Genomic DNA, 57671 nt, shown 5'->3' on the forward strand with positions numbered 1-57671 from the left:
ACGACGCACCGCGTGCCCAGACCCCCGGCACACCGTCTCCGGAAGCGATGCAGCGGTTGCAGGCCGCAGTTCAGAAAGTACCTTCGAACCGGCTGCGTCCGACGCCTGAGGTACCTCGCGAACCGGCCTCTGAGCCGCAGCAAACGACCGAGGATCGCCCGCGTTTTGGCTTCAACCGATTGATTGACCGGATGACCGGCCATGCGGCCGATACGCCCGCTCAACCGGTACGCCAACAGCCTGCGATGCGGTCGGTTGACGCGACGGCACCTGTTCAGGATGAAGCCGATCCTGATCAGGAGCGCATCGAAATTCCCGCCTTCCTACGGCGTCAGGCCAACTGATCGCGGTAACAAAATCATCCCGAAGGGCCGCCATCGCGCGGCCCTTTTTTGTGGAAACACAAAGTGTTGAGCTGGTGTAAGCAGGGATTTGCCGATGTGTCACATTCATGTTTCATTCGGTTGCAAAAGGTGAGTTGAGCCTTAACGCCCCCTTCCTTAGTTGAGGGTGCAACACAGCCCCTGATAGGCTGGACACAACTCACCGAGGCTCACATTGCAACATACGCTCAAATCTTCAGTCACGTTTGTGGGCACTGGGCTGCATAGCGGCAAGCCTGCGACGATGGTTCTGAAGCCTGCAGCGGCAGGTCATGGAATCTGGTTCAAACGGACTGATATCGAGCTGGGCAATGCGTTGATCCCCGCTATCTATGATGTTGTTGAGCGGACGCCTCTTTGCACACGATTGGTTAACGATGCGAATGTGTCGGTATCGACTGTGGAACACATCATGGCGGCACTTGCCGGATGTGGTGTGCATAATGCACTGATTGAAATCGACGGTCCCGAAGTCCCGATCATGGATGGCTCGTCCGTGGCCTTTGTTCAGGGCATCATGGCCAAAGGCGTTCGTCGTCAGGCCAGTCCGGTACTGGCTTATGAGGTGCTTAAACCCATCTCAGTTGAACGCGAAGGCGCAAAGGCATCGATCGCGCCTGCGGAAGGTCTGGAGATCGAGTTCCACATTGATTTCGAAGATGACGCCATTGGCAGCCAGACAAAGGTTTTGGACATGCGCAATGGTTCGTTTGCGCGTGAACTCTGCGACAGTCGCACGTTTTGCCGCCGCACAGATGTCGAAGCGATGCGTGAAAACGGATTGGCCTTGGGCGGCACATTGGACAATGCGGTAGTCGTACAGGGCCACGAAGTCCTGACCCCGGGTGGCTTCCGTCACACGGATGAAGCGGTGCGCCACAAAATGCTGGACGCTCTGGGTGATCTCTATCTTGCAGGCGGTCCGATTCTGGGGCGCTTTGTCGGCGAGAAGTCGGGGCATTCGATGACCAACACATTGCTGCGCAAACTGTTCGAAACACCGGGCGCTGTGCGTCCGATCCTTTGTACCCCTGAACAAGCCGCGCGTCTGCCCGGCCAGGGCCTTGTGCGGAGCGAAATCCCGCAGGTTGCGTGATCTGATCAACTCTGACGACATTTGCGCCATGAGGGTGGATAAGGCGTTTTGCACTGGAATTTTATGTGCTAGACCGAGGCCCGATCAGGGGTAATTCCCGCTAAGTAGACGACAAGGATGGGCGGAATGGTTGGCAGCAAAGCGGCAGTCAGAATCGCAGGTGCGCTTCTTCTGGCAGCAACTTTGACGGCATGTGGCAATGCCGGAGGTCTGTTTGGTAACCGTGGGGCAGACCGCAGCCAAAACCTCGAAGGTTTCACACCTGAACAGATTTACACCCGCGGTGAATATGAGCTGTCGCAGAATCGCTCGGACGACGCGGCTTGGTATTTCTCTGAAGTAGAGCGGCTTTATCCTTATTCCGATTGGGCGAAACGTGCGCTGATCATGCAGGCGTTCTCATTCCATTCGGACCAGAACTATGAAGAAAGCCGCGCCGCCGCGCAGCGATATATCGATTTCTATCCCACTGACGAAGACGCCGCCTATGCCCAGTATCTTCTGGCGCTCAGCTACTATGATCAGATCGACGAAGTGGGTCGTGATCAGGGGCTGACCTTTCAGGCACTGCAGGCGCTGCGCACGGTGATCGAAGTCTACCCAGACAGTGAGTATGCCACATCTGCCGTACTGAAATTCGACCTTGCCTTTGACCATCTGGCTGGCAAAGAGATGGAGATCGGGCGCTATTATCTGCGTCAGGATCACTTCACTGCGGCGATCAACCGATTCCGCGTGGTGGTCGAGGATTTTCAGACCACATCTCATACCGCCGAGGCGCTCTATCGCCTGATCGAGGCGTATCTGGCGCTGGGACTGGTGGACGAGGCGCAGACCGCGGGTGCGATTCTGGGTTACAACTATCAGTCCTCGGAATGGTACGACGCGGGGTACACGTTGCTGACGTCGCGTGGTCTCGATCTAAAGAGCCGAGGTAACAATTGGCTCAGCACGATCTATCGCCAGACCGTCAAGGGTGAGTGGTTGTAACGGCCATGGCTAAAGGCTTGGGACGCTAAAGACCCGATGCTGCGCGCCCTTGATATCCGCGACATGCTGATCATCGACCGGCTGGACCTGACGTTTCAGCCGGGCTTGAACGCTTTGACCGGTGAAACCGGCGCGGGCAAGTCGATCTTGCTGGATTCGCTGGGCTTTGTGCTGGGCTGGCGAGGGCGCGCCGAGCTGGTTCGTCAGGGGGCCGCACAGGGCGAAGTTGTGGCCGAGTTTGAACTGCCTGACGATCACCCTGCCCATTCGATTCTGGCCGAGGCGGGTCTGCCCGGTGGCGAGGAGCTGATCCTGCGCCGCGTCAACACGGCCGAGGGACGTAAGACTGCATGGGTCAATGACCGCCGTTGTTCGGGCGAAGTGTTACGGGCGCTGTCGGAAACTCTGATCGAACTACACGGCCAACATGATGACCGAGGCCTGCTGAACCCACGCGGGCATCGCGCAACGCTGGATGCCTATGCCGGGGCAGGGGATCAGTTGGCCGCCGTGCGTGCCGCATGGGGCCAGATGTCCATCGCCCGCAAAGCTCTGGCGCAGACTGAGGCAGCGCTGGAGGCTATGCGTGCCGAAGAAGAGTTCCTGCGTCATTCCGTTGTCGAGTTGGATCAGCTTGACCCGCAACCGGGCGAGGATGCCGATCTCGACGCCCGCCGCCGCATGATGCAAGGGGCCGAACGGATTCGCGACGACGTGGCCCGTGCCTTTGCCTTGCTAGGCGGCGACGGGGCCGAGGGCGCGATGGCCGATGCCGTGCGCTGGCTGGAAGGCGTGTCGGACAATGCGGGTGGCCAGTTGGAAGGCCCCATTGCAGCGCTGGGTCGCGCCCTGATCGAACTGGGCGAGGCGCAGGATGGGGTCAACGCCTGTCTGCAAGCGCTCGATTTTAACCCAGCGGAACTGGAACAGGCCGAGGAACGCCTCTTTGCCATTCGCGCGCTGGCACGCAAACACGATGTGGCCCCCGATGATCTGGGCACCTTCGCCGATACCTTGCGCGACCGCCTGAACCGGCTGGATGCGGGTGACGCCGACCTCAGCAACAAACGCGCTGCTGTGGACGCGGCACAGGCTGCGTATGACAACGCGGCCACCGCGCTTGGCGAAACGCGCCGTAAGGCCGCCAGTGCGTTGGACACCGCAGTAATGGCTGAACTCGCGCCCCTGAAAATGGAACGCGCCGTGTTCCGGACCGAGATCACCGCGACCGACCCGGGCCCCGAAGGAATCGACGCGGTGGCCTTCACCGTCGCCACCAACCCGGGGGCGCCGTCAGGGCCGCTCAACAAAATCGCCTCGGGCGGCGAACTCAGCCGCTTTCTGCTGGCGCTTAAGGTCTGCCTAACGGGCGAAGACAGTGCCCGCACGATGATCTTTGACGAGATTGACCGTGGTGTCGGCGGTGCTACGGCGGACGCGGTGGGCCGCCGTCTGGCCGCACTCGCGCAGGGCGGGCAGGTGCTGGTCGTCACCCACTCGCCGCAAGTGGCCGCACGGGCGGCGCATCACTGGCGGGTGCAGAAACAGGTCACCGGCGATCAGACCCTGTCCACCGTGATCCCGCTGGCCGACCCCGACCGCGTCGACGAAATCGCCCGGATGGTCGCAGGCGACACCATTACGGATGAGGCACGTGCCGCTGCCCGTGCCCTGTTGGATGCATGACGCGCATTCTGTGAGCATCTTGTCGTGAACCGACTTTTATAAGGCGCGCGCGTGGCTTACTAAGGGTCAGGCGACCACCCCAACGAGGGCCAATGACCCAATCGACCCGCACCGTGCTGCGCAATCAGCTCAATCAAGCCCTCTCGGCGCTGCGGGATGCATGGCGGGTAATGCTTCATCGTGGCCCCAGCCAGATTCAGTTCTGGTTTATCGCTCTGGTCATCGGGATCGCTGCAGGCTTCATGGCGCTGGGATTCCGGATGGCGATCTCGTCGTTGCAGGCTTATCTCTACAACACCGAAGATATCCTATTCCTGCACAGCCATGCTGAGAAGCTGCATTGGCTCTGGATTTTCCTTACACCTGTGGTCGGCGGGTTGGTCGTCGGGATCATCCTGAACAGGTACACCGATGATGGCCGTGTGCGTTCGGTAGCTGATGTGATCGAGGGTGCGGCCATCACTGATGGACGGGTCGAAAAGAAGGCTGGTATCGCATCTTTTTTCGCTTCGCTGATCACGCTCAGCTCAGGCGGATCCACGGGGCGGGAAGGACCTGTTGTGCATATGGCCGGGGTCATCTCGACTTGGGTCAGCGACCGTATCCACGCCGACGGCATCACCGGGCGCGACCTATTGGGTTGCGCTGTGGCTGCTGCAGTTTCGGCCAGTTTCAACGCCCCCATCGCCGGTGCTTTGTTTGCGCTTGAGGTTGTGCTGCGCCACTTCGCCGTTCATGCCTTTGCGCCCATTGTCATCGCCTCGGTCGCGGGGACCGTGATCAACCGGCTGGCTTATGGTGACGTGACCGAATTCACGCTGGATACGCCCGGGTCGTTGCAATTCTATGTCGAGCTGCCCGCCTTCCTGATCCTAGGCCTGATTTGCGGGCTGGTCTCGCTGCTGTTGATGCGATCGATCTTCTTCGCCGAGGATATCGGCACGCATATCCAAAACCGCTTGTCTCTGCCGCGCTGGCTGCGCCCCGGTGTTTCGGGCGCGATGCTCGGCCTGTTGGCGGTCTGGTTTCCGCACATCATCGGCGTGGGATACGAAACCACGATCCGTGCCTTGACCGGGGACCTCGTGCTGACGACCGCGATCCTGTTCGCGGTCATCAAGACCGTCGCAGTGGCGATTACCATGGGCGGTCGCATGGGTGGTGGTGTGTTTTCCCCTTCATTGATGATCGGAGCGTTGACCGGGTTGGCCTTCGGCCTGATCGCCACCGGATTGCTGCCAGATGTGTCAGGCACCCATACGCTCTATGCCTTTGCCGGGATGGGCGCGGTGGCGGCGGCGGTGCTGGGCGCGCCGATCTCAACCACGCTCATCGTGTTTGAATTGACCGGAGACTGGCAGATCGGCCTCGCCGTGATGGTTTCGGTCTCGATGTCCACTGCGCTGGCCTCGCGCCTTGTAGACCGGTCCTTCTTCCTGACCCAGCTGGAACGGCGCAATGTGCACCTGGCCGCCGGGCCGCAGGCGTACCTGCTGGCAATGTTGCGGGCAGGCGCGGTGATGCGCCCGCTGGGGGACGCGCGTTCGATCTCCAAGGAAGACGCGCAGGCATTGATCGAACAAGGCCTATGCGTCAAGGCCAGCGCCACGCTTGAGGCCGCGATGCCATATTTCGACCGCGATGACATCCCTTGCATCCCGGTGGTGATCATCGACAAGGACGGCTGTGAAAACCCCGTTGGCGCGCTCTATCACATCGACGCGCTGAAAGCTTACAACCGCGCGCTGGCCGCCACAGCGGCCGAGGAACATTCATGATCAGCGTCCGTAAACGCTGGCTGCGTCGCCCAGATAATTGTCCCAGGCAAACCAATACGAGATATGTCCCGCGACGCGCGGCAACTCTGCGCCATCCGGGCCAATTAGTGCCTCTTCGGTGACGCGCCACTTGTTGCCCGTTTCGTCCAGCAGCCCGCCATCGGTGGTCGCGCGGAACTGGCGCGATCCACGCTCGTAGGCGCGCACGCTGCGCTTGTCCGGGTCGCCCATCAGCATCAGTGCCCGCCCGCCAATCGCATCGTTGATCACCGGCTTGCCCTTGAACGCGTCCAACGGCCAGGCCCGCGCCGCGCCGAACTGGCGCACGGCGAACACGTAGTCCTTCTGGCGATGCCGACTTTGATCGACCAAGGCCGGGAACATCAGATCGGGTGAGGCAAAGTAATCGCGATACACAACGCCCGAGCCATAGTTGCGCCGATGACCGGTGCTGAGCGACAGCACCTTCGTATCTGAATGCGACGCCTTCCAGCTGTCCCAGCGGGTGATCACCACAGGACGCTGCTTCAGCTCGATTCCACTGTTGACCAGCGGTCCGACCACGGGCTTACCTGTGTACTGGTTCCATAACGAATGCGTCTCACGGTCGAACATCAATTTGTTCGACCGATACAGGAACCCGGACGAGCCAAATACAAACGGCTTCCGCCGCCCCTCGACCTGCGTTTCAAACAAAATCCCCGATCCGCACAGCGTACAATAGGCCAGTGCTACCGGAACGCCTCCGATCACCTCGTTGAACATCTCGTGCCAGCCCATGATGCGCAGCGGATAAGCGCGTACATCGCCGTTGATCGAGACGCCAAAGACCAAATCGTCGTCTTTCATGTAGTCCGCCCGCGCCGCCGGGATCAGCTTGGGATTGTCCAGCGAAGGGATACCGTCCTTTAGCACACCACCCCAACTGATCTCTTCCAACCGAATCTTCATGTTGTCGCGTTGCAAATATTCGGGTTTCAGGAAAACGTCGAAGTTCTGATCGATGCCCAAAAGAACTTCGCGTTTGAACGGTATCAAAGATGGATGAGGTACAATCTGAGCGTTCCGTTCTTGCCATAGCATCCATTCGAACCAGTCTGTGCCGTGGCGCGCGCCGCTCAACGCTTCCATGACTTTGGCAATGTCTCGCTCTCGCCGTCTACCATAGCGCATCGCCGTCAGAAGCGCGGGCACAACGTCCGGTTTGCCGCGCTCGGTCAGGAACGCCATCCCGGCTTCGAAATCGGTCCGATTGTCATACAAAGTTGAACGTACGGCATCGTAGACAGGGTCATCCTGCGCCCAAAGAGCGCGAGGGGCTACAGCGCTTGCCCCCAACAGGCCGACAAAGCTGCGACGTGGAATCGACATGGCATCCTCCGATCGGGTTCATATTCGATCTTGCCTGCAAAGCAGATCACATACACGCAACACTCGCGTGAGTGGCTCGAAATACTGAAGCTGCACGCCGGGCATCTCGACATTGGTCCATCCTGAGCACAAGATGCTGCTGCGATTGATGTCATCGAACGTGACAGTGGCAATGAAAAAGGAAATACCCATGCAAGACCATGGTTATAAGGCGGGGCGACTAAACCTGCCTTTTGTCGGCATCTCAACCTTCGCCAAATCTCCATATGTTGAGAATTGGGATGAGATAGAGGCGGATATCGCCGTTCTCGGCGCGCCCTTCGATTTCGGGACCCAATGGCGACCGGGGGCGCGGTTTGGACCTCGGGCCGTTCGCGAAGCCTCGACCCTGTTCAGTTTCGGCCACGCCGGGGCTTATGATCACGAAGATGACGCAACCTATCTGGATGGCTCGGTGCGGATCGTTGATCTGGGGGATGCGGATATTATCCATACCAAGACCGACGAGAGCCATGCGAATATCGCCTTGGGGGTGGGCAAGATCCTGAAAGCAGGGGCCTTGCCGGTGATAATTGGCGGGGACCATTCGATCAACATCCCCTGTATCAATGCCTTCGCCGAGGATTGCGCGCAGAACGGCCCGATCCATGTGGTGCAGATCGACGCGCATCTGGATTTTGTCGATGAACGCCACGGGGTGACTGCCGGGCACGGAAACCCGATGCGGCGGGCGATTGAGAAAGACTATGTCTCAGGCATGACGCAGCTGGGCATCCGCAATGTCTCATCCACCGCGAAGGAAGGCTATGACGACGCCCGTGCGCGCGGGTCGGACATCCTGTCTGTGCGGCAGGTGCGCAAACTGGGGGCCGAGGCAGTGCTGGCGCGTATCCCGCAGGGGGCACGGTATTACGTAACGATAGATATCGACGCTTTTTGCCCTTCAATCGCGGCGGGCACAGGTACGCCCAGCCATGGCGGGTTTCTCTACTACGATGTACTGGAAATTCTACAGGGTCTGGCCAAACGCGGGGATGTTGTGGGCATCGATCTGGTCGAAGTCGCGCCTGCTTACGACCCGACGGAAAGTACCCAAATTCTGGCGGCGCAGCTATTGCTGAACTTTCTGGGCTTCATCTTTCACGAACGCGCCCAGCGATAGAAGGTGGGGCATGTCGCCCCACCCGTTTTTTCATGGATCGATGATGTTGTGGCCGGGACCATAGGGGAAGCCGGTGATGTTCTCGGCCCCGTCTTCACCAACCACAAGGATATCGTGTTCACGATAGCCGCCCGCGCCGGGCTGGCCTTCGGGGATCCACAGCATCGGCTCGATCGAGACGACCATGCCGGGTTCCAGCACCGTGTCGATATCTTCGCGCAGCTCCAGACCGGCCTCGCGCCCGTAATAGTGGCTGAGGATACCGAAGGAATGGCCGTACCCGAATGAGCGGTATTGCAGCAGGCCCTCATCCGCGAAGAAGCGGTTGATCTCAGCCGTGATGCCCGAACAGGTCGCGCCGGGTTTGATCAGGCTTAGGCCCAGCTCATGCGCGGCAACGTTGGCCTTCCACAGGCGCAGGCTGTCGGCGTCGGGTTCGTCCAGGAACAGCGTGCGTTCCAGCGCGGTGTAATAGCCCGAGATCATCGGGAAGGTGTTCAGCGACAGGATATCGCCCTTTTGCAGCACGCGTTTAGTCACCGGGTTATGTGCGCCGTCGGTGTTAAGCGCCGACTGGAACCAGACCCATGTGTCGCGGTATTCGGCATCCGGGTAGGCGCGGGCGATTTCCTCTTCCATCGCGTCGCGTCCAGCCATGGCGATCTCAATCTCGGTGGCGCCTTCACGGATCGCTGCGTGAATGGCGGCCCCACCCACGTCAGCGGTGCGTGCGCCGCCTTTGATCAGTTCGATTTCTTCTGCAGATTTCACCATGCGGGCAAACATCGTGTCAGGTGCGATATCGATCAGTTCCGGTCCGCCCAGCATGTCCAGCGCCGTGTTGCGCGCCGCCAATGTCATGTGGTCGCCTTCGATCCCGATCCGTTTGGCCCCGCCGATCAGGCTGGCCACTGCGCGCCAGTAATTGTCGCGCTTCCAGTCGGTGTAGATGACGTTGTCCTCAACCGAGCGCCGCCACGGTTGGCCCGCGTCGATGTTTGCCGAGACAGTGGTGCAAGCGTCCTGTGTTACCACGCAGCCGTAGGGGCGGCCGAAAGAGCAGTACAGAAAGCCGGAATAATAGGCGATGTTCTGCATCGAGGTCAGCAGGACGGCGGGGACGTCATGCTTGGCCATGATTGCGCGCAGGGCGCCAAGGCGGCGGTCGTATTCGCCCTTGCTGAACGGCAGGGGCGCTTTGTCGCCATTGTGGCAGGTGAAGAATTCGGGGCGTTTTGTTGTGTCTGTCATGACTTGGTCTCTCATCATTGCCGGGCGGCAAACCCGGCCACTTGTCCCGGCGTTCAGGACAGGCGGTCTCGGGGTCCGAGAGCCGATCATCCCAGTGCGTCCGCGACGCCATCGCGGCTGGGATGAACAGGTGAATCGTTAGATCAGACCTAGGCCTGCGTCAAGCGGGGGAAAGGCCTCGCAGGCGCTCGGACCGACGGCGCAGCAGCTCGACCGTGGTCAGCAGCGCAATCGAGATCACCACGAGGATCGTGGCCACCGCCAGAATGGTCGGGCTGATCTGTTCGCGCAGGCCGGTGAACATCTGCCATGGCAGCGTTTTTTGGCTAGCCGAGCCGACAAACAGTACCACGACCACCTCGTCGAACGAGGTGATGAAGGCAAACAAGCCGCCTGAGATCACACCCGGCAGGATCAAGGGCATCTGAATCTTGAAGAATGTCCGCACCGGACCCGCGCCCATATTCGCAGCCGCCCGCGTCAGCGAGCGGTCAAAGCCCACTAGCGTTGCGGTCACGGTGATGATGACGAATGGAATACCCAGAACGGCGTGAGCGAGGATCACTTTCACATAGCCCACAAAGTTCTTGTTCATGCCCAGTGTTCCCTCCATGAAGCGGCCGATATCGCTGTAGAAGAAGAACATGCCTGTGGCTGAAATGATCAGCGGCACGATCATTGGCGAGATTAGGATGCCCATTATGGCGCGGCGGCCTGGAACGTGGCTCTGGCTGAGGCCAATGGCCGCCAGCGTGCCCAGCGAGACCGAGATGATCGTCGCAATCGGCGCAATGATGAGCGAGTTCTTGAAGCTGCGCTGCCATTCATTGTTGGTGAAGAAATCGCGGTAGTGCTTTAGCGAGTACCCTTCCGGGTCCAGACGCAGCATTTCTGGCGTGAAGGTAAAGAAGTCCTGCGCGTTGAACGAGAGCGGCAAAACCACGAGGATCGGGGTGATCAGGAACACGAAGATCGCGCCGCAGATCACCCGGAACAAGTAGTGATAGAACACTTGCTTCGCGGTCAGATAGGGCAACAGTTTTTGGCGATATCGACCTTCGTACAGCCAAAAGATAAACCAGACGAAGAACCATCCACCCAACAGGCCCAGAACGCCGCCCATTGGGCCAGAGAACAGAAAACCGACGATGCCAAAGCCAAGGATATTGATCCATCGTGCCAGTTTTTCGTTCTTGAGTATCGTGATGTAGACCCAGGCCACAGCGGCGATCAAGGCTGCACCGCCAATGATGCCGAGGAAGACCGAGCCATTGCCCGCGCCGACAAAGATACCGGCGAAGGCGCCTGCCAGCGCAACGCTTGGCAAAACCATGGACAAAGGTTTGCGGGATATCGGAGTAAGTGCGGCCATGTCGATTATCCCAGCTTCACGTTATCAATGCCGACAATCTTGTCGTAGCACCAGTAGAGCAGCAGTACGACGCCCAGAAGGATCGTTCCCAATGCCGCGGCCAGCCCCCAGTTCAGCGAGGACGAGATGTGATAGGCAATCCGGTTCGAAATAAAGACACCCTTGGTGCCGCCAACGATTTCAGGCGTGATGTAGTAGCCGATCGCCAGAATGAACACGAGGATTGAGCCCGCGCCAATGCCAGGAATGGATTGCGGGAAGTAGATGCGCCAGAATGTCGTCCAGTTGGTCGCGCCCATGGATTTTGCGGCGCGGGTGTACGAGGGCGGTATGGTCTGCATCACCGAATACATGGGCAGGATCATGAACGGCAGCAGGATATGCGTCATAGCTATGATCGTGCCGATCTGGTTGTTGATGATCACCAGCCTGGCGTCGTCGGCCACCAGTCCCAGCCAGACCAATGTTTCATTGATCACGCCCTGTTGCTGCAACATCACCTTCCACGCCGAGGTTCGCACCAACAATGACGTCCAGAAGGGCAACAACACGAGGATCATCAGCAGGTTCGACACCCGCATCGGAAGCGTCGCCAGCAAATAACTGACCGGATAGGCCAGCAGGATACAGGACGCGGTGATCACCAGCGACATGAACAAAGTGCGCCCGAACAGCTTGATCAGGATCTGCTTGTCCTCGGGCTGCGCCTGCGCGCCCTCGGGCGTGCGGCGCATGTCCACTGCGTTCAGGAAATAGCCATTGGTGACAGCGGGCGAATGCGTCTTGATAACCGCCCATGTCTGCGGTTCACCCCAGCCGTCGTGAATCTCGATGACCTGGTCTTTGAACGGCCCATCGGTTTCGGGGTCCAGCTTACCCATTTTCCGACCCGAGCGGCGGAACATCGAAGACATGCCTGTCTCTTCGTAGTTCAGACGCGAACCCAGCCGGGTGTGTGTCTTGTTATCGACGGCCACGACCATGTCGCGGACAAAGGCGTCATAAACGGCCTCGTCGGGCAACTCGCCGCTGGTTTCATCCCAGCTTTGCAATGCTTCGACCGTCAGGGGCAGTGTCTCTTGTACGATGCTGTTTTCCACAGATCGGAACAGCATCGCCGCAATAGGCACGATGAACGAGAACATAACGAACAGCAGCAGTGGGGCGACCAGCATCAGGGCCCGCAGCTTTTGCCGTCGCAGAGACCGGGCCAGCGATTGCTTGAGTGGCGTGCCGTCCGCGGCCAGCATGGGACCAGTATTTTGGGTGGCGTCAGTCATCGGTACCCCTTGGGTATTTTTGGGGTCGGGGGCGATAGCCGCCCCCGACAATCTCAGGAAATCAGACGCTTATTGCGCCAGCCAAGCCTGGAATTTGGCGTCGATATCGTCGCGGTAATCCGCCCAGAACTCGTAGTTATACAGGAACGTGTTCTTGGCGTTTTCCGGATCGGTCGGCATGTGTGGTGCCATGTCGATGCCCAGATCGGCGTGCTGACCCACCAGCGGTGCAGAGGAGGCACGAGCCGGGCCGTACGAGATGTACTTGGCCTGATCTGCCAGACGCTGCGTGTCAGTTGCGAACATGATGTAGTCCAGCGCGCGCTGTTGACGCTCTTCGCTCAGGCCAGCCGGAATGATCCAGCCATCAAGATCGAATACCTGAGCATCCCACAGCATCGCTACCGGCTGCTTTTGCTCTTCGATCACGCTGAACAGGCGACCGTTATAGGTCGAACCCATGACAACTTCACCATCAGCCAGCAATTGTGGCGTGTCGGCACCGGCAGACCACCAGACGACACTGTCCTTGATGGTATCCAGTTTGGCCAGTGCCTGGTCTTGACCTTCAGCAGTGGCCAGAACGTCGTAGACGTCGTCTTTTGCAACGCCGTCACACAGCAACGCCCATTCCATGTTGTTGATCGGGCGCTTTTCCAGCGAGCGCTTGCCGGGATAGGCTTCAAGATCGAATACTGCGCAGATGTCGGTTGGTGGAGTATCACCGACCAGATCGGTGCGATAACCGAAGGTGGTTGAATAGACGATCTGCGGGATAAAGCAGTCGCTGACCAGAAGGTCACCGAAATCTTCGGAGGCAGGCGTGCCATCGGGGGCAGGGGCCAGTTGAGTGTCGAAATCGATCTCAAGTGCCAGACCTTCGTCGCAGAGGCGGATCGCGTCCGCCGCAACCACATCAACCACGTCCCATGTGATGTTGCCCGCTTCGTTCATCGCGCGGAGTTTGGCGACGGCCTCGTTCGAGCTGTCATCGTTCAGGATGGTGACGCCGGTCTTCTCCGAATAGGGCTCGTGATAAGCCTTGAGCTGTGATTTGGAATAGGCGCCGCCCCACGAGACGATGGTCATCTCTTCGGCGGAAACGCCGCCAGCCGCTGTCGCAATAGCAGCTGCTGTCAGCAGTGTTTTGGTAGTTTTCATGTGTTACTCCCAGTACTTCCCGTTTGTTGTTTGGTCAGCTGACGCACGGGTTTTCGCCAGCTGGTCCCTCGGTAAACCACGTTTGTATCGCGCGGCTTGGTCTATGCGTCGAGCGCACGACAATCCTGTGCCAACCATCCGATTTCGATTTCTTGCCCCGGTTGCAGGCGAATGGCGTCGGGGGCATTCCGTGTTTTGACAATGAATTCGTCATTGCCCGCCACCGACATGCGGAAGCGGAACACGTCGCCCATATAGATGAATTCCTTGACCGTGGCTTTCAGCGTATGCGCATCGGCATGCAGACGGTCCTTGTTGAATTCCACACGCTCGGGCCGGATCGAGACCTTGGTGCGCTCACCCGGATTGTGCACGTTGATCGGAACTGCATCAATTTCCGAACCGTCATCCAGCTGTACAAGGCAAGTGTCACCGTCTATCGATTTAACAACGCCTTCTAGCGTATTGTTTTCACCTATAAATTGCGCGACGAAGCTGTTTTCGGGCTCTTCATAAAGTTGATCCGGCGGGGCCAATTGCTGAATGCGGCCATCGTCAAACACCGCAACACGGTCGGACATGGTCAATGCCTCGGTCTGGTCGTGGGTCACGTAGACGGTGGTAATGCCCAGTTCATGCGCCAGACGGGTGATTTCGAACTGCATATGCTCGCGTAGTTGTTTGTCCAACGCACCCAGCGGTTCGTCCATCAACACCAGTTCGGGCTCGAACACCAGCGCACGTGCCAGTGCGATCCGTTGCTGCTGACCACCCGACAACTGCGCGGGGCGACGATTGCCGAAGGCACCCATCTGCACCATGTCCAGCGCGCGCTTGACCTTCTCCTCGCGCTCGGACTTAACCAGCTTGCGGACTTCCAGCGGGAACGAAAGGTTCTCGGCTACAGTCATATGCGGGAACAGAGCGTAGTTCTGGAACACCATCCCGATGCCACGTTTGTGCGGAGGGATATTATTGATGGGTTTTCCATCCAGAAGAATCTCGCCATGTGTGGCGGTTTCGAATCCGGCAAGCATCATCAGGCAGGTCGTCTTACCTGATCCGGACGGCCCGAGCATGGTCAGGAATTCGCCCTTTGGCATTGCCAGGTTGAGATCTTTGACGACGAGGTTCTCGCCATCATAAGACTTTTGAACGCGTTGAAATTCAACAAACGCGGCGTCGCTATTTGTGTCGGTCACAAGACCCCCTGTTGCGTCAAATGATTACCCGGTTGGTCCGGGCCTCATTGATCTTCTCGTGCATTGATGACGAGGCTAACAAATGGTCGCAAGCCCGTAAAGCAATTGGAGTCGCGTAAACGCCGCATTTGCCTAATTTTGCGACACGTTCAGTTGTTTCATATGCCAGGCCAAACTCTGGTTGCTTGACAGGACAGGTTTGCCGATCTGCGCTTCGATCCTTGGGATAGCCGTCAGTGTCCGAAGGTTCGTACAACTAAGGAATACGGCGTCGACTGTTGAATCTCCTCCCAGTCGCACGGCGGCATCGACCACGGAATCGGTTGAGATCCGCACAACTTTGGCTTCTTCGGATTCGCCGAAAGTGCCAAACACATCCATCGAGATGCCTTGTTCTGCAAACGCGCGTCGCAACGGAGTGTTTACTTCTTCAATGTAAGGCGACAGCAGCGCAAATTTTGAGACGCCCAAATGTCTCGCGCAGGCAGAGGCTGCCCGCAACGGGTTGGTGACGGTCGATGTATTACAGGACTGCATGACCATCTGCTCAACCCGATCCGAGCCGATAACCGAACTGGCTGACGTACATCCATAGCCAACAACTCGATAGGGCCGCGCCTTTGGCAGCAAATCAGCCGCTGCAGGCAAGTCGGTCTCCATCTGCGCCAGCGTGTCAGTGTTGACCTCGGCCCCGCTGGGAATGCGGCTGACATAAAGCGGGCTTTTGTCATCGATAAAAAGGCTACGAAACTCAGGTTCGATTGTCTCGTCGGTCTGTAAAACGATCAGCCCCATTGGTACGGCCGAGGGATCGTCAGGATCCAGTGTGTACGGCAACGTGCTCATATTTCGGCAATCTCCGGTCCTATCCGGGGGCTGAGGAATTCGGGCGCGCCTTCGGTTATCAGGATGTTTTCTTCGTGCACGAGAATTTTGCCATCGACCGCAATACCCGGTTCAAGCGTCAAAACCATTCCTGGTTGCAGTTCAGTATGATCATCCGGAATAAGCGAAGGCGATTCGGTCAACGACATTCCTAACCCGTGGCCCAGACGCCCTGCATCGGTTCCCGCGCTGCCATCGGTGAGTATGGTGTTCATCGTATGAAAAAGCTGAGAAGCCGTCACGCCTGGGCGGGCTTGATCAAACGCTGTATCCGAAGCCTCGACCAATCTGGCATGTGCATCGCGTACCGCCTTGCTCGCTGGGCCGACGGACCAATTGCGATCATAGTCGCAAAAATAGCCATCGTGGACGAGGCCGGTGTCGAGCATCAGCACATCGCCTATACGAAGCGGGGTCTGTGTCGCGGGTGAGATTACATCCGAGTACCCGCCTTGCTCGGCCCCTCCGGCCAGATAGGGCACCCAGTCGGCACCCTCTTCAAGGCAGAGTCTCTGAAAGTTTCGAAATATCTGATCCAGCGGTGTCCCTGCTGAGGCAACCTCGGGCACTCGTGCAAAGGCGTGGGCACCAATCTGACAGGCAGTTCGAATCTTTGCGATCTCGGCGTCAGATTTCACCATCCGCAGCGCCCGCAGGATGCCATGGTCACCCGTAATTTGGCGCGCTCCAATTGCGGATTCGAGATGCCTTAGATCGGCCAGTGGCATCCTTACATGGGTCTCATGCCCGTCGGGGCAGCCGATTGAGGCGTTTTCAGGCGTCAACTCTCTCAGTGTATCGGCCAGCAGGGATACCCCATCATCTTCAAGGTCGGGTGCACTCCAGGTTCGAATATCGTCGATCCATGTCTGTGCCATCAATGCAGCACCGATGGATGGGATTACTGCAACCGGCTTGCCAGAAATCGGAACGATCATAAACCAAGGCCGCGTTGGGCTTTCCCAGAAACGGGTGAGATAACCGGTGAAATAGCGAAGCTGGGGCTCAGTCGTAAGCAATAGGGCCGATAGACCGGTTTCTTGCATCCGATGCTGGGCGCGCGCAACGCGGGTCGCGAATTCCTCTGGTGCGAAACCTCTCATGCAGGTTGCTCGCTCAAGATGCAGAGCACTTTGGAATTCGGTCCAATACCCAGTTCACTACGGATCGCGTCGTTCAGAACGGCCGCAATGCCAGCACCGCCCGAGGCGCTGGTTTCCAACCCGGCCTTCGCCATGGCCGGAAGCTGTGCTTCGACAGTGTCATCCTCGATTGTCACAAACAGATCGGCATCTCGGGCCAAGCCGTTCAAGGCGATCAGCGAGGGCTCTTTGCAATCCAGTCGCCCCATGATGCTGTCGGGCCCGTCAGCAAACACACAATGCCCCGCTTCGATACTGGCCTGCAGCGCCGGGGCAGAGGTTGGCTCAACAACAATGATCTGCGGAGCATCTCCCCAAACGACCCGCGCATAGGCAGCGACGGCTCCGGACATGCCGCCAACACCGGCTTGCAGAAGAATGTGCGTTGGTGCCTCAGTACATTGCTCGGCGGCTTCGACCGCCATTTGCAGATACCCTTCCATCAGCAAGTACGGTAGTTCAGTATACCCCTCCCAGGAACTGTCCGAGAGCAAAGTCCAGCCATTGTCCTGCGCCGCTTGACTGGCTGCTTCCATGCTGGCGGCGTAATCCGCACCCGCCCGTACCACTTGTGCGTTTTGAGCGCGCAGGCGATCTGCAAAGCTTTCTGGAACTGTTTCTGCGATGTAGACAACTGCATCAGCTCCGAAAGTGCGCGCGCCCGCGGCCATGCTCATCCCGTGATTGCCCGCGCTTGCCGTAACATAGGTGCGCCCTTTGAGCGTGTTACCATCTGGCGTGACCGAGATGTCATTCGCTTCGCAGGCGATCACATAAGCCGCACCCAGCGCTTTGAACGATCCCAGGCCCATACGGCTTCGCTCATCTTTAACCCAGAGATTCGCGACGGGTGCCAGCGCCGATGCATTCACAAGGGGCGTTTCGACAAAGTCGGGGCAGAAGAATCGATGCCGGCCCAACCCATCTGTCTCTACGGAGGGATAAGGGGCCTGATCCGAAAGCTTAGAACCACCTCGAAACGGGTTACTGACTAGTTTCATCGCTCGCTCCCTGATCTTGTGTTGCGCCGACGTGAACGAATTGGCCGAAGGCTGTCAAGCTCGGCCTTGATTCAGCAGGATTGTGTTCGTGTTCTGCATGCATCCCTGGATCTGATGAATGAGTATCTTTTCAATCGTTTTGGTTGGTTGTAAGTGTCTGCACACGACATCGGCGCGGTGAGACAAAACTTCGACGATGATGTGCGGGCGTGATGGAATGGTAGACATATCGGACTTAAAATCCGAAGGCCTTAGTGCCGTGTGGGTTCGAGTCCCACCGCCCGCACCAGTACCATCTCAGACAGGGAAACCCAGCTGGGTGATCAATTTCCAGATATCCCTGTTGGCATTCGAGAGCTGAGTGACAACATCCTCGATTTCTTTCATTGCTTTGTCGTCAACTGTGTCTTCACGACCAAGTTTGATGTCGGTCTTGCGATCAGCAATGCGCATAAGGATGGTCTTTGGATTTCCGCTTTCCTGATCGAAAGAATAGATGCAGTGATTGTACTTGTTTCGAATAGAGGACAGGCGCGACAACCGCTGGGTGTGTTCGAGAATCGGATCGCGGATTTCAGGGGGGCGACCCTCCATCTTGGCGAGACGTTCGACCAGATCGATACGGGCACGTGTGGTGTTAAGCGTCAGGAATATGATGACCGCAACATCTTTGTTGGCCCCGGTCAGACCTGCGATCAGGTGGATCAGCAGGCTTTCCGTGTTCGTCCACATATAGTTGAGCCGACCCACCAACAGAATGAGCCGGTCGAACCGGGTTTCGAATGCCTCATCCAACGGGCGCGTTGCGCGCTTCGTTCGGCGCGACCTCAAAGTAGAAATGCGCAGCTTCAGTCCGGTTGCTCACATCGATCTTGCCCGAGACATTGTGCATATGCAGTTTGACGGTGTGTTCGGTGATGCCCAGATTCGACGCAATGGTCTTGTTGCTCTTGCCTTGCGATACCAGCCTCAGGACTTGTTTTTCGCGGCGCGTCAGCTTTGAGTATCGCAACAGTTTGTCAGGCGACCGGGTTCTGGTTGCAGGCTGTTTTTCGATAGGTGTGCCTGGCGCACTTTGTGTTGCGGTCATGCTGTCGGCAAGAAAGCAGGGCAGGTGCAGCTCTTCGTGCATCAGAAGGCGCAATATTGCGCGCCAAACATCCGGCGCCACGTTCATGGGCAAATACCCGACACTGCCGAAACGGGTGCGATCCCAGCGTTCGAACAGAACCCGGGCCGGACTTTTCTTGCGATAGGCGAAGGCCAGACATCCCGTCTCGGCGAGCCGGGAGTAATCAGCGGGCCGCGCCAACAGATCTTCGAGCATCATCTGATCCACGACAATGATGCGCTCGGAGGGAACAGAGTTCCCACTCTCGGCAAGCAGGTCGTCAAGGCTTTCATATCTTGACGCACGAACGCCGAATTCGCTTTGAACACTTCTCAGGGTTTGGTTCGAGTAGAACAATTCCTTGCCGATAAAAATGATCGACAGCTCTTCGGGATATTCAATCTGATCACGGGCGTCTTCTTGCAATGAAATATTCATTGACTTTCCCCCCACTAATACAAACGCCGCCCTCTGAATCTTTAAATCGGGTACAGAGCTGGGTGGCGCGAAACATTAACTTTGAACTCAAATAGTACCTTATCATAGCTGAAAGTACGTGTTTCAGCAACCAAAGGCGGGTTCTGCAATACCGCTTACTAGAACCTTTGATCAGGTTCTTCGCATCTGGTTATAGCGTAACTCCATGAAATATCAGGGTTAATAATCCTATATGTTTGCGCATGATTGTTTCCGGGTAAAATCTGGCGCGAAATAAGGCGAATTTCAAAAAAATATATATTAAACAGTGATTTGCAGAAAATAATGCTTTCGGCCAGCTATGCATACCCCTTTATCGCTGCGACCATTCCTAGGCTTCTATTTGTGAAGTGAACTTGAACCTGACGTGTCTGCGGTCCGCGTATTTCAGCGAATTTCTCGTGGTCATGGAATCGGCTTAGCCGAGAAAGGGGGGCAAACCAAACAGAAGACTTTCACTGCCGCGCGAGTGTCCAGTTTGACACCTTGTGCGCGAACTCTGTTTTCAACCGCGCCTGTAGCCGCTTTGTAGATGAATGGCGGCCCGGTGCTTCAGTAAAAGTGGAAAATTTTATGAGACGCCAACCCAACCAAACAACAACCGTGACCACAATTGATGACGTCCAAATCGATAATCTGGACGCCGATTTCGAAACAGATATAGCGGTAGACGAAGCCTATATCGAAGCTGACATCAACGCTCAGAAGCAAAAGCAAGACCAGGACGTTGAAAACTCTGCGAACAACTCTGATTCACAAGGACAAGATCAGTCACAGCGTTCTAAAAATGATAACGACAATGACAACGCGCAAGATCAGGATCAAAATCAGAAGCAGCAGCAGCAAAACACCAATGGTGGCGAAGACAATAATGATAATGACAACTCTAACAATAATGCGGTCAACATTGACTTCGGTGGCGGCGAATGGATTCCCCGCGATGACGATCAGGTAGACTTGGATCTGGGCGACAACGCCAGCGTTGGTGATGTAATCACCGCCGGTCGCGACCTGAATTATGATCCCGGTGATGATCTGAACCTTGATATTTCGCTGGATGGTCCTGGCAACGATATGTCGTCGATCAACAATCAGCTGGCAAGCTTGGAAGACAACGATCAGTTGGATAATGCCGAAGTTGGTAACTACGGAGAATTCAAGCAAAACGGTGATGCCAATGGTGGCGAAGCCAACGCTGCGGAAGGTATTAGTTCCAATGCAAATGGTGCAGCTTCCGGAAAAGGCGGAACCAGTTATGGCGGTGAAGCTGTAGGCGGCAAGACCATTGGTAGCGACGCTTACGGTGAAGGCGGAGACACTGGTGATGCTGATGCCCATGCCAAAGGTGGTAGCGGTGGCGATTCAGGTAATGCCGACAATGCAAGCACCGGCAAAGCCAAATCCAATTCGAACGCTGATGGTGAGAGCATTGGCGGGTACGGTGGTGACAGCACCAGCGACTCGAATGCTGACAACAACACCGACAGCGATAACACGACTGATGGCGAAGGCGGAGATGGCGGTTATGCCGATTCCGAAGGTGTAGGCAAAGGCTATGGTAAGGCGTACAGCGAGTCCGATGCTGATGCTGACGGTGGTGATGCTGACTCAGAGTCCAGCGCCAAAGGCAAGGGTGTAGCGGATAACGACGCAGATGCATCTGGTGCAGATGGTGGCGACGGCGACTCGAATGCGGATGGCAACGCTGATAACGACAGCGATAACAACACCGACGCCAACGACAATGACGGCGGTGACAACACAGCTGACGGAACAGGAACTGGTACTACCGATAGCGACGCTTCAGGCGACGGCGGCGATGGCTCGGGTGGATTCTCGCGCCTAGTCGAAGAAGCAATCGCGCGCCTCCAGCAGGAAATCTCTGAAAGCGGCCGTGGTGATGCAGATGCCGACACCGGTAATTCCAGAGCTGATTCTGGCAGTGGTTCATCCACCGGTGGAGACGGAGACGGCGGAGACAACAACGGAAGTTCAGCAGCTGATGCCGATGTTCAAGGTTTAGGTGATCAAGACGCTGAAGGCCCAAGTGTCGATCAGACATCTGGTGATGTTGACGGTTCGGCTGCCAACGCAAGTGATGCGGACGCTGATGGTGGCGATGGTGGTTCGAACGCTGCCAACGGTTCCGGTGATGGCACGGGTACAGGTACTTCAACGGCTGATGGTGATGGTGGTGCAGGTGGAACTGGTTCTGCTGCATCGGATTCAAACGCCAGTGCTGCTGGATCTGGCGCTTCCGAGGCCACAGGTGGTCTGGGTGGTGCATCAGATGTATTCTCAGAGACCGACACGGATGGTTCTGCTGATAGCCTCGCTGAGGCGATTGCCGGATACGGCGGTGCATCTGCATCGGACAATGACTCGGATTCGTCCGCAACTGGCAATGCCACTGGTACCGCATACAGCGGCGATGGCGGTGCAGGTGCTGCTGGTACTGCAGCAGGTGGAACTAGCGGCGCGTCAATGGTTGACGTCATGTCTGGTGACACAATGGGCGGCAACACGACAGGCGGAAGCGCAGCCGGTGCCTATTCGGGTGACGGCGGTGCCGGAGGCCATGGCGGTGATTGGGGTTCGAATAACGGTGGCGATGGCATCGTGACCGGTGAATCCTACGCCTCGGCCGCTGCCGTAGTCGATACGAACGCCTTCAACCAATCGATCGTACAGGGTGCCAATGTGCTAGGTAACTCAGTCGATACGACCATGGTTGGTGGTTCGATGACCTCGTCCTACGCAAGCGACGACACTGACGTCTAAGACAAAAAATCGGGGGCCGCATTATCGGCCCCCGATCAATGAAATCGCCGGGGCCGCGCAATGTGGCCTCGGCCCAGCAAATCCCGAACCGGAAATTTTAGCTGGCAAGGGGGTAAGGGATCATCGAAATGTTATTCGATAGTGTTACCGAAAAGATTGCACACTTTATTGGATCTTTTGATCTTACGATTGAAAAAGCCCGGTTGAGGGATCAGTACGAAGAGTTCACCGCCATGCGGCGCAAGGCTGAACTGGACGAACTGGAAGAACCTGCAAAGATCCGGATCAAGGCAGATCTGGAACTGGACCCGGGCAAATATGGTCCGCTTTCCTATCGGTTTGACACCCCCCCCGCCACTCCTGAACTTCCACCCCCAACCGACGGCCCTGAATTTGAAACGGTCGTTGTACTTGAACCACCACTCTCAGACGGTCCGCCGTTACCCGAAGCGACAACCGGCCTAGGTGCAACGTTTGTGATCGAGCAGCAGCTGGAGATTGTGACAGAGCTTATCGGGTCTGCTGTGACCTACACGTTCCAGACGATTTTCCTGCGCGACAATGACGTTGTCGGCGAGGGAGATTTCCGCGATGTCGATCAGCTGATCGCATTGGCCGAGGCGGCTGCGCAGGTCGCAGCATCGATGCACGCGTTTGCCGTGCCCTCGTTCTCGATCTCGGACTACTTGTCGATTGAGTATGTAGAATCTTTGGCCGAAGCGATGTTGGCGCCGATCAATGTCGAAGTTGAAGGTGCAGTTGTTTATCAGTTCCACGGCGAAGAAGCGATGGGCGTGATCGTCAATGGTGAGTATGTGGACGAAGCCCCGGAATGGGACGATCTTCTGCCCGCGCATCATAGACCGGACGAGGAAGAAGAAGACGACACGCCCGATATGATGCCCGCCGAATGGGATCAGGATGAGGAAGACGAATTTGCCGACGGTCACACGGTGATTGCAGGCGGCAACCTTGCGATCAACGAGATGAACGCAACCGTAGCCTGGATCGATGCGCCTTATATCGCGGTCGGTGGAAAAGCGATCGAACTGGCAATGGTAAGCCAGGTCGCCGTTGTATCTGACACAGACAAGGGCACGAATGGCGGCTCGGGCACCAATGTGGTGCACTCGTCGACGATCGAAGTCGAAGGCAAGTCAGCCCCTTGGCTTAAGACAGGTTCAAGTGAAGACGATGCCCCGGCATATGTGCATGTTGATTGGATTACGACCGACCTGATCGTTGCTAATTTTGTCAAGCAGGACATCGACGCAACGGATATCGATCATATTGATACCGAGATTAACGCGACGACCACGCTGTACGCATTGGGCGACAACGAGTTGATCGATGTCACCAATATTCTTCAACTTGGCAGTTATTATGACCTGATCATGATCGAAGGTGACATGATATCGGTCGATGCGTTTATCCAGACACACGTCTTGATGGATGACGACGTGGTGATGGGCGGATTGCCAGGACCCATTGATGGATCGGACGAGAACCTGGTCATGAACCAGGTCTCTCTCATGAAAGAAGGCGAAGACACGCATCAGGCGATGAACGTTTCCATGGCCAGCGCAATGACCTTGGGCGAGGACGATATGGCGGCGCTGGAAGAGGCGCTGATGAACGATCCGATGTTCGCGGGCATGGAGCAGATGCGAGTGCTCAAGATCGACGGATCGTTGGTGCAGGTCAACGTAGCCGAGCAATCGACGATGCTTGCCGATCAGGATGACGTATATCTGAATGGTCCCCACGCGAACCAGACCGAGGTTCTGGCAGGCAGCAATGCGATGCTGAATGCCGCCAATGTAACCAAGGCCGGAGTAGACTCGGTTGTCATGGCCGAGGACGGGGCATTTTCTGACCTGTTGCTGCATCAGGCAAGCCTGCTCGACATACCCACGAATGAGGACATTGCAGAGATGACCAACGAGGCGATAGCCGCCTTGATGGAAGAGGCGGGAATGCCCGGTTACGAGAACGGCATTGGCCCGAATGGTAACGATCTCACGCCAAGCGAAATGGCGAATTCCTCTGATGGCCTGCAGACCATGCTGGCCTGATATTTCCTGATTAACGAGTGACCGGAAGGTTAGTTTATGTCGATCGTTTTTTCGTCGCGCCGCACCCGTTTTGCAAGTCCGTTGGACCGGCACGGAGGCGGAGGCCCATTGACCCTTGAACCCCGAGATCGGGTAGCAAAACCAAATGAAAGTAAACTTGCAAAAACAGCGTCCCGTCTGCGTTTGACAAGCGAAATGCAGTTGGCGGATTCTGAACCCGAACCGGATACCTTGGATGCAAGTGACACCTCGGTTGCAAAACCCGTGAAACGTTCGCGGCAACAATCAGAAGCGCCTCAGGCGACGACACAACCGGATGATCCGGGGCAGACCCAGGCAGAGCAGTTGGATCAAACATCACAACCGCGCGCTGGTTCTCCCCTTCGGCGCGCGTCGTCGCGGCCCGCGCAAGATAAGGATCCTGCGGGTGGCGACACTGGGGTGGCCGATACCAAAGCCCCCGATTGTGAAACCGCCGACCAATCGACTGCACGCATGACCCCCTCTGCGCCGTCGGATGGTAAAGACCGCATGGGCACCACGATCGAGGCCAAGGCCAACCAACCCTTGCTGCGCCTGGGGACGGGTGGTGGCGATGGCAAGGGGCCACCCCAAACATTCCACAAACGCACGCCGCCTGAAGATTTCCAGAAGACGCTGCGTACCTCACTACGCGCCATCTGGCGCAATCTGGCTTTTGTGCTGGTGCTGACCTGCGCGACCAACGTCCTGATCCTAGCGATCCCGATTTATCTGTTTCAGATCAGCGACCGGGTTCTGACCAGTCGCTCGCTGGATACGCTGATCATGCTGACGGCAATCGTTGCCGGAGCCGTAATATTTCAATCAGCCTTTGATGCCGTTCGGCGGTTCATGCTGATGCGCACAGCGGTCGAGGTGGCTGCCCGTCTTGGTGCCCCGGTTCTCAGCGCCGCCGCCCATGCATCATTGCATGGGAATGGGCGCGAATACCAGACTTTGGGTGATTTGCAGCAGGTGCGGGGCTTTCTGGTCTCGGGCACGCTGATCTCATTTCTGGATGTACCATTTGCACCGCTGTTCATCCTGATGATCTTTCTGGTGCATCCGCAACTTGGGATGATTGTGGTGACGACCGCTGTGATCCTGATGATTATCGCGCTGATCAACCAGAAAATGACTGCCAAGCCCTTCGCCAAGGCCAACCAGGCGCAATCCCTGGCGAACCAGCATCTGGATTCAATGTCGCGCAACAGTCAGATCATCAACGCTTTGGCGATGATCCCCGAGGCAGTGCGCATCTGGGGGCGTGACACCGCACAATCGCTGACATGGCAGGTCAAGGCGCAGGATCGCAACGTGATCTTCGCGGCCATTTCGCGTGCCGTCCGTCTTTTGACGCAGATCGGCATTCTGGGCTGGGGCGCCTTTCTGGCCCTTCAAGGTGAAATTACCGGCGGTATGGTCATCGCCGCCTCGATCATCGCTGGGCGGGCTTTTGCGCCGATCGAAGGCTCGATTGAGGGTTGGAATACCTTCCTGCTGACGCGCGGCGCTTTTGGGCGGATCAAGGCTCTGCTGTCGAACTCGGCCCTGCAATATGAAAAACTGCGCCTACCACGGCCTGAGGGGCGGTTGGATGTCGAACGCCTGCTATATGTCCCAGGCGGCACCAAGCGGGTGGTTCTGAACGGGATTACCTTTGCGCTGAACCCGGGTGAAACTCTGGCGATCATCGGGAATTCAGGCGCGGGGAAAACGACGCTTGGCAAAACGCTGGTGGGGTCGATCCTGCCGACCTCGGGCAGTGTGCGGCTGGACCTGATGGATATCCGCAACTGGGATCCCCGTCAGTTTGGCGAAAATATTGGCTATCTGCCGCAAGACGTACAGCTATTCCCCGGCAGCATCAAAGACAATATTGGCCGGATGCGTGCCGATGCCACGGATGAGCAGATCCACGATGCCGCCGTTTTGGCCGACGTGCACAACATGATCGCAACGCTGCCGCAGGGGTATGAGACTGTTGTGGCCGCCGACGGCTCACCTCTCTCAGGTGGCCAGAAGCAGCGTATTGCTTTGGCGCGTGCCTTCTTCGGCAACCCGCGCTTGGTTGTTCTGGATGAACCGAACTCGAACCTCGACGTGGCGGGTGACAAGGCGCTTGCGCGTGCGATTGAGCAAGCAAAGGAAAGCAAGATCACCGTTGTGGTGATTACGCAAAAGCCGACTCTGTTGAATGTTGTCGACAAGATCATGCTGCTGACCGATGGGCGCGTGGCGCTGTTCGGGCAGCGCGAACAGGTGCTGGAACAGCTCAACGGGCCGCGCCAGCAACCGCCCGAAATACAGGGCAAGGGGGATTAAGCGATGAACGACGTGGCACGCACCGATGAAGGCGGTCTTTGGTACTCTGAGGTTCCGCGCTCGATCACCAAATTCATCGTGATTGGCTTTATCATGCTTATTGTCTGTTTTGGCGGCTTTGGCGTCTGGTCCTTCCGTGCACCTCTGGCCGCTGCAGTCATCGCGCAAGGCAGCTTTGTCGCGACCGGTCGCAACAAGATCGTGCAGCATTTGGAAGGCGGTATCATCGAGAACATACTGGTCTCGGAAGGAGAATCTGTTCAAGCCGGACAGATCATGATGACTTTGGATCAGACCTCGGCCGAGGCGAGTGAACGCGAATTGTTCATTCGCAAACTTCGCCTTCAGGCCATGACCGAACGGTTGCTGGCTGAGCATAGCGAACAGGAAACCCTCGTGTTTTCGCCCGGATTGATCGAAGCATCGGACGACGTCGAGGTCATGACGATCCTCGACAATCAGAAACTCAGCTTTGATGTATCGCGAAAGACGCTGCTGAACGATATTGCTTTGCTGCAGCGCAACATGGAGGCGTTGAAAATTCGTGCGTCAGGATTTGAAGCACAATTGGTCAGCATGGAAAGGCGATCAGAGATTCTCGAGGAAGAATACGAGACCAAATATTCGTTGTTTGAAAAAGGATTAGTGCGCAAAGGTGATCTGAATACGATCCGCCGGGTGCAGGCCGAAGCCGAAGGTCAACTGGCGCGTTTGCGCGCAGAAACGGCTGAGGTAAACCAGATGCTGCTGAAGTATGAAGAGCAGATTCTGCGCACCCGCTCAGCCTACCGCGAGGCTGCGCTGGACGAGTTGGGCGTTATTGAAGCCGATCTTGAAAGTGTGCGTGAAAAAGCCCGTCAGGCCCGTAGCGTTCTGGCCCGTGCCGTTGTGCGTGCACCGGTGACAGGCACAGTGGTGCGACTTCATCACCACACGCCGGGCGGGGTGATCGAAACTGGCGAACAGATTGCTGAGATTCTGCCCGCCGATGCACCGCTAATCATCGAGGCGCAGATCCCGCGTACCGAGATCGACAGCGTGGTCACCGGGCAGATCGCGACGGTGCGCCTAGTCGCGCTCAATCAACGGACAACCCCAGTGCTTGAGGGCGAGGTCTATTACGTCTCGGCTGACTCGCTTGTCGAGGATTCTGCCGGTATGCCGCAAGAGGTCTATCTGGCGCGCATTTCTCTGACCACGGAAGAGATGGGGCGCGTGCGGGGCTTCGTGCCGACACCCGGAATGCCCGCCGAGATCATGATCCAGACCGAGGAACGCACCTTTGCGGCCTATATCGCCAAGCCAGTGGTTGACAGTATGTCGCGTGCTTTCCGCGAACATTAAGCGTCTGAACGTCTACACCTTCAATTTTCTGCATGTTAGCCTTTCACGGATTCATTTCCTGGAGGGGTGCAAATGCCATTGACGGTCAAAGACATGATGCAAGCTGCGAACGCGGTGGTTGAACGTATCGATGCCAGCCGGGCGAAAGAACTGATCGGGCAGGGTGCCTTGTTGTTGGATATTCGCGATGCGCCTGAACTGGAAAGGACAGGGCGCGCGGTCGGTGCGCATCATATCCCGCGCGGTATGCTGGAGTTTCGGGCCGATCCCGAGCTGCCTTCCCATGACGCGGAACTGCGCAAGGACCGGGTGATCATCCTGCATTGTGCATCTGGTGGCAGGGCGGCGCTGGCTGGAAAACTGCTCAAGGATATGGGGTATTTACACGTCTATAATCTGGGCGGGTTTGCGGATTGGGTGAATGGCGGCGGCGAGGCGACCGGGCCCATGGATCGCGGGATGTAGCTACATATCTGACCCAAATCAAAGTCACACATATTCCGTTGCTGTAATGTAAAGGCCAGAAGCTTAAACACAGGATACTGGCCATGATACGCCTAGCAGCCACGCTTTATTCTTTGATCGCCACAGCCATCGCGGGTTCTGCCGTGATTGCGGTCCTAGCGGTTGGAATGGTGACCTGGATGGCCATCGTTTCCGCCGCAGCAGCAGGGGCGGTTGTTGCCGCGCCGGTGTCGTGGCTGGTGGCAAAACGCCTGTATCAAGGCGCTTGATTAAGCGTTCAAGAAGGTCCTGACTGCAGCTTCGAATTCGCGGGGTTTCTCGGCGTGCAGCCAGTGCCCCGCACCGGGAATTTTGGCGAAGCGAGCTGAAGGAAACAGGGTGCGAATTTGCTCTCGGTATTCGGGCTGAACATAATCTGATGCTGCGCCAGACAGGAACAGAGCGGGGCCGTCCCAATGGGTCGAAATCTCGGGGAAGCCCATGATCTTTGGCATTTCGCTGGCCAGTACATCTAGGTTCAGCCGCCACCGGCCTCCCTCAACATCCAAAGACTGCGTAAAAAAGCTCTGCAGCGCCTTTTCGACGCCCAGATCGGCCAGCTGTGCTTCGGCATCTGAACGACGCTGAACGCGGGACATATCGACCGCCCGCATTGCCTCGATGAATTGAATCTGGCTGTGGCTGTATGCCACTGGTGCGATGTCGGCGACGATCAGCTTGCGCACCAGATTGCCATATTCCAGCGCCAGCACCATCGAAGCTTTTCCACCCATGGAATGCCCGACGATATCGGCGATGCCGCCAACGCTGTCGATGACCTTGGCCAGATCATGCGCCAAATCTGTGTAGCCATGCTGAGCATCCCAAAAGCTGTAGGCGTGATTGCGCATATCGACGGCGATCACCTGTCTTTCGTTCGACAGTCGCCGTGCAATGACTCCCCAGTTGCGCGCCGAACCATAGAGGCCATGCGCTATCAGCAGGGGCGGATGATCGGTCGGGTCGCCATGGATGATCGTATTCAGCATGCTTCTGTGATACGCGTCACCGCGCGGAACAACCAGCCCCATTGTCGCCGGTGTGACGCGCGGCTAAATTGTCCCGTCAGGAGGCGCCAATGACGCAGGAAATCGATATCCAGACCCGGATCGCAGAGACCATTCGGTTGCTGCGTAAAAAGCTTGGCGTGAAAGACAAGACCCTGATTGCCTCGGTCCGGCGCGCAAAGCGGCGTTTGCCGCGCAAGGTCTATAAACAGGCCTTGGTTCTGGCAGAGGCCGAGCAGATGGCCGAGCATCCCAAACTGCGGATGGTTTTGGATATGCCCCGGCTCGAAAAAGCGTCGGACGAGGTGCAAGGCCACCTGAACGCGATCAATCTGGCAGATCGACGTTGGGGATGGTTCCTGAGCTTTCTTGGTTCGCTTGCGTTGGGCCTGATCGTGTTGGCGGCGTTGGCTGTGTTCGTACTACGATGGCGCGGGTATATCTGACCGCTGCACGCCTCAAAGAAAAACGGCGCCGATCAGGGCGCCGTTTTCTGTTCTAAGATCCGTATTGGATCAGAGATTCGGATAAAGCGGGTAGCGCGCGCAAAGTTCGGCGACTTCGGCTTTAACTTTGGCTTCGACCGCACCGTTTCCGTCTTCGCCATTTGCGGCCAGACCGTCGACCACTTCGATGATCCAGTCTGCGATCTGGCGGAACTCGGCCTCACCAAAACCGCGGGTGGTTCCAGCGGGCGAGCCCAGACGGATACCGCTGGTGATCGTCGGCTTTTCGGGGTCGAACGGCACACCGTTCTTGTTGCAGGTGATATGTGCCCGGCCCAAAGCTTTCTCGGTTGCGTTGCCTTTAACGCCTTTGGGGCGCAGGTCGACAAGAACCACATGGGTATCGGTGCCGTGGGTCACAGTGTCCAGGCCACCCTTGATCAGCTGATCTGAAAGGGCCTGCGCATTCACAACGACCTGCTTGATATAGTCCTTGAACTCAGGACGCAGTGCCTCGCCAAAGGCAACGGCCTTGCCAGCAATCACATGCATCAGCGGGCCACCCTGAATGCCTGGGAAGATCGCCGAGTTTACCTTTTTGGCAATCGCTTCATCATTGGTCAGGATCATGCCGCCGCGCGGGCCGCGCAGGGTTTTATGCGTGGTGGTGGTGGCCACATGCGCATGCGGGAAGGGCGAAGGGTGCGCGCCTGCGGCAACCAGACCGGCGATATGGGCCATGTCCACATGCAGATAGGCGCCGACCATATCGGCGATTTCACGCATGCGGGCAAAATCGATGACGCGCGGGATGGCCGAGCCTCCGGCGATGATCAGCTTGGGGTTATGTTCCTTTGCCAGCGCTTCAATCTGATCATAGTCGATCAGGTTGTCCTGCTTGCGCACGCCATAATGTACCGCGTTGAACCACTTGCCCGACTGGTTCGGCGCCGCACCATGGGTCAGGTGACCACCTGCATCCAGCGACATTCCTAGAATGGTGTCACCGGGCTTGATCAGCGCCTGAAATACACCTTGGTTCGCCTGCGATCCCGAATTCGGTTGGACGTTGGCAAACTCACACCCAAACAAATGCTTGGCACGGTCGATAGCCAGGTTCTCGGCAATGTCGACGAACTGACAACCGCCATAGTACCGGCGGCCCGGATAACCTTCGGCATATTTGTTGGTCATGACCGAGCCCTGCGCCTCCATCACGGCGACAGAGACGATGTTCTCCGAGGCGATCAGTTCGATCTCGTCGCGCTGGCGGCCCAATTCAGATGTGATCGAGCCGAACAGCTCGGGGTCACGATCCGCGAGGGACTGGGTGAAAAATCCGTTGTCACGAAGATTGGCGTTCATGTGCGCTCCGCATGGCTGGGGTGTATCTGGCGGATTTCCTATCGGAAACGACGTGTGTCAGAAAGGTTGTAAAGCGACGAAATGGCCCTCTATGGCGTCAACTCTGGCCTATTGCGGAAAGGTATGTTTGTTTCGGAACCAAATGTGCAGCACTGGAAACTATAAAACATGACAAAGAGAATCGCCTTTCTGGCCAGCGATGCCAAGGTTGCGCAGACCGCCCGGGATGCGCTTGTGGCGCGCTACGGAAATGCAGCGCCGAGAGACGCAGATGTTGTGGTGGCGCTGGGTGGTGATGGCTTCATGCTTCAGACGCTGCAGGGCGTCCAGCATTTGGACAAGCCGGTTTATGGAATGAATCGCGGTACCATCGGGTTTCTGATGAACGAATATGCCGAAGTTGATCTGATGGCCCGGCTAGCAGAGGCAGAGGAAGAAGTCATCAATCCATTGGCGATGACTGCAATGGACCAGGCGGGCCAAAAGCACCAAGCACTTGCAATCAACGAGATTTCGCTGCTTCGTGCGGGGCCGCAGGCAGCGCGGTTGCGGATCAGCGTTGATGGGCGGGTACGCATGGCCGAACTCGTGTGTGATGGTGCATTGCTTGCCACGCCGGCGGGTTCAACCGCATATAACTATTCCGCTCACGGACCCATTGTACCCATTGGCGCGGACGTTCTGGCATTGACGCCAATCGCCGCGTTTCGCCCCCGGCGGTGGCGTGGCGCCTTGCTGCCGAAAGTTGCGAAAGTCAGATTCGATGTGATCGAGGCTGACAAACGCCCGGTTATCGTTGCGGCCGATTCCATATCGTTTCCGGATATCGATTGGGTCGAGATCAGGTCTGAGATTGCGATCCAGCATCGTATTCTATTTGACCCTGGCCACGGCCTGGAAGAACGATTGATCTCCGAACAATTTACTTAAATCTCAGCGTGTTGATCATTTTTCCACCGCTTGTGTGAACCAGTTCACATGCAACGCGATAAGGGTTTGTTAACTTCAAGTTGCCCGGAGAACACGCCGAGGTGGAAGTGAGTGGCCATCTAAAGGTGTTTTCGAATGATTGCGCAGTTTTCGCGCTGGCGAGGGTGGGTGGTGCTACGCTCGTCATCTTAATCCGGGCATATTTTAGTATGCGGACCCCGGGACAAAATCCCGGGGTCTATTTCATTTGTGAGGCCTGAGTGACTATGTCTCAGGTTTGCGCGCTCATTCGATCCCACAGAATCGGAGCCATCTGCCCCACACGCGCTTCGATCGCGACCGCTGCATCCACCGCCATATCCTCACGCCAGCGTCGAGCAGCAATCTGAACATTGATCGGTTGCGGCCCATTCGGCAATTCGGCCAAGCGTGCGGGAACGCTGGCGGCGGGCAGCCCGAGGAAATTCATCGCATAAGAATAGACCGCGCATCCTAACACCTCATGAACGCCTTCCGCACCTTCGGTATCGCGATCAGGTCTGAAGAACGGTTGCGGCAGGAATGGAGACAGGACCAAAGGATATTTCTGCATGAATAGCGACCATTGGCGCGCAAAATGGCTGCGTTGCGCCAACGCCTGAATCAGTTCGTCGCCTACGATCGGAGGAAACTCCTGAAAATAAACCTCGAAAATATCACGGATGGTTTGAGACCCGGCTGCCTCGATATCGTTTTTCATCAACGTCAGCACTTCACCCATCAGCGCGCGATAGCCGATGCGCCCGCATTCGAACACATCCGGCGGATCAATGTCTTCAACTATATATCCGGCATCTACCAGCGCCTCCCGAGCGGTACTTAGCGCTTTGTCCACTTCGGGGTGCAAAGCGTATTCGAACGTATTTTTGGTGAACGCAACTTTGATTGGGATATCCGGCCCCGCGCCGCGCCAAGGCATTGGCACATGGAAGGGGTCGCGGGCGTCCGGGGCGATCAGGCTGGGCATCGAAAGGTGCAGGTCCTTTGCGCTTCTTGTGATCAAGCCCTGTACCGACATCGATTGTGCCAGCATCCCGCGTTCTGCATTCTGGCTGGGGTTCCAGGCCGGTACGCGGCCCAGCCCCGGTTTCACTGTAACCGCACCATTGGCTGCAGCAGGGAACCGCAAGCTACCTCCGATATCGTTGCCATGCGCCAGTGCGCCGATGCCCGCCATGACTGCAGCCCCCGCGCCCCCGGACGACCCACCCGGCGAGATATGGCGCCCCCAAGGATTGTGCGTGCGCCCATGAAGTGGATTATCCGTGTCAGCGCGGAACGAGAATTCGGGCGTATTGGTCCGCCCGATGACAATGGCCCCCGCCTTATGCAAGTTTGAAACCACCGGTGCGTCATCAGGGGCAATGACATCCTTCAAGGCAACCACACCATTTGTGGTGGCATGGTTCTTCTGGTCGACATTCACTTTGATGGTCACGGGTACCCCGTGCAGCGGTCCAACCGAGGCACCATTGCGGCGCGCCTGATCAAGCGCAGATGCACGCTCTAACGCTTCTGTGCCCAGATCGTCCACGACAGCATTCAGCGAGGGATTTACCTGATGCATCCGCTCCAATGCATCACTGATCACCTCTTCTGCGCTCAACTCGCCAGCTTGGGTCAGCGCAGCCAATTCTGTTGCATCAAAACGCCAGATATCGCCCTGTGTCATGCTCGTCCTCCCCACCTCAAACTGAGGTGAGGAGGACCCAATGACAAGCCCCGCAATCGCAAAACGGATCCAACCTTCATCTGGCCAAAAATATCTCGGAGCGCGAGGCAGAGCCTCGCACACGCGCGACAGCGCAAATCGGTTGCGCCGTAAGGCGCTCCGCTTGATCGTACCGTGAAATTACTGCGCGTAGCCGATAGTTTGCAGGGCCACCGTGATCTCGTCCAGAATTGCTGGGTCATCGATTGTGGCAGGCATTTTATACGCCTTGCCATCCGCGATCGACACCATCGTACCACGTAGGATCTTGCCCGAGCGTGTCTTGGGCAGACGATCCACCACCACGGCTTTCTTGAACGCAGCGACTGGGCCGATTTTGTCACGAACCATCTGGACCACATCGGTTACCACCTCCGCGTGATTCCGGTCGGAACCGGCATTCAGGCACAGGAAACCGACAGGCATCTGACCCTTCAGTTGATCAGAAACCCCAATCACGGCGCATTCTGCCACATCGGGGTGGGCGGCCAACACCTCTTCCATCCCGCCCGTCGAAAGTCGGTGCCCGGCGACGTTGATCACGTCATCGGTACGGGCCATGATATAGAGATACCCATCTTCGTCGATCATGCCCGCATCACCGGTTTCGTAATAGCCGGGAAAATGCTCAAGATAGGATTTTCTGAAGCGCGCCTCGGCATTCCACAGGTTTGGCAATGTGCCTGGCGGAAGCGGGAGCTTGACTGCGATCGCGCCCAACTCGCCCGGTTTCATAGGATGGCCGCCCTCGTCCAGAATCTGAACGTCATAGCCCGGCATAGGTTTGGCAGGTGATCCCAGCTTGACCGGAAGCTCTTCGATTCCGAGCGGGTTGCCAGCGATGGTCCAGCCAGTTTCGGTTTGCCACCAATGATCGATGACCGGAACTTTCAGCGCATCTTGCGCCCAGATGATCGTATCTGGATCAGCCCTCTCTCCTGCAAGATACAGAGCCTTAAGGCAGGATAGATCGTAATTCGCCATCAATTCTGCGCTTGGGTCTTCGCGTTTTACGGCACGAATGGCGGTTGGGGCAGTGAAGAAGCTTTTGACCTTGTGTTCGGATATCACGCGCCAGAAAGTTCCGGCGTCAGGTGTTCCGACGGGCTTGCCCTCAAAAACAATCGTCGTGTTGCCGTGGATCAGCGGGGCATAACAGATATAGGAATGGCCAACGACCCAGCCGACATCCGAAGCCGCCCAGAACACATCTCCCGGATCGACATTGTAGATGTTTTTCATCGTCCAGTTCAGCGCGACCAGATGGCCGGCAGTCGGGCGCACGACGCCTTTGGGCGCACCAGTGGTGCCGGATGTATAGAGGATATAGGCTGGATCATTGCCGCTGACTGGTACACATTCTGCGGGCTCCGTACCGTATTGGAAACCGTGCCAGTTGACGTCGCGCCCCTCGATTAGTTGTGCGACTTCCTGCTCGCGCTGGAATATTACGCAAAATTCGGGTTTGTGGGCGGCCAGATCGATCGCGCCATCCAGCAGAGGTTTGTAGTGCACAACGCGTCCCGGCTCCATCCCGCATGAGGCAGCGATGATCGCCTTGGGTTTCGCATCGTCGATACGTACGGCCAGTTCGTTGCTGGCAAAGCCGCCGAATACCACTGAATGCACTGCTCCAAGCCGGGCGCAAGCCAGCATTGCCTCCAGCGCTTCGGGGATCATAGGCATGTAGATGATGACGCGGTCACCTTTCTCGATACCTTTTGCACGGAGCGCGCCAGCAAGATTAGCAACCCGATTGCGCAACTCGACGTATGAGATTTCGCGTTTGGTATGAGTAATGGGGCTGTCATAGATGATCGCGGTTTGCTCACCACGACCATTTTCCACATGGCGATCAACTGCGTTCCAGCACGTATTTACCTTGGCATCACTGAACCATTCGTAAAGAGGCGCATTGTCGTCAAACAGAGCTTTGCTGGGCGCTTGAACCCAATCGATCCCCTTGGCGGCATCCATCCAGAATGCTTCGGGGTCGTTCTTCCAGCTCTCGTAGACGTCCTGATATGCCATGATGGCCTCCTCCCAAATTCCTTGAGCTATGTGTTAGGCATCGTGGATGTTTCGAGCAAGCGATGCGCATAACGGCGCGTCAGTTTATCGCAAAATCTTTGCAGAACCTTGCAGTTTGGCTTGCAAATTTTTGCAAATCTTCTGATCTGAGCAGACTTCTGAGTGTCATATGTAAGGATTTGCAAATCTGCAAATTTATTACTGCAAATGTGCTGGCGCTAACAGAATCAAACCGGGCACCTAATCTGGTGCCCGGTCATGTTTCGTAATGATATAGGCGCTGGGCTTATCCGTAGTGCGCGACTGGCGTACCTGCGATGGCCGCCATGTTCAGCAGTCCTCTGGCCGTAATCGAAGGCGTTACGATATGCGCCTTGTTTCCCATTCCCATGAGGATTGGACCTACCTCAAGCCCGTCCGCTTTCATCTTCAGGATATTGCGCACACCGCTTGCCGCATCCGCATGGGCGAAGATCAGGACATTTGCAGAGCCTTCCAAACGCGAGTTCGGGAAGATACGTGCACGCAATTCAGGATCCAAAGCCAGATCAAGGTTCATCTCGCCTTCATAGCTGAAGTCGCGTGGCTCGGAATCGAGAATCTCAAGCGCAGCCCGCAGCCGCTTGCCTGATCCCTCGGCCTGATTGCCGAATTGCGATTGCGAACAAAATGCGATCTTGGGTTCCAACCCGAACCGCCGCACGTGACGAGCAGCTCCAATGGTGGATTCGGCAAGTTCTTCTGGTGTCGGCAATTGTCTTACATGCGTGTCTGCAATGAACAGAGGGCCATCTTCCAGAATCATCAGCGAAAGCGCGCCATGCGGGCGCAAATCGCCATCATCCAAAACCTGTTCGACATAGTTAAGATGCCAGCGATACTCACCAAAAGTGCCACAGATCATGCTGTCCGCCTCACCGCGATGCACCATGATTGCTGCAATGGCGGTGTTGTTGGTGCGCATGATGGCCTTGGCCAGATCCGGAGTGACCCCCCGACGCTGCATTATTTGATGGTACGAATTCCAATAATCGTAGTAACGGGGATCGTCCTGAGGGTTCACGATTTGAAAATCCTGCCCCGGTCGTACTGTCAGGCCTAGCCTTTCGCACCGTGCGCTGATCACGTCCGGTCGCCCGATCAGGATCGGGGTTTCCGTGGTTTCTTCCAATATCGCTTGCGCAGCCCTTAAAACACGCTCGTCCTCGCCTTCTGCGAAGACAATTCTACGCGATGCGACGGCTGCGGCTTCGAACACTGGCCGCATCAACAGTGCAGATTTGAACACGGTCTGGTTCAGGCGTTCTTTATAGGCTTCGAGGTCATCAATGGGTCGTTTTGCGACCCCGCTCTTCATAGCCGCCTGTGCAACCGATGACGAAACGACCCCCACTAGGCGCGGGTCAAAGGGTTTTGGGATCAGGTAATCTGGACCAAAAGTCAGCTGCTCACCCTTATAGGCCGCCGCGGCTTCAGCGCTCGTCGTCGCGCGGGCCATGTCGGCGATGCCGTCGACGCAGGCGATCTGCATCTCGTCGTTGATTTCAGTCGCGCCCACGTCCAGGGCACCTCGGAAGATAAACGGGAAGCACAACACGTTGTTCACTTGGTTCGGAAAGTCGCTGCGACCGGTCGCAATGATCGCGTCAGGGGCAACTTCGCGCGCCGCCTGTGGCAGGATTTCCGGAGTTGGGTTGGCCAGCGCAAAGATGATCGGGGTCTTGGCCATCTTCTCGACCATCTCAGGCTTGAGCACATTTGGTCCGCTCAAACCCAGAAACAGATCGGCACCTCCGATCACATCATCCAGAGTGCGCAGATCGGTTTTCTGTGCAAACTGGTCTTTGTGCGGGTTCATATCCTCGGCGCGGCCTTCATAGACCAGCCCGTGAATGTCGCACAGCCAGATATTCTCGCGTTTAACGCCGAGCTTCACCAACATGCTGAGGCAGGCGATCCCGGCAGCACCGCCGCCGGTCGAAACTACTTTGATATCCTCGAAGCTCTTTCCTGCCACATACAGGGCGTTTTTAGCTGCGGCACCAACAACGATTGCCGTGCCGTGCTGATCGTCATGAAACACCGGGATGTTCATCCGTTCCCGGCACAGTTTTTCGACAATAAAACAATCCGGTGCCTTGATATCTTCAAGGTTGATCGCGCCAAATGTGGGCTCCAGAGCACAGACGATATCTGCCAGCTTTTCTGGGTCAGGCTGATCCACCTCGATATCAAAGCAATCGATGCCTGCGAACTTTTTGAACAGGACGGCCTTGCCTTCCATTACCGGTTTCGAGGCCAATGCGCCGATATTCCCAAGGCCCAGAACTGCGGTGCCGTTTGACACAACCGCAACAAGATTGCCGCGGGCGGTGTATTTCTCAGCATTGGCGGCGTTGTCCTTTATCTCAAGACTGGCTTCGGCGACGCCTGGCGAATATGCCCGCGCAAGGTCACGACCATTTGCCATTGGTTTGGTTGTCTTGATCTCAAGCTTTCCGGGCTTTGGATGCGCATGATAGTCAAGCGCGGCCTGCCTCAGGTTCGGTGTGTCAGACATCGGTAATACAACTCCGTTCCAATATTCGTTTGATGGTTAAACTATTTCTCAGCGCTTGGCTATGTCGCCTCGGACCGCAGTCAGAGACAGGCCTCACGGATACGTTAACGAAACGTTGGTTGAGAGTTGCTGCATCGTTTTTATGTACAGCCAATTCCGGGGAACCTGACGGACACCAGAAGCGGCGGACCTTATCATGCGTCATGAAGACAAAGCTTGTGCTAATGCGCAATTTGCCAACCCTTCAATCAGGATTGGTGTCAATCGGAATGTCTTCTTTGTTGTGCTTGTTTCGGCGGTTTCATTTCTTTTTGTGGTTATGATTTGGCCCGAAGCGGCTGCGGCTTTCATCCAGGAAGGCGGGTTGATTGAGACGATATCGGCCACTGCGTTACTGGTTTCCGGGCTGGTCGCGTTGGCGCGTTACCGAGGCGTCTCGCGGCTTTACATCGCGGTGGTCTGCCTGCTGTTGGCCGAGCGCGAATTGGAGGCGGAGGTGTACACAGAAGGCAGCGCGCCTTTCGTGGTGCTAAACTGGGTTGATTTATTGCTTGATGTGACTGCAGTAAGGATCGTTTTGGCTGCGATCGTCATTGGTGGTTTGCTCTGGCATGGGATACCGAACGGAATTAAGGCACTGAAGATCCGCGCGCCTTTTTTGATGATTTTTTTCCTGGCTGGAAGTGTTGCGGTGCTGGCTCAGCTTCTTGAGGAAATCAGCGGATTGTTCGAAGAATACCTTTCGGTTGCGATGGCTGCACGTTTGTTCGTGATGGAAGAAACGCTGGAGATGTACTTTTCGATTGGCATTTTGGCTGCTGTTCTGATCGGATGGCCAAAACCAAAATCCGAAGAGAAACAGAATGACCAGCAATACCGGCGACTCCCTCACGCGCGCTGAAATCCGACTGCCGACGCAGGAACTGCGCAACGATATCCCGTTTTATACCAAGGTACTGGGGATGCGGATGGATATGATCTATCCGGCAGATGACCCTCGGGTTGCCGTGTTCTCTGGTCACGGTCTGCGCTTGCGGATCGAGAAAGATGCAGCTGAAGCGGCGGGAACGTTGCGCATTCTGACATCCGATCCAGATGGTTTTGCAGAAGGTCAACGAAGTCTTGTAGCCCCAAACGGCACCCGGATCGAGATTGACGAGTTGAACCCGCCGCTGGTCATGCCGGATACGGTCCACTCTTTTGTTGTCCGTAGGCTCAAGGATCAGGCGCCGTGGATCATTGGACGGGCAGGGATGCATTATCGCGATCTCGTGCCGGACCGGCTGGGCGGATCGATTATCGCCAGCCATATACGTATCCCAGATGGCGGTCCTGTGCCCGATATGGTGCATTTCCACAAAGTCGGATTTCAGCTGATCTTCTGCATCCACGGCTGGGTCGATGTGGTCTACGAAGATCAGGGCGACAAGATGCGCCTGACGGCAGGCGATTGCTTTATTCAGCCGCCTGAAATCCGCCACCGCGTGCTGGAAGCGTCAGACAACGTTCAGGTGATCGAGATTGGTGTCCCAGCCGAGCATGTCACGGAGATTGATCATGAGATGGAACTGCCCACCCCGCATTTCCGTCCGGATCGGGAATGGGATGGGCAGCGGTTCGTTTACAATCAAGCCAATGATGCCGACTGGGTGCCATTCCGCTTGCCCGGTTACATCTGCCGTGACACGACGATTGCCGAGAATACCAAAGGCGTGGCGGGCGTTCAGGTCGTGCGCCGGGGCGAGGGTAACCCTCAATGGGCGAGCCACGACACCGACATACACTTTACCTTCGTGATGACCGGCGAGGTGACTCTTGAGGGTGAAGGGCGCGAGCCCTATCGGTTGGAACAAGGCGATGCCTTCGTCATCCCGCCGGGAATGCGAACACGGCTGTCAGACCCCTCGCAGGATGTGGAACTGCTTGAGGTGACTTTACCGGGGACCTTCAATACGACGTTGGGTTAAGTCCAAGAAGAAGTGGATAATGGCGTCAAGGGGGCTTCAATTCCCCCGTCGCTTTCCAGTAGGGTATGATATTCTGACCAGATGATCAAAAATTGGGATTCGCCATGTCTTTGAAAGATGCAGCTTTGGCCGTTCGGGAAAATGCCCACGCGCCTTATTCGAATTTCAAGGTCGGAGCGGCGATCCGGTCCAGTTCAGGTGTGATCTATTTTGGCTGCAATGTCGAAAATATTGCTTACCCCGAAGGTACGTGCGCCGAGGCCGGGGCAATCGCGGCAATGGTCGCCGCTGGTGAAAAAGAACTGACCGAGGTCTACGTGGTCGCCAGCAGCCCGCAGCCGGTGCCCCCATGTGGTGGATGCCGTCAGAAACTGGCCGAATTCGGCAACGGGGATGTGGTCGTTACAATGGCAACGGTTGATGGTCTGGAAACCAAAACCACGATTGCCGATCTATTGCCCGGTGCGTTCGACGCGTCGCATATGGAGGATGTCTGACTTCATGGATGCGCGCTCGATCATCGCCAAACTTCGCCGTCAGGAGGTGCCAACTGGTGACGAACTAATGTGGTTCGCGCAAGGCCTGGCCGATGGTGGCGTCAGTGACGCGCAGGCCGGGGCCTTTGCGATGGCTGTCTGTATGGGCGGTCTGGGGGCCAATGGGCGGGCTGATCTGACTGTTGCCATGCGCGACAGCGGCGAGGTGCTGACGTGGGATTTGGACGGGCCGGTGGTCGATAAGCATTCGACCGGTGGGGTCGGCGATTGCGTCAGCCTGCTGCTTGCCCCGGCTTTGGCGGAATGCGGGGCGTATGTGCCGATGATCTCGGGGCGTGGTCTGGGCCATACCGGGGGCACTCTGGACAAGCTCGAGGCCATACCGGGAGTGACCACTCAGATCGGTCAGGCGCGACTGACGCAGGTGCTGAAAGACACAGGGGCAGCCATCGTGGGGGCAACGGGCCAGATCGCCCCTGCGGACAAGCGGCTGTATGCGGTGCGCGATGTGACGGCGACGGTGGAGAGCCTTGACCTGATTACGGCATCAATACTGTCCAAGAAGCTGGCGGCGAGCCCGGATGCGTTGGTTCTGGACGTTAAGGTGGGCAGCGGCGCGTTCATGAAGACGCTGGATGAGGCACGCAATTTGGCACAGGCCTTGACCGAAACGGCTAATGCCGCTGGTTGCCGTACATCCGCAGTGATCACCGACATGAGTCAGCCCCTCGCTTCCGCACTTGGCAATGCGCTGGAAGTGGCCGAGGTGATGAAAGCTTTGACCAGCGGGCAGGGATCGCCTTTGGCCGAAATCTCGGCCGAGTTGGGGGGCGTTCTCATGGCGGATGCCGATATGTGCGCTACGGCAGAGGAAGGAAACGCCAGTATAGCCCAAGTGATCCGCGATGGTCGTGCAGCCGAACGGTTCGGACGCATGATGGCTGCCGTGGGTGGACCGGTGCATTTCGTTGACACATGGGATCGGTTTTTGCCGGAGGCCAATGTGATCCGGGAAGTTCACGCTCCGCATGGCGGATATGTCTCGTCCATTGATGGCGAGGCGCTGGGCCTCGCAGTCGTGGCCCTAGGCGGTGGGCGCCAGATCGAGAGCGATGAGATTGATCCGGCGGTTGGCCTGTCGGGCCTTCTGAGGGTCGGAGATAAGGTGACCAAAGGCGCTCCGTTGGCGGTTGTTCATGCGGGGCGAGAAGATGCAGCGCAACGGGCTGCCGCGGTGGTGCTAGATGCCATCACGCTGAGTGACGAACCGGTAGCACAGCCGCCTCAAATCCATGAAAGGATCAGCGCATGAGCCGCGCTTTCCTTGTGGTAATGGACTCGGTTGGTATCGGCGGCGCGCCGGATGCCGATCAGTTTTACAACGGCACCAAACCCGATACAGGCGCGAATACAGTGGCCCACATAGCACAAGCTTGTGCCGAGGGGCGTGCGGAAGAAGGGCGGAGCGGACCGTTGCAACTGCCCAACCTGGATGCCATGGGGCTGGGGGCGGCGACCCGTCTGGCCTCGGGCGCACCGACGCCGGGCCTTGAGGCCGCGCCGACGGGCTTGTGGGGTTGCGCACGTGAATATTCTCCGGGAAAGGATACGCCCTCAGGGCATTGGGAACTGGCGGGTCTACCTGTGCCCTGGGACTGGCGTTATTTCCCGGATCGCCAACCAGCGTTTCCCGAAACGCTAAGCAAGGCTGCCGCCGAGGTAGCGGGGACCGACGGAATATTAGGCGACTGCCATGCCTCGGGGACGACGATCATCTCAGAACTGGGGGCCGAGCATATACGTACCGGCTGGCCGATCTGCTACACGTCTGCCGATAGCGTATTCCAGATTGCCGCCCATGAAGACAGCTTTGGGCTCGACCGCCTGCTGGATATGTGCCGCACCCTTGCGCCGCGATTGCACGAGATGAAAGTGGGCCGCGTTATCGCCCGGCCGTTTGTCGGAACGCCCGAAAAGGGGTTCACCCGGACAACCAACCGCAAGGATTTTGCCATCGTTCCACCTGAACCCGTTCTTACGAATTGGGCACAGGATGCCGGTCGCCGTGTGCATGCGGTGGGCAAGATTGGCGATATATTTTCAATGCAGGGGATCGACACGCTGCGAAAGGGTTCGGACGCAGAGTTGATGCACCACCTTTCGGACCTCGTTGATGAGGCGGAAGAGGGCAGTCTGACATTTGCAAACTTTGTCGAGTTCGACAGTCTGTATGGCCATCGGCGCGATATCAGCGGCTATGCCCGTACGCTGGAATGGTTCGATCGTGAAATTGGCGCGATCCTACAAAAACTGCGCCCCGGTGATCTGATGCTATTGACCGCAGACCACGGCAACGACCCCAGTTGGAGCGGCACTGACCACACCCGTGAACAAGTGCCCGTGCTGATCGCAGGGCAGGGCATGGGCGAGATCGGTCCCGTGAACTTTGCCGATATCGCCGCCAGTATCGCGCACCACCTGAACATACCGGTGCAAGGGCCGGGAAGGACTTTTATATGACAGTCGCTGACCTGCCTAAGATCGAATTACATTTGCACCATGAAGGCGCCGCTCCGCCTAGCTTCATACGCCAACTGGCCCATGAGAAACGAGTGGACCTGAGCGGGATATTCAAACCCGACGGCTCTTATGATTTCCGCGACTTTGCCCATTTCCTTAGCGTTTATGAGGCTGCGTGCGAGGTGCTGAAAACACCTGAAGATTTCCGCCGCCTGACGCTGGCCATTCTGGAAGAGAGCGCCGCGAATGGTGTGGTGTATTCCGAAACATTCCTTAGCCCGGATTTCTGCGGCGGTGGCGATTTGCATGCATGGAAGGATTACCTGACTGCGATTCAGGACGCCGCAGACGAGGCCGAGCGCAAATTCGGGATCACCCTGCGTGGTGTCATCACTTGCGTGCGCCATTTTGGACCCGAGCAAGCCAAGGCCAGCGCCCATTGTGCGGCTGAAACCGCAGGTGACTGGATTACCGGATTTGGTATGGGCGGCAACGAATCCGTCGGAACGCAGGGCGATTTCAAATGGGCCTTTGACTGCGCGCGCGAGGCTGGGTTGCGATTGACGACCCATGCCGGTGAATTTGGCGGTCCAGAGAGTGTTCGGGATGCCGTCCGTGATTTGGGGGTCGAGCGCATAGGCCATGGCGTCCGCGCCATCGAAGACCCGGATCTTGTGTACGAGTTAGTTGACCGGGGCATAACGCTTGAGGTCTGCCCGGGTTCAAACGTGGTACTGGGCCTGTTTCCTGATTTTGCCGCACATCCCATCGCGAAATTGCGTGATGCAGGCGTCAACGTCACGGTATCCACTGACGATCCGCCGTTTTTTCATACCACGATGCGGCGCGAGTATGAGATGCTGAATGCAGCGTTCGGCTGGCAAGCCGAAGATTTTGCTGCCCTGAATGAAACAGCCCTGAACGCGGCCTTTTGCGATGAAGAGACCCGCGCGCGGGTCAAGAAAAGACTGGAGACATCATGAGCGATCACCTGACCGTCGTCGACCACCCACTGGTGCAGCACAAATTGACGCTCATGCGGGACAAAGGCACCTCAACCGCTGTGTTCCGGCAGTTGCTGCGCGAAATCACGCTTTTGCTGGCTTATGAGGTCACCCGCGAGATGCCGCTGACCACCCGCCATATCGAAACCCCGATGGAAGAAATGGACGCTCCCATTCTGGCGGGCAAGAAATTGGCGCTGGTATCGATCCTGCGGGCCGGAAATGGGATGCTGGACGGCGTGCTGGAGCTTATTCCCTCTGCCCGAGTGGGGTTCGTGGGGCTTTATCGGGATGAAGAGACGCTGAAGCCGGTCCAATACTATTTCAAAGCTCCCGAGGGTTTGACGGACCGTTTGGTCATTGCTGTTGATCCGATGCTGGCAACCGGCAACAGCTCGGCTGCGGCCATTGATTTGCTGAAAGAGCAGGGGGCGAAAGATATCCGCTTTCTATGCCTGCTGGCTGCCCCCGAGGGCGTCGCGCGCATGAAAGAGGCGCACCCAGATGTCAAAATCGTCACGGCCGCGCTGGATCGTGAGCTGAACTCAAAGGGTTACATTATGCCTGGACTAGGTGACGCTGGCGACCGGATGTTCGGGACCAAATAGGTGCTATTGCCCGCAAATATTCTGTAGCCGGACCCAATCGCGGTCGGGCAGTACCTGTTCCAAAGTACGACCCGCCATCGGATCGGCTTCTATCAATCCAAGCACGGACTCGCCTGTGATATCAAGCGCATAGGCGTATGGGGTCGAGGGCAGTGCGGTCTGTGCAAAAACCGCGAGCAGCACGTCATCGCTTAGCTGCGGCTGTGGACCGGATAGAACCTGCTCAGTGTAGGTGTCCACGATCTCGGGCGTCAATTCGCCGGTGGTCAGCAACCGAAATGCGGCACTCGGGCCTGTACGGTCCAACAGATCGTCCAGCGGTTCCTGCTGAGTTGCCCGCGCGCGCGCGGCTATGATGTATCCGGCGGCAACGGCTGGGTCTTCGTGATCTTCGACCAGTGCCCGGTTTAGCAGTACGGTTCCACCCGGCAGGCTCAGGCTGTCAGGCAGACCTGCTGGAAGGATCACGATTTGGCGGACACCGGTGCGGCGCGCCAGCTGATCCAGCGACGCTTGCGCATCAGGCGAAGAGCAAGCCTTGCCTGACACCCTTTCGATCCGCTGCAGGATTGCATCGCCGATTTCTTGTTGCTTGACCTCTGGCACTACCGAAACAACATGGCGCTGCAGTGCTCTGGGTAGCCAAAACAAAAGCACTGCCAAGACCGCCAGAACAACCCCTGCAACGCTGAGCCAACGCAGCCGTCCGGGATGTGGTCTGGCACGGTCGATGGCGCGCTGCAGCCGGTCAATTGCTTCGATCATTGTGGTTTCAGATTCTGCAAGCTCCAGTGTTTCGCCGGGATCGCCGTCGGGATTGAATATTGCAGGGTAGGTTCCGGGGTTTTGTCGCTCTAGCGCCGCCAGCGACCAATGGGTCAGCGCGCTGTCATTGAAGTCAGAAATCGTCAGAGTGGCTTCACCAATCGATACGACTACTTCGCGCCGTTGCTCATCGGGCGAGGGACGCCACAGACCGGTGGCTTCGATCCGCTGGTACTGTTTGAGTGCGGTCATCGGGTAATGCTGCTCGAATATTATTTTGCGCCAAGCTTAGCATGGCGAAAACCAGCGGCGCAAACCTGTTGCGCAGTGTTTGTGAAATGTGCTGAGTGTGCCGGGTAAGTTTCGGCCAGAACGGGCTGATTAAGGGCAGAGGCGCGGATGCAGTCACAACAACAAACCCATTCAATCATGGCGTCGTTGCTGATGGTTGCGGCCATGTCCATTATCGGCGTGATCGACAATTTCGTGATCCGCGTGGCCGAGAGCGTGGGGCTTTGGCAGTTTCACCTAAGTCGCGCCTTACTGATGCTGCCGCTGATCGCGGTGTTGTCGATATTGGGTTTGGGCACCTTGAGGCCCCGGCGGATTGGTGTCGTCGCGGTGCGCAGCGTGTTGATCACGCTGGCGATGCTCTTCTATTTCAGCGCGCTGGCATTGATGCCCATCGCTCAGGCGCTTGCCGGGTTATTCACATCGCCGATATTCGTGCTGTTGATTTCGGCCCTTTTGTTGAAACAGCGCATAGGTCCCTGGCGGATCGTGGCTGTTTTATTGGGGTTTTCGGGAATTCTGTGCGTATTGCAACCGGACCCGACATCGTTTGATGTAAAGACGCTGCTGCCAGTCGCTGGTGGCTTCTTTTACGCACTCAGCGCTGTTGTAACGCGCACCCACTGTTCCGACGAAAGCACTGTTGCGCTGCTTGCGGCGATGGTTGTCACGCTGGGGCTTGCAGGGGCGATCGGACTGATCTGGCTTGCCCTGTTTCCGGTTGGCGTGCCAGTCGGGCCGGATGGCTTCGCGATGCGCGGTTGGGTTTGGCCGATGCAAGACGCGTTGCCTTGGGTTGTGGTTCAGGCCGTGGGCTCAACAATTGCCGTTTTCATGCTGATCAAAGCCTATCAACTGGGCGAGCCATCATATGTCGCAGTCTTTGAATACTCGGTCATGATATTTGGCCCGCTCTTTGCCTGGGTGGCGTTTGGGCAGTCCGTCGGGCAGATGCAAATCATCGGCATTGGCATGATCGCCTCTGCCGGAGTGCTGCTTGGGTGGCGGGAGCGGCGGTTATCCTCGCTACAGCAGGCGGCGCAGTAAGAACGGAATAGAATCGGCTTGTATCCCTCTTAGCATCGTTTCGAGATGCAGATCAAAGCCCGTTCGGAATACTGATTTGTTTATTCAAAACCAGTAAATTGCGGCGAAACTGACCTAATTTGGCCTCAAATGTGGCAAAACTAAGTCCAATTGAGGCACAACTCTAAGACCTTCTGAGTTGTTTGAAGGTGCCAACAGGGGGACGGCACGTGTTAGAGTTAGTGAGTGTTTCGGGGTATTCGAAACGTGAAGTGAAAGGCCGACAGGCCTTTGTGGGACAGGCCGCATCAGCGCGTCGTGGGGGATTGCTGCACGGAACCAAAGTGTCCACAACAGGGGGCTGGAAACGGGTCGAAAGACTGGTTGCAGGCGATCTGGTGCGGACACGGGACCATGGGTTCAAAGAATTGAGGCGCGTTTGCGTTGACCGGATCGTGGTGGCGGGAGACGAGCGCAGGCCCGAGCATTTGCCGGTTCTTGTGCCATCCCGAGCAGCATACAATGGGCGTCCTGTTTGGCTGATGCCGGAACAAGGTATGGCGTTGGATCAAGGCAAGCTTGGTGTTGGAATCGAGGGGGTTTCGATCATTCCAGCTCGAACGCTCAGCGGGGTGGGGCGTATTGAGTCCAGCACACCTGCGCAGTCCTTCGATGTCACGTCATTATTCTTTGACGAGGATGAGCTGGTTTTTATCGAGGGCGGATTTCAGGCTTATTGCCCGTCCGGTCGCATGAATACCGGGTCAAGTCGAAACCCGGAGTTTTATGAAGTCGCGGATGCTGAACACGCCGATCTTCTGATCGAGGCCGTGACCGGCAAAGGGAACCTTTCGGCTTTAACCAACCCGTTGGCTGCGTTACCTGCACCCATTCCGCAAGAGCCAATTTTCCCGATCCGACCGGCATTGGGCGTACGTCGACCCGGGCGACCGGGGCGGCCCAATATGCCTGCGCTGTTCCTGCGGCCTGAATGGCAGCTGCAATAGTAGGTGTTTGAGTATGAAGCAGGCGCATGGGCTCATGCGCCTGCTGTCTTTGTTCAGGCGGCCTGTGCTTCGGGGTTGAAGCGGCCATAGAAGCTCTGACCTTTTTCCGCCATCTCGCGCAGCAGCGGCGGGCAGGTAAAGCGCTCACCATAGGCTTCGGTAAGTTGATCGCAGCGTTCGGCGGCGTAGGGCGTACCAATGATGTCCAACCAGCTGAGCGGGCCACCGGACCACGGCGCAAAGCCCCAGCCAAGTATCGCACCCACGTCGCCCTCGCGGATATCTTCCAGAACACCTTCTTCCAGCGCACGGACGGCTTCCAGAACCTGCGCGAACATCAGACGCTCCTGCACTTCGATCAGGTCGGGCTGGTTTGCGGCATGTGGGTATTTGTCCTGCAGGCCCTTCCAATACTCGACGCGTTTGCCCTTGTCGTCATAGTCGAAGAATCCTGCATTGGCCTTGCGACCCAGACGACCTTGTTCTTCCATCCAAAAGATCAGATCATCGCCCGGATTTTCCGGGTAAGCGTTGCCCATAGCTGCCTTAGTAGCGCGGGCGATCTTGGCCCCCAGGTCAATCGAGGTTTCGTCGTTCAGCTGAATGGGTCCTACGGGGAAGCCCAACTGACGCGCCGCATTGTCGATCAGAACAGGGCTGACGCCTTCGGTGATCATCCGCAGACCTTCGTTGATGTACGGAATAATGCAGCGGTTGGCGTAGAAGAAGCGCGCGTCATTGACCACGATCGGTGTCTTGCGGATTTGGCGCACATAGTCCAGCGCCTTGGCGACAGCACGATCGCCGGTTTCCTTGCCTTTGATGATTTCGACCAGGAACATCTTCTCGACCGGTGAGAAGAAGTGGATGCCAATGAATTGCTCGGGCCGTATGCTGGCCCTGGCCAGATCTGTGATCGGTAGGGTCGAGGTGTTCGACGCAAAGATGCAATCCTCGGGGATGATCGCCTCGACTTTCTTGGTCATTTCAGCCTTGACGCCGGGGTCTTCGAACACGGCTTCGATGATCAGGTCGCAGCCTTTCAGGTGCTCCAGATCGGGCGTGGCGGTGATACGGGCCAACAGGGCTTCTTTCTTCTCAGCCGTCGCTTTGCCGCGCTTGATCCCTTTATCCATGTAGCTTTCGCTATAGGCTTTGCCCTTGTCGGCAGCCGCCTGATCGCGGTCGATCAGAACGACCTCCATCCCGGCCTGTGCCGAGACTAGCGCGATACCAGCCCCCATCATGCCGGCACCCAGAACGCCGATCTTCTTGACCCGCTGATCGGGTACATCCTTGGGTCGCACTGCGCCTTTCTCCAGCGCCTCCTTGTTCAGAAACAGCGACCGGATCATCGCTGACGAAGACGGGTTCATGAGCACGTTGGTGAACCAGCGCGCCTCAATCTTCAAGGCGGTGTCAAAGTCAACCAATGCGCCTTCATAGATCGAACTCAGCAGAGCCTTGGCCGCCGGGAAGGCACCTTGGGTCTTGCCGTTCACCATGGCGCTTGCGCCCACGAAGGTCATGAAACCGGCGGGGTGGTAGGGTGCGCCGCCGGGCATCTTGTAGCCCTTGGCATCCCACGGCTTTACCAGATCGGCATCCTTGGCGTTCAGTACCCATTCCTTGGCTGCCGCAACCGGATCATCCGCCACCGCGTCGATCAATTGCGCGCCTTTGGCCTTCTTTGGGTCCATCATCTTGCCTTCAAGCAAGACGGGTGCCGCCGCCATTGCGCCGACCATACGGCTGTAGCGCATGGTGCCGCCTCCACCGGGGAAGATACCCAGCAGAATCTCAGGCAGGCCGATCTTGGATTTCGGATTGCTGGTCATCACACGGTGATGACAGGCCAATGCGATCTCGGTCCCGATCCCTGCGCAGGTGCCGTTGATGGCACAGGCGACCGGCTTGCCGCCTTTTTTGGACTTGGGGTCCATGCCTGCCAGTTCCAGCCGACGCAGGATGTTATGGCCACTCATGACGAAATCGAACAGTGCCTGCGCGGGTTCGTCGCCGGCCTCCTGTCGGATCGTGGCGAGCGTGCTCAAGTCCATGCCGCCTGCAAACGACCCTTCTTTGCCACTGGTGATAACGATGCCCTTGATCTCATCATCCGCCAGCGCCTGATCGATCAGATCACCGACCAGAGTGAAGGCCTCGCGCGACAGGACGTTCATGGATTTGCCGGGAACGTCCCAGGTGATGAAGGCGACGCCGTCTGCGTCTTTGCTCAGAGTGAAATCAGTCATTGTCATCTCCAATCTGGTCAGCCGTCAGCGGGCTGCCATCCTTGCGAGTGAAAGAGAATCCGTTCTCATCATCTTTCACCATCATGTCTATATCGCTGTAATAGCCGGTCTCGGTCGGGGTCCGGGTGCCCACCACCAGAAAGGTTGCGGGCGTGTCGGTTTTGTTCACAAGGTGATGGCCATTGGCCTCACCTGCAGGCCAAGCGGCGCAGTCACCAGGCAGCATCTCATGCTCGCCATCATCATCGATCAGCATGCATTTGCCGCTGAGCATGATGGCAAACTCGTCCTGCTCAATGTGGTAATGGCGCAGCGAGGATAGCCCTGAGGGTTCCAAACGTACGATGTTGACCCCGTATTGGGTCAGCCCGCCTGCATCTCCGACGCGCTGGACAAAACGACCCGCGGTGGCCTCGGCTAACTTGCCGGGATAAGATGAACCGCCTTTGAACGGTATCTGAGAAAGATCCAGTTTGGGCATCAGACGCGCTCGATAATTGTTGCCGCGCCCATACCGGATGCGATGCAGAGTGTGGCCAGACCGGTTTCCTTGTCCTGACGCTCAAGCTCATCCAGCAGCGTACCGATAATCATCGCGCCGGTTGCACCCAGCGGGTGACCCATCGCGATCGAGCCGCCGTTCACGTTCACCAGCGCCGGATCGACGTCGAACGCCTGCTGGAAGCGCAGCACGACCGAGGCGAAGGCTTCGTTCACTTCGAAAAGGTCAAGATCGCCGATTTTCATTCCGTTGTCGGCCAGAATTTTCTCAGTCACCGGAACCGGACCGGTCAGCATTATGGTCGGATCGGTGCCGATCTTGGCAGTTGCTTTGATGCGCGCGCGCGGCTTCAGGCCGTATTTCTCGCCGAACTCCTTATTACCGATCAGCACAGCGGCCGCACCGTCCACGATGCCCGAGCTGTTGCCCGCGTGGTGTATGTGGTTGATCCGCTCAAGATGCGGGTATTTGATCATCGCCACCTTGTCGAAGCCCGGCATCTGCTCACCCATCATTGCGAAAGACGGGTTCAGCGCGCCAAGCGACTGCATGTCTGTGCCGGGACGCATGTACTCGTCGCGGTCCAGAATGGTCAGACCGTTCTGATCTTTGATGGTGATCACCGACTTTTCAAACCGGTTGTCTTCCCAAGCCGCTGCTGCGCGTTTTTGGGATTCAACGGCCAGAGCATCGGCATCATCGCGGCTGAACCCATATTCGGTTGCGATGATGTCGGCCGAGATACCTTGCGGCACAAAATAGGTTTCCATCGCCAACGACGGGTCAACGGCAATCGCCGCACCATCGCTGCCCATGGCCACCCGGCCCATCATCTCGACACCGCCTGCGATATAGGCTTCACCCGCGCCGCCTTTGACCTGGTTTGCCGCCAAGTTCACAGCTTCCATGCCCGAGGCGCAGAAACGGTTGATCGCCAGACCGGGGATCGATTCATCTAGATCCGAAGCCAGAACTGCCGAGCGCGCCAGACAGCCACCTTGCTCCATCACCTGCGTGACGTTGCCCCAGATCACATCCTCGACGGCGTGACCTTCCAGATTATTGCGCTCTTTCATTGCGTTCAGGGTCAGGGCGGACAGGCGCACCGAGGTTACCTCGTGCAGGCTGCCATCCTTGCGGCCCTTGCCGCGCGGCGTGCGCAGGGCATCATAGATATAAGCTTCGGTCATGGGGTCTTCTCCTTAAGCTCGATCCGACGGGTTGCCGGGCATCAGGTCGTAGGGGTGTTTCCAACCGGGCTGTTCGCTAAGGCGCGTCAGCCAGGCATCGATGTTGGGCCAGTCGGCGCGATCAAAGCCAAATGGTTCGGGATAGTATAGGTAGCCGCAGCAGCTGATATCAGCATTGGTCACGCCGTCACCAACGATCCAGTCGCGGCCTTCAAGATGGGCGTTCAGTGTCTGATAAGCAGCCTTGAGGCGACCCTGATTGAACGCGATCACATCCGGGTTGCGGTGCTTTTCGGGCAGGAAGTTAATCAGGAAACGGGTCAGCCCAGCCATTGAGCTAAGCTTGTGATTGTCCCACAGAACCCATCTGAAAATCTCGTAGTTCTCATCCCGATCCTTGCCGCCGAATTTGCCGGACTTCTCGGTGACATAGGCCTGAATTGCCCCAGACTGACTGGTGCGAAAATCGCCATCGACCAGTACGGGTGCTTCGCCCATTTCGTTCACTTCGGCCCGGAATTCAGGGGTGCGCGTTGCGCCGTTGAAAAAGTCGACAAAGACTGCTTCCCACTCCAGACCTGACATCTCAAGCGCCAGAGCGGCTTTGTAGCTGTTGCCGCTTTCACCGAAGCAATGCAGTTTGATGGTCATTTGAGCGCCCCTCCCAAGGCGTATTGCGCGTTCAGCGCTTTCTTGCGTCCAGCTCGGAGTTAAAGATGCGCAATCTGTGCGTCAGGTTCTCGTGATCAATCACGCTATTGAAATTCTCGAACAGGAACGACAAAGCCTCACCTTCATCCAATCCCGCCTCTCGCGCGAAACCGCGGAGTTTGCGATAGCCATCCTCGGTCATGGCGACGGGAAAGCGGCGGGTCAGGCGAAAGCGTTTTGGCATCTTGTCTCCTCCAAGGGTGGGTTCGGGCTACGACGCCCGAGCCCACACTGAGATCAGAAGTTCGCTGCGTCCAGCGCCATTACCGTGTCCGCTCCGGTTTGGATGCGCGCCAAATGCATGGCTGTCGCGGGCAAGCGACGGGCCATGTAGAAGCGACCGGTATTGATCTTGGTCTCGTAGAACTCTTTGTCCGAGGCGCCACCATCCAGCGCTTCGCGAGCGGCTTTCGCCATCTGAGCCCACATCAGGCCCAGGCAAACATGACCAAACATGTGCATGAAGTCATACGAACCGGACAGCGCGTTGTTAGGGTTCTTCATGCCTTCCTGCATGAAATACATGCCAGCGGCCTGCAGGTCCTTGGACGCGGCCTTCAGCGGTTCGATGAACGCTTTGTCATAAGCTTCATCCTTGCCGGCATTTTCCTTGCAGAAGGTTTTAACCATCTCAAAGAACGCCATGACATGCTTGCCGCCATCCTGCGCCAGCTTCCGGCCAACAAGATCCAACGCCTGAACGCCGTTTGCCCCTTCGTAGATCATCGCGATGCGGGCGTCGCGGGTGTATTGCGACATGCCCCATTCTTCGATGTAGCCATGGCCGCCATAGACCTGCTGCGCCTGAACGGTCATGTCGTAACCTTCATCCGTCAGGAAGCCCTTGATGACCGGTGTCAGCAGCGAGATCAGCCCGTCCGCATCCTTGTCACCCGAGCGGTGCGCCTTGTCGATCATGGTCGCGCCCCACAGGATGAACGCACGTGCGCCCTCGGTGAAGCTTTTCTGATCCATCAGGTTGCGGCGGATGTCCGGGTGCACGATCAGCGGATCGGCCGGGCCATCCGGGTTCTTCACACCTGTTACGTCGCGGCCCTGCAGGCGGTCTTTGGCGTATTCGACGGCGTTTTGATACGCTGCCTCGGCCTGGGACAGGCCTTGCATGCCCACACCCAGACGCGCTTCGTTCATCATCGTGAACATGGCGCGCATGCCTTTGTGCTCGTCGCCCAGCAGCCAGCCGGTGGCCTCGTCATAGTTCATGACGCAGGTCGAATTGCCGTGGATGCCCATCTTTTCCTCGATCTTGCCGACCGAAACACCATTCCGCTCGCCCGGAGTACCGTCTTCGTTCACGATAAACTTCGGGACAATAAACAGCGACACACCTTTGATGCCCTCGGGTCCGCCTGGAATTTTGGCCAGCACCAGGTGAATGATGTTGTCGGCCATGTCGTGATCGCCCGCAGAGATAAAGATTTTCTGACCGGAAATCTTGTAGCTGCCATCGTCCTGCGGCTCGGCTTTGGTACGCATAAGCCCCAGATCGGTGCCGCAATGCGGTTCGGTCAGGTTCATGGTGCCGGTCCATTCGCAGCTGACCATATTGGGCAGGTACGTGTTCTTCTGCTCGTCGGTTCCGTGCGCCAGAATGGCTGAGGCTGCGCCGTGGGTCAGGCCCTGATACATCACAAACGCCTGGTTCGCGCCCGAGAACATTTCGCCTACCGCAGTACCAATCACATAAGGCATGTTCTGGCCGCCATACTCTTCCGGCATGTCGAGGCCAGTCCAGCCGCCTTCTTTCATCTGCTCGAAGGCATCTTTGAAACCTGTTGGGGTGTACACAATCCCGTTTTCCAACCGGCACCCTTCGATGTCCCCAACCACGTTCAGCGGGTGCAACACATTGGTGGCAACTTTGCCCGCTTCTTCCAGAACCGCGCCGGTAAACTCGGCCTCCAGTTCATCATAGCCGGGGATATCCGACTGCGAGACTTTCAGAACATCGTGCAGGATGAACTGCGTATCTTTGGTTGGCGCGTTATAGACGGGCATGTGAAGCTCCCTTAATTCATATGTCCGAAAGGCCGGGCTTATTCGGCGGCCTTCTTTTCCTGTTTCATCGAGGCGATAACCTTTTCGCCCCAGCGCAACTGCTCTTTTAGTTCGTCAATGGCCTGCGTCAGCTCTTCGCGGCGCGATTCCATGTCAGCAAGGCGCTCGCACGCGATTTCATAAGTGCGGGACATCTGGGTCAGCTGCTGGTCACCCACGTGGTACAGGTCCAGAAGCTGGCGGATCTCTTCGAGGCTGAAGCCAAAGCGCTTGCCGCGCAGGATCAGTTTCAGGCGTGCACGATCCCGTTTGGTGAACAAGCGCTTTTGGCCCTCGCGGATCGGAAACAAAAGCTCTTTGGCCTCGTAGAACCGCAATGTGCGGGGCGTGACATCATAGGTCTCGCACATTTCGCGGATGGTCAGCAGATCTTCGGTCATGGTTCAAACTCTCATCACTGGCGTCATGCAATCTGAGTTGCGCAGTCGATGAGCGTTTTACAACACACAAGTGACGTTTACGTAATGCGGACGCTGCGTCACAAAATAGTTGACGTAACATCCAGTCGCGTAAGCAGGGGTTTCGGCAATTTTCTTGCCGTAGGGGAAGGGGCTATTTCAGCAGGCCGACGGTCTGATCGCGCAATTGCTGAAGCGCATCCATTGCTTCATCCAACTGCGCGCGCTGCTGGCGCAGCTCTTCCATTTGACGATCGGCCATCTCGATAAAGGTCGCCATCTGCGCCTGATTGCCCTGATCTTCGTAGATCAGCAGCCACTGACGAATCTCTTCCAAAGGAAATCCAAACTTTCGACCACGCATGATCAGTTTCATCCGGGCGCATTCACGAGGCCCGTAAAACCGCGACCTGCCTTCACGGTCAGGCTGCAGCAATTCGATGTATTCGTAATAGCGCAGGGTGCGTGGGGTCACGTCGAACTCGGCGCACATTTCTTTGAATGACAAACGGGTGTCGGACATTCCGGGTCTCCTTGGCAGCAACCTAGGGCGTCGTTGCGGCAAGCGCAACAGGTGGGCTTGCCCTTGGTGTAAACGCAGGCCCATAAAGGGGCAGGTACAAGGACAGGACCCAACCCCATGGTCGATAAGACAGTTTTAGCGCGCCAGTTCATCGAGGCGATTCCGCACGCCAAGGCCTTGGGGCTTGATCTGACCCACATCGGAGAGGGCGAGGCTGAAATCTCGATGCCCTATAACGAGCAACTGATCGGCGATCCTCGGACTGGCGTGATCCATGGCGGGGCTGTGTCGGCCATGCTGGATACCTGTTGCGGTGCCGCAGTGATGAGCCACCCCTCAGCCCCGGGAGGAACCGCCACCATCGATCTGCGTATTGATTACATGCGGGCCGCAACGCCGGGTCAAAGTATCCGGACCCGCGCGACCTGCTATCACATCACGCGCAACGTGGCTTTTGTGCGGGCGACGGCGACGGATGATGACAGCGACCGTCCCGTTGCCACCGCTTCAGGTGCCTTCACCGTGGAGGGTCGCTAAGATGGCAAGACCTCGCCCAGAACCTATGCAGGTGGTCAAGCAACGCCGTGATGCCGCATTGACCGCGCTGGTCGAAGGTGTGCCGTATATTCGGTTCCTTAATATAACATTCGACCGGCGGGGGGACGAACTGACAGGCGTTCTGAATTTCGATGAGAAGTTGATCGGTAATCCTTTTCTACCCGCTATCCACGGTGGGGTGACAGCGGCGTTTCTGGAAGTCACTGCCGTAATCACGCTGAGTTGGGAACATATGTTTCCCAGGATTGAAAGCGGTGAGATCGGTGCGGAGGACATCCTGACTGACGTGAATATCCGCTTTCCCAAAACCATCGACTTCACGGTCGACTACCTGCGGTCTGGCCTGCCGCGAGACGCCTATGCGCGCGCTTTCATCAATCGCTCGGGTCGACGTTATGCCTCTGTCCGGGTCGAAGCCTGGCAAGACAATCACGCCAAACTCTTTGCGCAAGGTACGGGGCACTTCTTGATGCCGCAATCTCCGACACCGAAAGACTAAAGATGGAGGACACCTCAGCGCCCATTACCCATAGGCGCGTCCTGAAAATCGCGTTGCCGATCGTGCTGTCGAACGCGACCGTACCGATCCTCGGGGCAGTGGATACCGGCGTTGTCGGTCAGATGGGGCAGGCCGCCCCCATCGGGGCTGTGGGTATGGGTGCGGTGATCCTGTCGGCGATCTACTGGATATTCGGCTTTCTGCGGATGGGCACCACCGGGCTGGCGGCACAGGCGCGCGGTGCAGGTGACACTGCAGAAACCGGAGCGTTGCTCATGCGAGGCTTGCTGCTGGGCGGAACAGCAGGATTGGTTTTCATTGCCGCGCAGGTTTGGGTATTCCTTGGAGCTTTTGCACTGTCGCCCGCCAGCGCCGAAGTCGAGTCTCTGACGCGCGCCTATCTGGAGATTCGCATCTGGGGCGCTCCGGCCACGATTGCCCTTTATGCGGTGACAGGCTGGCTGATCGCAGTCGAACGCACGCGAGGTGTATTCATCCTGCAGATATGGATGAATGGGCTGAATATAGCGCTGGATCTATGGTTTGTGCTTGGCCTGGGCTGGGGTGTCGAGGGCGTTGCCATCGCGACACTGATTGCCGAGTGGACGGGTCTTGCCCTGGGTTTGTGGCTTTGTGGGGATGCGTTTGGCGGCAAGCAATGGCGGGATTGGCCGCGTATTTTTGATTCCGCACGGCTGCGCCGGATGATGCAGGTGAATGGCGATATCATGGTGCGCTCGGTTCTGTTGACCGGAGCATTCACCACGTTTTTGTTTGTCGGTTC

The 57671-nt window shown here is 57.3% G+C and carries 51 protein-coding genes and 1 tRNA gene (2 of these 52 cut by a window edge); 27 read left to right on the forward strand and 25 right to left on the reverse strand.

Features of this window, described 5'->3' with window-relative positions; genetic code table 11:
- The 5 genes from ftsZ to ACR0KC_RS13890 all read left to right on the forward strand — a co-directional run.
- Positions 1-344: the 3' portion of a cell division protein FtsZ gene (gene ftsZ / locus ACR0KC_RS13870; protein ID WP_480706706.1), read on the forward strand. Its footprint begins 1258 nt before the window's first position; the window shows 344 of its 1602 coding nt (coding positions 1259-1602); its start codon lies beyond the left edge, outside the window; the stop codon is at positions 342-344.
- A gap of 214 nt (positions 345-558) precedes the next feature.
- On the forward strand, positions 559-1479 hold the full coding sequence (gene lpxC / locus ACR0KC_RS13875; RefSeq protein WP_480706704.1) for a UDP-3-O-acyl-N-acetylglucosamine deacetylase: 921 nt from the start codon (positions 559-561) through the stop codon (positions 1477-1479).
- A gap of 126 nt (positions 1480-1605) precedes the next feature.
- The gene (locus tag ACR0KC_RS13880; RefSeq protein ID WP_170392015.1) at positions 1606-2469 is read left to right on the forward strand and encodes an outer membrane protein assembly factor BamD; all 864 of its coding nucleotides are present in this window, start codon (positions 1606-1608) and stop codon (positions 2467-2469) included.
- A gap of 36 nt (positions 2470-2505) precedes the next feature.
- The gene (gene recN, locus ACR0KC_RS13885; protein ID WP_480706702.1) at positions 2506-4155 is read left to right on the forward strand and encodes a DNA repair protein RecN; all 1650 of its coding nucleotides are present in this window, start codon (positions 2506-2508) and stop codon (positions 4153-4155) included.
- A 92-nt stretch (positions 4156-4247) separates the two neighbouring features.
- Positions 4248-5933 carry a chloride channel protein gene (locus ACR0KC_RS13890; RefSeq protein WP_170392011.1) on the forward strand — a complete coding sequence of 562 codons (1686 nt, stop codon included), beginning with the start codon at positions 4248-4250 and terminating at the stop codon, positions 5931-5933.
- Here ACR0KC_RS13890 and ACR0KC_RS13895 read toward each other — a convergent pair whose 3' ends face one another.
- Positions 5934-7304 (reverse strand): DUF3179 domain-containing protein, encoded by a 1371-nt coding sequence (locus ACR0KC_RS13895; protein ID WP_480771960.1) that lies wholly within the window; start codon positions 7302-7304, stop codon positions 5934-5936.
- 190 nt (positions 7305-7494) lie between these two features.
- Between ACR0KC_RS13895 and speB the strand changes: the two genes are divergently transcribed.
- Positions 7495-8466 carry an agmatinase gene (gene speB, locus ACR0KC_RS13900; RefSeq protein WP_480771961.1) on the forward strand — a complete coding sequence of 324 codons (972 nt, stop codon included), beginning with the start codon at positions 7495-7497 and terminating at the stop codon, positions 8464-8466.
- A 30-nt stretch (positions 8467-8496) separates the two neighbouring features.
- Here speB and ACR0KC_RS13905 read toward each other — a convergent pair whose 3' ends face one another.
- The 8 genes from ACR0KC_RS13905 to ACR0KC_RS13940 all read right to left on the reverse strand — a co-directional run bounded on the left by ACR0KC_RS13905 (position 8497) and on the right by ACR0KC_RS13940 (position 17760).
- Complete coding sequence (locus ACR0KC_RS13905; RefSeq protein WP_480771962.1) at positions 8497-9717, reverse strand: aminopeptidase P family protein; 1221 nt, start codon at positions 9715-9717, stop codon at positions 8497-8499.
- A gap of 160 nt (positions 9718-9877) precedes the next feature.
- Positions 9878-11089 (reverse strand): ABC transporter permease, encoded by a 1212-nt coding sequence (locus ACR0KC_RS13910; protein ID WP_170392003.1) that lies wholly within the window; start codon positions 11087-11089, stop codon positions 9878-9880.
- A 5-nt stretch (positions 11090-11094) separates the two neighbouring features.
- Positions 11095-12369: an ABC transporter permease gene (locus ACR0KC_RS13915; RefSeq protein ID WP_170392001.1), complete on the reverse strand. Its 1275-nt coding sequence runs from the start codon at positions 12367-12369 to the stop codon at positions 11095-11097.
- Between the two features lie 69 nt (positions 12370-12438).
- Entirely contained in the window at positions 12439-13530 is a 1092-nt protein-coding gene (locus ACR0KC_RS13920; protein WP_170391999.1) for an extracellular solute-binding protein, read from the reverse strand.
- A 101-nt stretch (positions 13531-13631) separates the two neighbouring features.
- Positions 13632-14732: an ABC transporter ATP-binding protein gene (locus tag ACR0KC_RS13925; protein ID WP_480771963.1), complete on the reverse strand. Its 1101-nt coding sequence runs from the start codon at positions 14730-14732 to the stop codon at positions 13632-13634.
- Between the two features lie 132 nt (positions 14733-14864).
- Entirely contained in the window at positions 14865-15578 is a 714-nt protein-coding gene (locus tag ACR0KC_RS13930; RefSeq protein WP_480771964.1) for a maleate cis-trans isomerase family protein, read from the reverse strand.
- Positions 15575-16720 (reverse strand): M24 family metallopeptidase, encoded by a 1146-nt coding sequence (locus ACR0KC_RS13935; protein WP_480771965.1) that lies wholly within the window; start codon positions 16718-16720, stop codon positions 15575-15577. The genes ACR0KC_RS13930 and ACR0KC_RS13935 overlap by 4 nt, the downstream gene beginning before the upstream one ends.
- Complete coding sequence (locus tag ACR0KC_RS13940; protein WP_480771966.1) at positions 16717-17760, reverse strand: pyridoxal-phosphate dependent enzyme; 1044 nt, start codon at positions 17758-17760, stop codon at positions 16717-16719. Before ACR0KC_RS13940 ends, ACR0KC_RS13935 begins: the two co-directional genes overlap by 4 nt.
- Before the next feature lie 203 nt (positions 17761-17963).
- Here ACR0KC_RS13940 and ACR0KC_RS13945 point away from each other — a divergent pair.
- A tRNA-Leu gene (locus ACR0KC_RS13945) sits at positions 17964-18049 on the forward strand.
- 8 nt (positions 18050-18057) lie between these two features.
- On the opposite strand, the gene ACR0KC_RS13950 is transcribed toward ACR0KC_RS13945, so the two are convergent.
- Entirely contained in the window at positions 18058-18555 is a 498-nt protein-coding gene (locus ACR0KC_RS13950; RefSeq protein WP_170391988.1) for a hypothetical protein, read from the reverse strand.
- Positions 18548-19309 carry a helix-turn-helix transcriptional regulator gene (locus ACR0KC_RS13955; RefSeq protein WP_170401338.1) on the reverse strand — a complete coding sequence of 254 codons (762 nt, stop codon included), beginning with the start codon at positions 19307-19309 and terminating at the stop codon, positions 18548-18550. The genes ACR0KC_RS13950 and ACR0KC_RS13955 overlap by 8 nt, the downstream gene beginning before the upstream one ends.
- A 612-nt stretch (positions 19310-19921) precedes the next feature.
- Here ACR0KC_RS13955 and ACR0KC_RS13960 point away from each other — a divergent pair.
- The 6 genes from ACR0KC_RS13960 (at position 19922) to ACR0KC_RS13985 (ending at position 28628) form a co-directional block, all read left to right on the forward strand.
- Positions 19922-22129 carry an MSCRAMM family adhesin gene (locus tag ACR0KC_RS13960; RefSeq protein ID WP_170401336.1) on the forward strand — a complete coding sequence of 736 codons (2208 nt, stop codon included), beginning with the start codon at positions 19922-19924 and terminating at the stop codon, positions 22127-22129.
- Between the two features lie 128 nt (positions 22130-22257).
- A complete protein-coding gene (locus tag ACR0KC_RS13965; RefSeq protein WP_480706688.1) occupies positions 22258-24204 on the forward strand; it encodes a type I secretion protein in 1947 nt (648 codons plus the stop codon).
- A 36-nt stretch (positions 24205-24240) separates the two neighbouring features.
- Positions 24241-26550: a type I secretion system permease/ATPase gene (locus ACR0KC_RS13970; RefSeq protein ID WP_480771967.1), complete on the forward strand. Its 2310-nt coding sequence runs from the start codon at positions 24241-24243 to the stop codon at positions 26548-26550.
- Between the two features lie 3 nt (positions 26551-26553).
- Positions 26554-27894 (forward strand): HlyD family type I secretion periplasmic adaptor subunit, encoded by a 1341-nt coding sequence (locus ACR0KC_RS13975; RefSeq protein ID WP_170391969.1) that lies wholly within the window; start codon positions 26554-26556, stop codon positions 27892-27894.
- A 72-nt stretch (positions 27895-27966) separates the two neighbouring features.
- Positions 27967-28359, forward strand: coding sequence for a rhodanese-like domain-containing protein (locus tag ACR0KC_RS13980; protein WP_480771968.1), 393 nt, complete (start codon positions 27967-27969; stop codon positions 28357-28359).
- Positions 28360-28442: 83 nt separating this feature from the next.
- Positions 28443-28628 carry a hypothetical protein gene (locus tag ACR0KC_RS13985; RefSeq protein ID WP_170391965.1) on the forward strand — a complete coding sequence of 62 codons (186 nt, stop codon included), beginning with the start codon at positions 28443-28445 and terminating at the stop codon, positions 28626-28628.
- Here the strand turns inward: ACR0KC_RS13985 and ACR0KC_RS13990 are convergent, their stop codons facing one another.
- Positions 28629-29387, reverse strand: coding sequence for an alpha/beta fold hydrolase (locus ACR0KC_RS13990; protein WP_170512263.1), 759 nt, complete (start codon positions 29385-29387; stop codon positions 28629-28631).
- An 89-nt stretch (positions 29388-29476) separates the two neighbouring features.
- Here ACR0KC_RS13990 and ACR0KC_RS13995 point away from each other — a divergent pair, with 89 nt between their 5' ends.
- Complete coding sequence (locus ACR0KC_RS13995; protein ID WP_170391953.1) at positions 29477-29851, forward strand: hypothetical protein; 375 nt, start codon at positions 29477-29479, stop codon at positions 29849-29851.
- Positions 29852-29920: 69 nt separating this feature from the next.
- Here the strand turns inward: ACR0KC_RS13995 and glyA are convergent, their stop codons facing one another.
- A complete protein-coding gene (gene glyA, locus ACR0KC_RS14000; protein ID WP_480706682.1) occupies positions 29921-31216 on the reverse strand; it encodes a serine hydroxymethyltransferase in 1296 nt (431 codons plus the stop codon).
- A gap of 168 nt (positions 31217-31384) precedes the next feature.
- Between glyA and ACR0KC_RS14005 the strand changes: the two genes are divergently transcribed.
- Positions 31385-32146, forward strand: coding sequence for an NAD kinase (locus ACR0KC_RS14005; protein WP_170391948.1), 762 nt, complete (start codon positions 31385-31387; stop codon positions 32144-32146).
- A gap of 271 nt (positions 32147-32417) precedes the next feature.
- Here ACR0KC_RS14005 and ACR0KC_RS14010 read toward each other — a convergent pair whose 3' ends face one another.
- The 3 genes from ACR0KC_RS14010 to ACR0KC_RS14020 form a co-directional block, all read right to left on the reverse strand.
- Positions 32418-33857, reverse strand: a complete 1440-nt coding sequence (locus ACR0KC_RS14010) for an amidase family protein (RefSeq protein WP_480706680.1) — start codon at positions 33855-33857, stop codon at positions 32418-32420.
- A 180-nt stretch (positions 33858-34037) separates the two neighbouring features.
- The gene (gene prpE / locus ACR0KC_RS14015) at positions 34038-35927 is read right to left on the reverse strand and encodes a propionate-CoA ligase PrpE (protein WP_480706678.1); all 1890 of its coding nucleotides are present in this window, start codon (positions 35925-35927) and stop codon (positions 34038-34040) included.
- 286 nt (positions 35928-36213) lie between these two features.
- Positions 36214-38487: an NADP-dependent malic enzyme gene (locus ACR0KC_RS14020; RefSeq protein WP_480706676.1), complete on the reverse strand. Its 2274-nt coding sequence runs from the start codon at positions 38485-38487 to the stop codon at positions 36214-36216.
- 196 nt (positions 38488-38683) lie between these two features.
- Between ACR0KC_RS14020 and ACR0KC_RS14025 the strand changes: the two genes are divergently transcribed.
- The 7 genes from ACR0KC_RS14025 (at position 38684) to upp (ending at position 45083) form a co-directional block, all read left to right on the forward strand.
- Positions 38684-39388 carry a hypothetical protein gene (locus ACR0KC_RS14025; protein WP_480706674.1) on the forward strand — a complete coding sequence of 235 codons (705 nt, stop codon included), beginning with the start codon at positions 38684-38686 and terminating at the stop codon, positions 39386-39388.
- Positions 39351-40454 carry a cupin domain-containing protein gene (locus ACR0KC_RS14030; RefSeq protein ID WP_480586584.1) on the forward strand — a complete coding sequence of 368 codons (1104 nt, stop codon included), beginning with the start codon at positions 39351-39353 and terminating at the stop codon, positions 40452-40454. Before ACR0KC_RS14025 ends, ACR0KC_RS14030 begins: the two co-directional genes overlap by 38 nt.
- Before the next feature lie 104 nt (positions 40455-40558).
- Positions 40559-40951 carry a cytidine deaminase gene (locus ACR0KC_RS14035; protein ID WP_170391936.1) on the forward strand — a complete coding sequence of 131 codons (393 nt, stop codon included), beginning with the start codon at positions 40559-40561 and terminating at the stop codon, positions 40949-40951.
- A 4-nt stretch (positions 40952-40955) separates the two neighbouring features.
- The gene (locus ACR0KC_RS14040; protein ID WP_480771985.1) at positions 40956-42263 is read left to right on the forward strand and encodes a thymidine phosphorylase; all 1308 of its coding nucleotides are present in this window, start codon (positions 40956-40958) and stop codon (positions 42261-42263) included.
- Positions 42260-43471 carry a phosphopentomutase gene (locus tag ACR0KC_RS14045; protein ID WP_480771969.1) on the forward strand — a complete coding sequence of 404 codons (1212 nt, stop codon included), beginning with the start codon at positions 42260-42262 and terminating at the stop codon, positions 43469-43471. Before ACR0KC_RS14040 ends, ACR0KC_RS14045 begins: the two co-directional genes overlap by 4 nt.
- Positions 43468-44454 (forward strand): adenosine deaminase, encoded by a 987-nt coding sequence (locus ACR0KC_RS14050; protein WP_170401310.1) that lies wholly within the window; start codon positions 43468-43470, stop codon positions 44452-44454. Before ACR0KC_RS14045 ends, ACR0KC_RS14050 begins: the two co-directional genes overlap by 4 nt.
- The gene (gene upp, locus ACR0KC_RS14055; protein WP_170391930.1) at positions 44451-45083 is read left to right on the forward strand and encodes a uracil phosphoribosyltransferase; all 633 of its coding nucleotides are present in this window, start codon (positions 44451-44453) and stop codon (positions 45081-45083) included. The genes ACR0KC_RS14050 and upp overlap by 4 nt, the downstream gene beginning before the upstream one ends.
- A gap of 3 nt (positions 45084-45086) precedes the next feature.
- On the opposite strand, the gene ACR0KC_RS14060 is transcribed toward upp, so the two are convergent.
- Entirely contained in the window at positions 45087-46100 is a 1014-nt protein-coding gene (locus tag ACR0KC_RS14060) for a hypothetical protein (RefSeq protein ID WP_170401308.1), read from the reverse strand.
- A gap of 147 nt (positions 46101-46247) precedes the next feature.
- On the opposite strand from ACR0KC_RS14060, the gene ACR0KC_RS14065 reads away from it, so the two are divergent.
- Both ACR0KC_RS14065 and ACR0KC_RS14070 read left to right on the forward strand, forming a co-directional pair.
- Positions 46248-47186 (forward strand): DMT family transporter, encoded by a 939-nt coding sequence (locus tag ACR0KC_RS14065; RefSeq protein WP_480706668.1) that lies wholly within the window; start codon positions 46248-46250, stop codon positions 47184-47186.
- A gap of 209 nt (positions 47187-47395) precedes the next feature.
- The gene (locus ACR0KC_RS14070; protein WP_480706667.1) at positions 47396-48172 is read left to right on the forward strand and encodes a Hint domain-containing protein; all 777 of its coding nucleotides are present in this window, start codon (positions 47396-47398) and stop codon (positions 48170-48172) included.
- 53 nt (positions 48173-48225) lie between these two features.
- Here ACR0KC_RS14070 and ACR0KC_RS14075 read toward each other — a convergent pair whose 3' ends face one another.
- From ACR0KC_RS14075 to ACR0KC_RS14110, 8 genes are all read right to left on the reverse strand, one after another.
- Positions 48226-50427, reverse strand: coding sequence for a 3-hydroxyacyl-CoA dehydrogenase NAD-binding domain-containing protein (locus ACR0KC_RS14075; protein WP_480706665.1), 2202 nt, complete (start codon positions 50425-50427; stop codon positions 48226-48228).
- On the reverse strand, positions 50420-50908 hold the full coding sequence (locus ACR0KC_RS14080) for a cupin domain-containing protein (RefSeq protein ID WP_480771970.1): 489 nt from the start codon (positions 50906-50908) through the stop codon (positions 50420-50422). The genes ACR0KC_RS14075 and ACR0KC_RS14080 overlap by 8 nt, the downstream gene beginning before the upstream one ends.
- Entirely contained in the window at positions 50908-52119 is a 1212-nt protein-coding gene (locus ACR0KC_RS14085) for an acetyl-CoA C-acetyltransferase (protein WP_170420896.1), read from the reverse strand. Before ACR0KC_RS14085 ends, ACR0KC_RS14080 begins: the two co-directional genes overlap by 1 nt.
- Positions 52120-52131: 12 nt before the next feature.
- Positions 52132-52770, reverse strand: coding sequence for a glutathione S-transferase (locus ACR0KC_RS14090; protein ID WP_170420898.1), 639 nt, complete (start codon positions 52768-52770; stop codon positions 52132-52134).
- A 31-nt stretch (positions 52771-52801) separates the two neighbouring features.
- A complete protein-coding gene (locus ACR0KC_RS14095; protein ID WP_170391916.1) occupies positions 52802-53014 on the reverse strand; it encodes a hypothetical protein in 213 nt (70 codons plus the stop codon).
- 53 nt (positions 53015-53067) lie between these two features.
- Entirely contained in the window at positions 53068-54849 is a 1782-nt protein-coding gene (locus ACR0KC_RS14100; protein ID WP_480706661.1) for an acyl-CoA dehydrogenase C-terminal domain-containing protein, read from the reverse strand.
- 38 nt (positions 54850-54887) lie between these two features.
- Positions 54888-55289, reverse strand: coding sequence for a MerR family transcriptional regulator (locus ACR0KC_RS14105; protein WP_039536426.1), 402 nt, complete (start codon positions 55287-55289; stop codon positions 54888-54890).
- A gap of 172 nt (positions 55290-55461) precedes the next feature.
- Positions 55462-55830, reverse strand: coding sequence for a MerR family transcriptional regulator (locus ACR0KC_RS14110; protein WP_170391912.1), 369 nt, complete (start codon positions 55828-55830; stop codon positions 55462-55464).
- Between the two features lie 117 nt (positions 55831-55947).
- On the opposite strand from ACR0KC_RS14110, the gene ACR0KC_RS14115 reads away from it, so the two are divergent.
- The 3 genes in view from ACR0KC_RS14115 to ACR0KC_RS14125 are tightly spaced (at most 2 nt apart) and all read left to right on the forward strand, a layout consistent with a single transcriptional unit that may run on beyond the window.
- Positions 55948-56367, forward strand: a complete 420-nt coding sequence (locus ACR0KC_RS14115; protein ID WP_010438901.1) for a PaaI family thioesterase — start codon at positions 55948-55950, stop codon at positions 56365-56367.
- A 1-nt stretch (position 56368) separates the two neighbouring features.
- A complete protein-coding gene (locus ACR0KC_RS14120) occupies positions 56369-56887 on the forward strand; it encodes a PaaI family thioesterase (protein ID WP_170635955.1) in 519 nt (172 codons plus the stop codon).
- A gap of 2 nt (positions 56888-56889) precedes the next feature.
- Positions 56890-57671 carry the 5' portion of an MATE family efflux transporter gene (locus ACR0KC_RS14125; RefSeq protein WP_480771971.1) on the forward strand. The gene runs 535 nt beyond the window's last position, so the window shows 782 of its 1317 coding nt (coding positions 1-782); it begins with the start codon at positions 56890-56892; its stop codon lies beyond the right edge, outside the window.

Source organism: Ruegeria sp. CF3, assembly GCF_056537365.1.

What these genes read in the sequence shown, in the direction of transcription:
- ACR0KC_RS13975 (WP_170391969.1), top strand. Translation starts at nt 26,554, where the DNA reads ATGAACGACGTGGCACGCACCGATGAAGGCGGTCTTTGGTACTCTGAG.
- ACR0KC_RS14025 (WP_480706674.1), top strand. Translation starts at nt 38,684, where the DNA reads ATGCGTCATGAAGACAAAGCTTGTGCTAATGCGCAATTTGCCAACCCT.
- ACR0KC_RS14095 (WP_170391916.1), bottom strand. Translation starts at nt 53,014, where the DNA reads ATGCCAAAACGCTTTCGCCTGACCCGCCGCTTTCCCGTCGCCATGACC.
- ACR0KC_RS13965 (WP_480706688.1), top strand. Translation starts at nt 22,258, where the DNA reads ATGTTATTCGATAGTGTTACCGAAAAGATTGCACACTTTATTGGATCT.
- ACR0KC_RS13895 (WP_480771960.1), bottom strand. Translation starts at nt 7,304, where the DNA reads ATGTCGATTCCACGTCGCAGCTTTGTCGGCCTGTTGGGGGCAAGCGCT.
- glyA (WP_480706682.1), bottom strand. Translation starts at nt 31,216, where the DNA reads ATGAACGCCAATCTTCGTGACAACGGATTTTTCACCCAGTCCCTCGCG.
- ACR0KC_RS14100 (WP_480706661.1), bottom strand. Translation starts at nt 54,849, where the DNA reads ATGCCCGTCTATAACGCGCCAACCAAAGATACGCAGTTCATCCTGCAC.
- ACR0KC_RS14005 (WP_170391948.1), top strand. Translation starts at nt 31,385, where the DNA reads ATGACAAAGAGAATCGCCTTTCTGGCCAGCGATGCCAAGGTTGCGCAG.
- ACR0KC_RS14115 (WP_010438901.1), top strand. Translation starts at nt 55,948, where the DNA reads ATGGTCGATAAGACAGTTTTAGCGCGCCAGTTCATCGAGGCGATTCCG.
- ACR0KC_RS13935 (WP_480771965.1), bottom strand. Translation starts at nt 16,720, where the DNA reads ATGAGAGGTTTCGCACCAGAGGAATTCGCGACCCGCGTTGCGCGCGCC.
- ACR0KC_RS13995 (WP_170391953.1), top strand. Translation starts at nt 29,477, where the DNA reads ATGACGCAGGAAATCGATATCCAGACCCGGATCGCAGAGACCATTCGG.
- ACR0KC_RS14045 (WP_480771969.1), top strand. Translation starts at nt 42,260, where the DNA reads ATGAGCCGCGCTTTCCTTGTGGTAATGGACTCGGTTGGTATCGGCGGC.
- ACR0KC_RS13940 (WP_480771966.1), bottom strand. Translation starts at nt 17,760, where the DNA reads ATGAAACTAGTCAGTAACCCGTTTCGAGGTGGTTCTAAGCTTTCGGAT.
- ACR0KC_RS14030 (WP_480586584.1), top strand. Translation starts at nt 39,351, where the DNA reads ATGACCAGCAATACCGGCGACTCCCTCACGCGCGCTGAAATCCGACTG.
- ACR0KC_RS13890 (WP_170392011.1), top strand. Translation starts at nt 4,248, where the DNA reads ATGACCCAATCGACCCGCACCGTGCTGCGCAATCAGCTCAATCAAGCC.
- ACR0KC_RS13910 (WP_170392003.1), bottom strand. Translation starts at nt 11,089, where the DNA reads ATGGCCGCACTTACTCCGATATCCCGCAAACCTTTGTCCATGGTTTTG.
- ACR0KC_RS14085 (WP_170420896.1), bottom strand. Translation starts at nt 52,119, where the DNA reads ATGACCGAAGCTTATATCTATGATGCCCTGCGCACGCCGCGCGGCAAG.
- speB (WP_480771961.1), top strand. Translation starts at nt 7,495, where the DNA reads ATGCAAGACCATGGTTATAAGGCGGGGCGACTAAACCTGCCTTTTGTC.
- prpE (WP_480706678.1), bottom strand. Translation starts at nt 35,927, where the DNA reads ATGGCATATCAGGACGTCTACGAGAGCTGGAAGAACGACCCCGAAGCA.
- ACR0KC_RS14035 (WP_170391936.1), top strand. Translation starts at nt 40,559, where the DNA reads ATGTCTTTGAAAGATGCAGCTTTGGCCGTTCGGGAAAATGCCCACGCG.
- ACR0KC_RS13905 (WP_480771962.1), bottom strand. Translation starts at nt 9,717, where the DNA reads ATGACAGACACAACAAAACGCCCCGAATTCTTCACCTGCCACAATGGC.
- upp (WP_170391930.1), top strand. Translation starts at nt 44,451, where the DNA reads ATGAGCGATCACCTGACCGTCGTCGACCACCCACTGGTGCAGCACAAA.
- ACR0KC_RS14120 (WP_170635955.1), top strand. Translation starts at nt 56,369, where the DNA reads ATGGCAAGACCTCGCCCAGAACCTATGCAGGTGGTCAAGCAACGCCGT.
- ACR0KC_RS13930 (WP_480771964.1), bottom strand. Translation starts at nt 15,578, where the DNA reads ATGAGCACGTTGCCGTACACACTGGATCCTGACGATCCCTCGGCCGTA.
- ACR0KC_RS13960 (WP_170401336.1), top strand. Translation starts at nt 19,922, where the DNA reads ATGAGACGCCAACCCAACCAAACAACAACCGTGACCACAATTGATGAC.
- ACR0KC_RS14060 (WP_170401308.1), bottom strand. Translation starts at nt 46,100, where the DNA reads ATGACCGCACTCAAACAGTACCAGCGGATCGAAGCCACCGGTCTGTGG.
- ACR0KC_RS13980 (WP_480771968.1), top strand. Translation starts at nt 27,967, where the DNA reads ATGCCATTGACGGTCAAAGACATGATGCAAGCTGCGAACGCGGTGGTT.
- ACR0KC_RS14010 (WP_480706680.1), bottom strand. Translation starts at nt 33,857, where the DNA reads ATGACACAGGGCGATATCTGGCGTTTTGATGCAACAGAATTGGCTGCG.
- ACR0KC_RS13920 (WP_170391999.1), bottom strand. Translation starts at nt 13,530, where the DNA reads ATGAAAACTACCAAAACACTGCTGACAGCAGCTGCTATTGCGACAGCG.
- ACR0KC_RS13985 (WP_170391965.1), top strand. Translation starts at nt 28,443, where the DNA reads ATGATACGCCTAGCAGCCACGCTTTATTCTTTGATCGCCACAGCCATC.
- ACR0KC_RS13970 (WP_480771967.1), top strand. Translation starts at nt 24,241, where the DNA reads ATGTCGATCGTTTTTTCGTCGCGCCGCACCCGTTTTGCAAGTCCGTTG.
- ACR0KC_RS13955 (WP_170401338.1), bottom strand. Translation starts at nt 19,309, where the DNA reads ATGAATATTTCATTGCAAGAAGACGCCCGTGATCAGATTGAATATCCC.
- ACR0KC_RS14075 (WP_480706665.1), bottom strand. Translation starts at nt 50,427, where the DNA reads ATGACTGATTTCACTCTGAGCAAAGACGCAGACGGCGTCGCCTTCATC.
- recN (WP_480706702.1), top strand. Translation starts at nt 2,506, where the DNA reads ATGCTGCGCGCCCTTGATATCCGCGACATGCTGATCATCGACCGGCTG.
- ACR0KC_RS14090 (WP_170420898.1), bottom strand. Translation starts at nt 52,770, where the DNA reads ATGACCATCAAACTGCATTGCTTCGGTGAAAGCGGCAACAGCTACAAA.
- ACR0KC_RS14065 (WP_480706668.1), top strand. Translation starts at nt 46,248, where the DNA reads ATGCAGTCACAACAACAAACCCATTCAATCATGGCGTCGTTGCTGATG.
- ACR0KC_RS13915 (WP_170392001.1), bottom strand. Translation starts at nt 12,369, where the DNA reads ATGACTGACGCCACCCAAAATACTGGTCCCATGCTGGCCGCGGACGGC.
- ACR0KC_RS13880 (WP_170392015.1), top strand. Translation starts at nt 1,606, where the DNA reads ATGGTTGGCAGCAAAGCGGCAGTCAGAATCGCAGGTGCGCTTCTTCTG.
- ACR0KC_RS14040 (WP_480771985.1), top strand. Translation starts at nt 40,956, where the DNA reads ATGGATGCGCGCTCGATCATCGCCAAACTTCGCCGTCAGGAGGTGCCA.
- ACR0KC_RS14110 (WP_170391912.1), bottom strand. Translation starts at nt 55,830, where the DNA reads ATGTCCGACACCCGTTTGTCATTCAAAGAAATGTGCGCCGAGTTCGAC.
- ACR0KC_RS14050 (WP_170401310.1), top strand. Translation starts at nt 43,468, where the DNA reads ATGACAGTCGCTGACCTGCCTAAGATCGAATTACATTTGCACCATGAA.
- ACR0KC_RS14105 (WP_039536426.1), bottom strand. Translation starts at nt 55,289, where the DNA reads ATGACCGAAGATCTGCTGACCATCCGCGAAATGTGCGAGACCTATGAT.
- ACR0KC_RS13990 (WP_170512263.1), bottom strand. Translation starts at nt 29,387, where the DNA reads ATGCTGAATACGATCATCCATGGCGACCCGACCGATCATCCGCCCCTG.
- ACR0KC_RS14020 (WP_480706676.1), bottom strand. Translation starts at nt 38,487, where the DNA reads ATGTCTGACACACCGAACCTGAGGCAGGCCGCGCTTGACTATCATGCG.
- ACR0KC_RS14080 (WP_480771970.1), bottom strand. Translation starts at nt 50,908, where the DNA reads ATGCCCAAACTGGATCTTTCTCAGATACCGTTCAAAGGCGGTTCATCT.